This window comes from Ancylomarina sp. YFZ004, from assembly GCF_054254355.1.
Map to the genome: position 1 here is coordinate 1 of NZ_JBTCHQ010000017.1, position 57,671 is coordinate 57,671.

Genomic DNA, 57,671 nt, shown 5'->3' on the forward strand with positions numbered 1-57,671 from the left:
GACTAGCATTTGAAGTATAAACAGGCGCATCGTTAACATTAGTAAATGTAACATGCACATCACCTTCAGAGAATTTATTGCCTGTATCAGTAACTTTAACATGGTAGGATGGAGCAGCTTCTCCACCGTCATGAACAAATGAAATTAATCCATCTTCAACATCTTTCTTCGTAAAAGTTGTAACAATAGTACCCGACTTTTTAAATACACCATTTACAATAGAAGTAATTGTATATGTCAATTCAGTATCTGTATTATCAACATCTGTTGAATTTAAGAATGCGTTTGTAATTGCAACAGTTTCGCCCTCTTTAATTGTTAAAGTATTTGTAGGAAGAAGTGGAGCTTGGTTAATCAGAGCAACACCAAAATCCTGATCTTGGTACATAGCACCATCAAGGTAATGCTCATATTTTTTAAGATTAGGCGAAGTTGTAACTTCAAAAGAAACAGGAGCTTCTATTTTAGTGAAATATACAAAACCAATCTCAGGTAAAAATTTATATTCTCCATTAGTGTTTGTGATAGCAGGAGTTAACTCTTCATCTGTACCTGATTCGAAAGTACCATTAGTGTTTGTATCTTTGAAAAGACGAACTGCAACACCACTCTTACCCGTTTCACCAGTATCTTTTACACCATCAGAATCTGAATCGGTAAAAACAATACCACTAATTTCAGTAGGAGTATAAACACCACATCCTGCTGTTGGATTTACAAATTCTTTTGTAAATGAGCCACCTGTGCTGTAGCTGTTCCAGTAAGTATTAATAGAATTACTATTACCATAGGCTACCTGATTCCACTTATGTGAAGGAGTTGCCTCTCCTGTAAAAACAACTTTCGGTTGACTTACACCAGAATTATCAGGAATATTTGAATCATCCCAGTACAATTTAACCTCATATAAAGGATTAGGAAGAACAGGTCTAAATGTACTTGGCTTTATACCATTTAAGAGGTACTCTACATCATACATTGGAAAATGGAAAGTTCCCATACAGTATTCGAATACAGTTTTAACAGTTGTTCCTGTAGATAAATTAACCGTAGTACCTAAACCATTTTTACCATTCCAATAAATATCTCTCGTATAAGGAGTAGATTCACCTTCGTATGGATTAATCAACCCATAAAGCATCACATCTTCTGTACCATCGGTATAAACATCATCATTACCATTGAGGTCTAAAAGAATCTCAACACGACCTTTTTTATCAACCTTTACTCTAAAAAAGTAATTGGCATCATCACCAGGAACAGTGGGTGGACAACCAAAAAATTTTGGATATTCATCTCCATCAGTAATAAAACTACCAAACTCTGTGGCGGACAAATAAATATTTGGATCTGGATTGTTTAGAAAAATATTGTAATCAGGTGCTAGCTTATTGTCATTATTAAACGACTGTCTATTAATCTTAAAATCATTACTACTATCAGTGCCCCATGCATTAAAAGCAGTATTAAATGAAAGCCCCCTAAATCCAGAACCATTAAAATCAACCTCGGTTACATAACCACGACTAACACCATCTGACTCAATTTCAGGACAAAAGCTATAAAGTTTGCCATTAAAGTTTCTATCGTAATTTGTACTTATATTTGGAGTTCGGAAACACCAGTTTTTTGAAAACAAACGACCTTTTATAGCAGACCCGCTTTTCACGACGGTAAAATCAAAAAATTCTATATTATATGTACCAGATGCAGATGTCTGGATTGCACTAAACTCAATAGAATAATCACCTTTAGGTAATCCTAAAGTATTAGGATCAAAAACGGAACTGTTTCTATACCCTGTATTACCCACCACAACACTCGGGCCAGCCACAGCAGCGTCATAAGTTAAATCTGTCCACTGCCAAGATCCTGCATTAATTTGCAATGTGGAAATATCCTGACCGCTTAAAACACCAGCACTAGGCCAAACTATATCACCATTAATGTTACGTATGATTGCATAAACAGTTGAGTTATTATCGGCTTTACATGCTAAATATAATTTTTCATTAGCAGCATCATCAATATGAAAATACAGGGATGATTCAGGTAATGCTCCAAATTTAGCGAATTCACCAAATCCTACAAGACCTGTTCGTAAAAATGTCCGATCCCCACTAGTAGGACTCAGCTCCTTTGTCCCTTCTGCAAATCCGCTATTAGGTGAAAAGATATTAATAAACACAATCAAACTCAAGCAGAGCAATAATTTGTGTTTAAACTTATTCAGTTTGGGGTAAAGTGTTCTGTGTAAAAGTTGTTTCATAGGTAAATCGGTTAAGGTTATTTTTAGAGTTTGATATATTTGTATTTGATTATTAGATAGTTGTTGGTGTTTTTTCTATTCTCAAAACGGAACGAAGATACTAGATGCTAAGTAACATATGTAGTGTTTTATGTTATTTGTTCTGAGATCATTGCACTTTTTGATTAATCATATATAAACAGTAAAACCATAGTTGATTATTCAATGCTTAGTGATTTAGTTGTGGTCTTTAATTAGTTGATGAAGAGCTCTTTTGTGTTGTTGTGTTTATGTGTGTGTGGATTTATTGATCTTGTATTTTTGTGTGACTAATGGTTCTTTTTTTATGACTAGAAACATATTTGTCTAGATTGCTATCTTTCATATCTCCTTATGATTTAAGTATCTATAATTTCGAAAAAATAACCTTCATATTTATTTCTCTCAATCTGGTCAAGTATATATTTAATTTTCTATCCAAGTCTTTATATTTTTTGAAACCTTAGCAAATTTGATTACTTTGAGTTAATAAAAATTTATAGGTGTGGATGAATTACATGACATATTTCGATTTGAATCGAATGATATAAAACCTGAAAAGGGAAGGGTGCTAATAGCTGAACCTTTTTTAGAAGGTCGTTACTTTAAACGATCTGTTATTTTGTTGACAGAGTTTTCGGAGGAAGGCGCGGTGGGCTTTGTTTTGAATAAACCCATTCATTTGAATATTAATGAACTTATAAAGAATTTAGCTGCCTTTGAGAGCGAAGTTTTTGTTGGTGGTCCAGTACAGAATAATCAAATTTATTATTTGCATACTGTCCCTGATCTTATACCGAATTCTTTTCAGGTTTTCGATAAATTATACTGGGGTGGTGATTTTGAGATACTTAAAGAATTGTTGAGTTTGAAAAAAATTGAACTTAATCAAATACGTTTTTTTGCAGGCTATTCGGGCTGGAGTGCTGGTCAACTTGAAGAAGAAATAAAGGAAAATTCATGGTTAGTATGCTCTCTCGATACGAAAGAACTAATGAGATTAGATAATTCAGATATTTGGCAAAAAGCTTTAAACCAATTGGGAGGTAACTACAAACTTTGGGCTAATTTCCCTAAAGATCAAAATATGAATTAATTGAGATACTCAGTAATTATTGAAAAGCTCTTTTATTTAATTCTTCTATTAAAACCTTAGCACTCCTATTAAAGTAACGTCTTTCACCATAGGCAACCACCCAACGTATCCCAACAATTGCATTGGTTAGGAATATTTCATCAGCCTCCATTAATTGTTCGGGTTTCATTATGCAGTCGTCGTAAACGGTGATGCCTAAATCAAGAGCAATTTGAATAATTTGCTCTCTCATGATGCCATATACAGCACCACTTTCAAGTGATGGCGTAAATAAAATGCCATCCTTCACTATAAACAAATTTGAACTAACGCTTTCTACTAAATTTTGTCTCTCGTTTATCAATAGACAATCATCCCACTTCATCTCACTTTTGTGTAATCCTGCTAAAATAAAAGGAAGAGAATTGCCAGTTTTAAATCCGGATAAGGAATTCGATGTTTTCTTATATGTATCGAAAAGTCCAATTTGAAGTCCTTTCTTATTCAAGAAGTACTTAGATTCTTCTAGTTTTGAACTTTCGATTAAATAGGAAATTCGATTGGTGTTAGGGGTGTAAAGTCCCCCTGGATTACGAAAAACACTCAAGCGAATTCGAGTGCCCAAAAATGATTTATTCTTTGTAATTAAACTTTTAATATTCTTCTCAATCGTTTCAGAAAAATGATCAGGAATATCCATGCGCAATTGATTCATACCAAGCTTAAGGCGTTCAATATGCTCGTCTAAAAATTGAATTTGTGTTCCATTACAGTGTATGGTTTCAAATAGAGAGTCCCCATACCGAAAAGCCCTATTGTCAGCAGTGAATAGAGCAGTATCATCTGAATAAAATTCACCGTTGTAAGAAAGTTGATGTGAGTTCATAGCTAGATTTCTCCTTTTAGAATTTTATCGCAATAGATAGAAATATCTTCATTTGCATCAATTTTTATGCCTTTTACACCGGCAGCTTCTGCAGCCTCAATATCACGTTTACTATCTCCAATTAGATAGGAAGTATTAATATCGATATTGTATTTCTCAATTGCCTGATTGATCATGTAAGGACTCGGTTTTCTACATTCACAACTGGCTACACTATCATGATGTGGGCAATAATAAATTTCTTGCAAGTAGATTCCATTTGCTTTCAGCTGAGATTCGAGATATTCATGAACCTTATCTACATCTTCACATGAATAGATACCCTTAGCTACACCACCTTGGTTACTTACAATAAAAAGTTTGTAACCTGCTTCTTGAAATCTTTTAAGTGATTTGATAATTCCTTGATTAATGAGGAAATCCTCTACTCGGAAAATATAATAATGTCCAATATCCGAATTGATAACACCATCGCGATCAAGAAAAATAGCTTTTTGCATATTGAAAGTTTAAAATAACTTCTGCAAAAATAGAGAGAATAATTCAGGTTTTACAAGGATAGGAAATAGAAATCCGAATAGTGCACCATAAAAGTGGCTACTATGCCCGATATTATCAACCTGTTTTTTATTCATGTAGTATGAGTAAGCAAGATATAGAACACCAAATACAATTCCTGGAATAGGAATGACAAAGAAGAAATATAACATCTGCCATGGATCGAAAAAGATGCTTGCAAACACAATAGCAGATGTAGCTCCAGAAGCACCTAATGCATTGTAGTTGTAATCATTTGAATACTTTTTTAAATCGTAAAGACTTGAGAAAATAATACTGCTAATATAGAGTGCTATAAAATAGAAAGTACTAGATCCCAAATAGTGGTTGAAGTAATTTTCAAGAGCTCCTCCAAAGAAGAATAGAACAATCATATTAACAAAGAGGTGATTCCAATTGGCATGAAGAAATGCATGAGTAAGAATTCGATACCATTGTTGGCGTTTTACTATTTGATAGGCATTGAACTGGTATTGATAAAGTAATTCGGTTTTATTAAAGGCAGTAATTGAAATAATTACCGTAATAGCTATGATTAATATGGTCATGGTTTACTGTGTAATTGTGATAGCTACATAAACTATAGCTAGGATAAAAAAAAATAATGATCTAGAATGATTCAACTAGTTTGACAACAATTGAAGCACTTCTTGTATTATAGCCAACAGTCTTAATTTTGATTCGGTTAGCTGTAATTCCTTGAGAAATAAGATAATTCATAGCTTCAGTTGCTCTTTTTAAACACAATGCCCTATTCTTTTTTCCACCATTATCAATTTTAGTACTAGCTCTAACTTCTATAAGTACATCAGGATTATGATTTAAGATCTCTATTACATTGTTCAATTCCCCTTTTGTTATTTCGCTTAATAACCAACCCTGATTTGGGAACGTAGATGTTTGTAATTCTATAGTTTGGTTTCCTTTAGTTCTAATTAAGTCGATAGATTGAATATCATCGTGCATATAGTTTGTAAGAACTGTTGTGAAATATCCCGGTTTTGAAACAATTAAGTCATAGTAGTTTCCTGTATCTATATCTAAAGAGAAATTTCCATTTGAGTCTGTATTGTAATAGGTAGAAAGTTTGTATGTTTTATTAACGATTTCAACTTTAGCATTTACAATAGGTTTCGAAGAAAATTGATTTTTGACAAAGGCTTTTATATTTGCCCAAGGAGATTCTTCTAACCTGATTTTAATATTTCTGTTCTTAACTTGATTTTGAGGAAAATAAAGAACACGTTTTGTTTTGAATCCATTTTTTTGAATAATCAAGCTGTATTTCTTATTCATGAAAATATTGAAACTAAAGTTCCCAGAAGGAGCAGTGTATGTTTTATCTAAAATAATATTTTTGTCGACAAGAAATACAGAAACACTGTCTATAGGATCATTAGGTCTAAGCTTGGATATTTTCCCGCTCAAGACTTTTAGTTTTTCTGGATTAGCTTTGAACTCAAAAATATCATCGCTACTGTTTCTATTTGATGAAAAATAGCCCGTTTTTTTCTTGTAATCAAAAATATAGGCGAAATCATCCTTTTCTGAATTAAAAGGATAGCCAATGTTAACAGGGTAGTTCCAATGGTTCTGTTCAAAATTAGATTTGAATATATCTAAACCTCCAAAGCCAATGTGTCCACTCGATGCAAAGTATAGGTTTTGATCTTCGCTGATGTAAGGAAACATTTCGTTACTCGAGGTATTAATACTAGGACCTAAATTAATTGGAGGCCCCCATGAGAAGCCTTTTTTTCTACAATAATAGATATCTGTGCCACCATATCCTCCAGGCATATTTGAAATGAAGAATAACAGTTTACCATCTTTTGATATAGAAGGATGGCCTGTCGAATAATCATCATTAGCATGTAGAAACAGTTCTGGCTTGTCCCATTTTCCATTATTAAAACGTGACATATAGATATGTAATTGCGCTTGACCGTTTAAGTTAACAACTCCTTTGTTTCTGGAAAAATAGATGAATTTTTCATTTGAAGAAAAGGAGGTAGATCCTTCGTGATACTTTGAGCTAAGTTCCTTGGATAATATCTTAGGAATAGAGTAGTTTGTCCCAGTTTTCTTAGAAAAATAAAGATTGAAATAATGATCTTTAGACTCCCTGCTGATTTGTTTCGAATATTTATTAGATCGACCAGAAACTAAAATTAGACCATCTTTATAAAAAGATGTTGCGTAATCCGTTTGAGCTGTATTAATATTTAAAGACTTTGCAATATATAACGTGTCATTAGTGATTTCCTTAATAATGTTAAAAGCTTGAATGTGATGTTTTGCAACTTTATCTGATGGGTTAAGTTTACTGTATTTGATAAACCATTCTTTTGCTTCTTGGTACTTGTGTAGCTTTTTTAATAAATTGGCATAATTAAGGACGTCAATTGCTTCTGCATCAGTGTTATTAGTCATTTTTTGCACAAGTTTTAGAGCCTCATTGTCTTGCTGTGTCTCTAAATAGCAAATGAATAAATTTCTTTTAACGAGCTTATCTTTATGACTTAAACAATATTCCTTAAGGAAGGGAATGGCAAGTTTATACTCTTTCTTAGCAAAGAATCGTTGGCCTTTTTCAAGATCTTTGTTCTGTGCGTAAACAACTGTTTGAGTTATGAATAATATAAGGGCAACAAAAATTGTTGTTAGCAATTTTTTATACATAGTCTAAATATCTTGTCAATTATAGTTGACGGTTTAAATTACAATCACCTGAATGATACCAGTTTTGAAACTGAATAGAATGCAAAATACACAACTTTAGAAAAATCTAGGTGATGTATAGCTACTTTTCTTCAAAGAAATCTTATAATTTATGAAAATTTCATGACTTGTATGATCACCACGTTTTAGTTTGTCAAGACTATTTTCATAGGAATAAGATATGCCTAGTTTCGAGTCGAACTCATATCCCATATTAATTGCCCAATACTTCTCAGAGCGAAAGGTTCCTCCGGCAGAAATACCATTGGTGTGGTTAAAGTTAAGATTGAAACTATAGTTGGCTGTTGAGTTTAAAGACGAAAAAAGGAGTAGAGAGGGGGCAGCTTGAATTTCAGAATTAATATCGATAAGAATGCCCGAGTTTAAATAAAAATAAATGTCTTTAAATTCGAAATTCATAGATTTTCCAAAACCTTTTTCGTGTGGATAAACGTTTTGTAGTAGGCGAGGAGCAGAGAAGCCAAGATGGAATTTAGAAGTGCTGTAATAGGCTCCTATACCGAAATTGGGAGTTATACTACTTATATTCATATTTGGGATACTCGGGTCGTCTCCATTAAAATTAGGATCGTAGGTTGTTATTTCTGACCAGCGTACTTCTTTATTAACGAGTCCTGCCTGAAATCCAAACGAGAACACTCGGTTTTTTGACATACTAATTTTGTAGGCATAGTTGGCAAAGAATCCAGTTTCATTTAATATCCCAATTTTATTGCTGTATAGCATGGCTCCTAAACCAACCTGACTATTATTAATAGGCGCATGAGCTGATAGAATAGTCGATTTTGGGGCTCCATCTATTCCAGTCCATTGTTGATGATAGCCCATAGCTATTTCCAAATATGGATTACTACCTGAATATGCAGGATTTATATATAGCTTATTTTGCTTATAGTTTGAAAATAGTATGTTTTCTTGAGCTGAGATTTTCGTGCAAAAAGAAAAAAGACATATCGTCGTCGTTAAAATATAAATACTGATGATATGTCGCTGCTTATTCATTCACTTATAATCTTGATTAGATTGTTAGTTGAAAACCATAGAGGTCTTTTAGCTATCTGAATTTAAGGTTCTGAAGGCGTTTTGAAAAATATAGACCTATTTCTTTATGACGATATAGCCACTTTTAAGGTACTTTTTATCCTTAATGATAAGTTTGAAGAAGTATGTTCCAGGAGGAAGTTTATCACCGGGTCCTAACTTAACACCTGTTTTACTATAACTTCCGTCCCAGGCATCATCATTTGTATAGTTGCTCTTATCGAAGACTTTCGATCCCCATCTTGAGAATACAATGAACTCATTAACAGGATAATTCTCTATCCCTTTAATATAGAACTTGTCATTAATATTATCACCATTAGGAGAGAATGCGTTAGGAATTCGTAAATCAACTTTATTTGGATTTTTAACATCAACTAAAATATAGGCTTGACTACACTGACTTCTATTATTGCATATCTCGTAGAATATAGTGTCGACACCAAAACTATCTTCATATGGATAAAAAACCATTAATGAGTTATTTTCAATAAGATAGGCTTTTCCAGCCTGGTCGTTTTGACGAAGAATTTTTGTTTGATCGAAGTCTAATGTTGATGATGAATAGATGTCGTTTTCTAAAAATACAATTTCGATATAATTAACTTCATCAACCAATGTTTTGTTGTTGATTGAAACAGAATCATTTTTAGCTACAGGGGGTGCTCCATCTTGGCCAAAGCTTATGTTTGGGCCAAATAATAAAATGAAGAAAAAAGATAGAGTAAAAATTGATTTCATAGTTAAATACAAATTCTTAGATGATGGACGAATGATTATTATACACTAAAAAAAACAATAATATGTTACATTCGCCATAAAATGACTCTTTTGAGTAAACGAAATATAATTTTAAAGATAATAGATTTGTTTAGAAATTGCTAATGAAGAGTTTTGAATATTAACTCTTTTAGGAGATCTCCATTCTTTGAGCTAACATTACCTATCCCTTTTGATTTTAAATCGTATTCCCTGAGAAGGTTTATGATTGAAACAAGCTTCTTGGGGTTGTATAGTCTTGCTGCTGATTTGTAGTCTTTTACGAAGAAAGGATTGACACCAAGTGCTGAGGCTACAAGTTTATCATTCGTCTTATTTTTTAAGAAATGGAACTTTAAAACTTTTGAAAAATAAGAATGAAGTAGAGCAATTGTGACATAAATCGGGTTGTTTTTTTCGTTTGTTGAGAAGTAATTTATGATTTGATTTGCCTTTAGAACATCTTTTTTGCCTAGTGCATTTTGTAATTCAAAGTTGTTATAGTCTTTCGAGATACCAATATTTTTCTCGATATGATCTGCCGTAATAGTTTTTCCCTGTGGTATATTAATACTTAATTTTTCGAGTTCGTTTGAGATTTTACTTAAATCATTACCTAGGAACTCTGAAAGAAGAATACTAGCTTTTGTGTCAATTTTGAGTTTTAGGCTACTTGTATATTTTGAAATCCAATCAGGTAACTGGTTTTCGTATATCTTTTTTGACTCGAATAGAATACCATACTGAGCTACATTTTTGGTAAATGCTTTTCTTTTGTCTAATGATTTGTATTTGTAGTTAATCACAAGAATAGTCGATTTGAGTGGGTTCTTGATGTAAGAATCCAATAGCTCAATATTCTTTAGTTGTTGAGCTTCTTTTACAACTACAAGTTGTCGTGTTGCCATCATTGGAAATCGACGAGCCGTATCAATAATGTTAGCTATATCGGCATCTTTTCCATAAAAGACAGATTGATTAAAATCACGCTCTGCCTCAGGTAGAGCATTAGCCAATATGTAATCTGTGATCTTGTCAATATAGAAACTTTCTTCTCCCATTAAAAAATAAATGGGAGCGTATTCTTGTTTCTTAATACTGCTATATATCTGTTCGAATGTCATGTAATTCTTTTGAATAGTTTTTTTAGAATCTTAGATGTTTAACAGATTCCTTGTTGTGCATCACCTCTTTTAACGCATCAATTCCTGCCTGAATATGACGATTTACGTACTTATTAGTAACTATCGCATCACTATCATCTGTTTTAACACCGGAGGAGATCATGGGTTGATCAGATACCAGAAGAACTGCTCCAGAAGGAATTTCATTAAAAAAGCCAACCGTAAATATGGTTGCTGTTTCCATATCAATAGCCATAGCACGGGTCTTAGCTAAATATTTCTTAAAACGTTCGTCAAATTCCCAAACTCGCTTGTTGGTTGTAAAAACGGTTCCAGTCCAATATTTAATGTCTTTGTCAGCGATGACTTGTGATACGGCTCTCTGTAAACCAAATGCAGGTAGGGCTGGTATTTCAGCCGGTAGGTAGTCGTTCGATGTTCCTTCACCTCTAATAGCTGCAATTGGGAGAATCAAGTCACCCAGTTTGTTTTTTTTCTTAAGACCACCACACTTGCCTAAAAATAAGACACCTTTGGGTTTTATGGCACTAAGCAAATCCATTATAGTTGCAGCATTTGGACTCCCCATTCCGAAATTAATCATGGTGATGCCATCAGCTGAGATATTTGGCATGGCCTTGTCTTCTCCAACAATTTCAACCTGATATTTTTCCGCAAAAATATCAAGATAGCTGTTAAAGTTGGTTAGAAGAATATATCGATCGAAGTCTTTTAATGCTCTTCCCGTATAACGGGTTAGCCAGTTTTTTACTATTTCTTCTTTTGTCTTCATAAGCTCGTGATTTGCTTTTCGGCTATAGTCGATTGGCTAATAAAATCTGTTTATCTTTGCTTTTCAATATAACGAAAATATGGAGACGCTAAATCTACCCAGCTATAATTTTAATATAAAATTAGAAGGACAAAGAAAGGTAATTTTTGATAGTATAAGAAAGAAGTATGTGGTATTAACTCCTGAAGAGTGGGTGAGACAAAATTTTATTTCTTATTTGGTTGAAATGAAGAATTACCCGAAAGGTTTGATTGCTGTTGAAAAAAAGGTTGATGTCAATAGTATGCCACAACGCAGTGATATTGTCTTGTATAATAATAAGGCTATTCCTGTCATGATAGTTGAGTGCAAAGCTTCTAGTGTGAAAATATCACAAGACACATTTAATCAAATTGCTCGTTATAATATGAAGCTGAGAGTGCCTTACCTTGTTGTGACTAATGGCTTAAATCATTATTGCTGTCATATCGATTACGAAAAAAACAGCTTTGAATTTATTCCCGAAATACCTGAATATGAAGCTGTGAAATGATGGTTGAAAATCCAGTAAATAAATACCACGTCTATTTACTGGATTTCCTTGTTTCATAAGTTGACTTATATGTAAAACCATATGATTGATGGAATTACAACTCCAACCAGTGCCAATTTCCAACCTCTTTGTTTGAAACCAAATTTTCCCTTGGTGATTATTAATCCTGTTAGGCAAATAATAAGAACACTGATTGCAAAAATATCGGAATACCATAGCCATATGTTATCGTTTGATTTGTGAAGATCAACCATTTGACCAAGTACGGGTCTAATATGAAAGCGTTCAATTTCACCTTCGCCTGTAAACGGATTAATAAATGCGTATGCCTTATCAAAATATAAATTGTATCCGCCTCTTCGCCAGGCTAGACCTCGCAATTCCAGATCAAAATTATTCTGTTTTAACCAAGTCTTGAAGAATTCTTCTGTGATAGCTTCTGTATCCTTTGGTAAATCAATTTTTAATTCAATTGTTTCATAGGTATAATCTCGAGGGTCCCATGATTGACGGTGGTTTAAGGCGATTCCCGATATTGAAAATGCCATTAATAAGCCCGCATAGAAATATGAAAAATCTCTATGCCATTTTCTAAATTTTAAGTTCCACTTCATTGTTGAGTATTAGTATCAATTAAACAGATAGAAGATTAAATGCGCACTTTCACAACGACTTTTCGAACTTTTGATATTTGATTAAGTCCAACGCATGGCATATGTAGATCATCAGGGAAAAAGATGCCAAATACTGACGGATTAAATTTGAACAAAGTTGAATCGCCCTTATAAAATGCATAATCACCTTCGTCGTTTCTCTCCTCAAGTTCTTGATTAGTCTTAGACGTAAGCCCAATGTGTTCTTCTCCTTCAATAATGTATTGAATATCGATGTATTTAATGTGTCCCTCAAGTTTACAATTATCAATCGCTCTGGTGTCATATTCCTGAACCATTGCAAATACATCATCACCTTCAATTTGATAAGTACCCAAGTCTATTTTAGAAAAATCTGAATTGTTAATGTAATCAATTCCTTTAGCTAGTCTCTCACTTAAATTTGCATAAATATTTAAGTTTTCAATTTTATCTATTATCATTTTACTTATTATAAATAATCAAATGTGTTTGTCATATTATATTGCGACTTCAAACTTATCAAATTTATTGTAATCAAAGAAGGCCGCCCATAGAGCAGCCTTTAATTTTTTATTATCATTGTATTTCACAAGCGTGAGAGTTAGCTCACTTTAAAGAAAAGGATTATGCTTTCTTAGCTTTCTTCTCTCTTTTCTCTGCCTTTTTTTCTTTAGCCGTTTTAGCTGGTTCTTTTTTCTCGCTCTTTTTAGCGTCTTGAGATTTTGCCATGATCTTATATTTTAAAAGTTAGTTTTTATTTTCTCAGATTGACGATTGATTTCGTCTCTCAGCTATAAAATTACATTATTATCTTAAACTATTTAAATTTATTAGAACATTAGTTTCGCTTATGTTATTTGTTTATGGTTAAAGAAAGTGTATAAGTTCCTGATTGAATATACTTAAATAAGTTATGCCTTTACAGATAAGCTGGGAGGAATTGTAGACCCGGAAAAACCTATAAAACACAAAAGGCTACCCCTGAGGACAGCCTTTCTATATATTGAGAATGTAATTCTCTTAGTTTTGGTTCATTTAGCTTGAGCAGCAGCTTATCTCTTGACAAAGAAGAACTGATAATGCCGATTGATGTTTTAAAATGAACTGCACGCGAAGTGAAGCGATTGATTATTAAAACACATATCGGTATAAACGTGCAATAGGCACACGGAAAGGAGAGCAATAAACCCGTAAATTAAGACCATGCCTTCTGAGTTGAAGAACTCACAAAACAAATAAAAGAAGCTATCTGTATAAACTTGATTTTCATAGAGATTGCAAGTCTCTAAATTATTACCTGTGGATAAAATATCCACAGGAGCAATAGCTGTAAAATACGAAAGGCTGCCCCCTGAGGACAGCCTTTCTATATATTGAGAATATGATTCTCTTAGTTTTGCTTCAAGTTTGCTTGAGCAGCAGCTTATCTCATGAAAAACATAAACTGATAATGCCGATCGATGTTTTAACATGAATTGCAAACGAAGTGAAGCGATTATTGATTAAAACACATATCGGTATAAAGGTGCAATAGGCAAAGGCAAAGGAGAGCATTAATCCCGTAAATCAAGACTAAGCCCTCTGAGTTAAAGAACCACCAAACAAATAAAAGAAGCTATCTGTATAAACACGATTTTCATAGAGACTGCAAGTCTCTAAATTATAACCTGTGGATAAAATATCCACAGGAGCAATAGCTGTAAAATACGAAAGGCTGCCCCTGAGGACAGCCTTTCTATATATTGAGAATGTAATTCTCTTAGTTTTGCTTCAAGTTTGCTTGAGCAGCAGCTAAACGTGCAATAGGCACACGGAAAGGAGAACAAGAAACGTAATCCATACCAACTGAGTTACAGAACTCAACTGAAGATGGCTCACCACCGTGCTCACCACAGATACCTAATTTGATATCAGGACGAGCAGATCTTCCTTTTTCACAACCCATACGTACCAATTGACCGATACCTTCTTGATCTAATACTTGGAAAGGATCATGCTTAAGGATACCTTTTTCAATATAGATAGGTAAGAATTTACCAGCATCGTCACGAGAATAACCGAATCCCATTTGAGTCAAGTCATTTGTTCCGAAAGAGAAGAATTCAGCATATTCAGCGATTGCATCAGCAGTCAATGCAGCACGAGGAATCTCGATCATTGTACCTACTAAGAAATCAACTTTGATACCTTTTTCAGCGAATACTGCAGCAGCAATTTCTCTGATGATATCTTCCTGCATCTTAAATTCTTTAAGAGTTCCGATTAATGGAACCATAATCTCTGGCTTAGGATCTTTACCTTTAGCTTTAAGATCACAAGCAGCTTCGATAATAGCACGAGCTTGCATTTCAGTGATCTCAGGATAAGTGTTTCCTAAACGACAACCTCTATGTCCCAACATTGGGTTGAATTCGTGAAGAGACTCAACTTTAGCTTTAACGATAGATACATCGATACCTAATTTCTCAGCCATCTCAATTTGAGAAGCATCATCGTTAGGAGTAAACTCGTGCAATGGTGGATCCAGTAGACGAATAGTAACACCAAAACCGTCCATAGCCTCAAGAATTCCAGAGAAGTCTTCTCTCTGAACAGGAAGTAATTTAGCAAGAGCTTCTTTACGACCTTCAAGGTTTTCAGCAAGAATCATTTCACGCATCTTCCAAATCTTATCGCCTTCGAAGAACATGTGCTCTGTACGACATAGACCAATACCTTTAGCACCGAATTCACGAGCAGTTTGAGCATCAGCAGGCGTATCAGCGTTAGTACGAACGTACATACGTGTGTTGTTCTCTGCAAGATCCATCAATTTACCGAAATCACCATCTAAAGTAGGAGTGATTGTAGCAACTTTACCTTCGTAAACTTTACCAGTAGTACCGTTCAACGAGATGAAATCACCTTCTTTGTAATCAACACCGTTGATAGTCATAGAAGTTCCTGTTACTAGAACACCAGCAGCAGAAGAAATACAACATTTACCCATACCACGAGCAACTACAGCAGCGTGAGAAGTCATACCACCACGCTCAGTAAGAATACCTTCAGCAGCGTACATACCTTTCAAGTCTTCTGGAGAAGTCTCGCGACGTACAAGAATTACTTTTTTACCTGCAGCAGCCCACTCTTCAGCAGCATCAGCAGAAAATACGATTTGTCCTGTAGCAGCACCTGGAGAAGCTGGAAGACCTTTTGAAAGCTCTGTAGCAGCATCAATTGCAGATTGCTCGAATACTGGGTGAAGTAACTCATCCAATTTGTTAGGCTCTTGACGTAAGATTGCAGTTTTCTCATCAATCATACCTTGAGCTAACATATCAACAGCCATTTTTACCATAGCTGCACCAGTACGCTTACCAGAACGAGTCTGTAACATCCAAAGCTTACCATCTTGAATGGTGAACTCCATGTCTTGCATATCTGAATAGTGATCTTCAAGCTTCTGCTGAATTGTATTCAATTCGTTGTAAAGCGAAGGCATAGCTTCTTCCATTGAAAGGAATTCAGCTTTACGAGCTTCTTCAGAAGTACCGTTACGCTCAGCCCAACGATGTGAACCAATAGTAGTAATTTCAAGAGGAGTACGAACACCAGACACAACATCTTCACCCTGTGCATTGATCAAATACTCACCGTTAAATTGGTCTTCGCCAGTAGCAGCATCACGAGAGAAACAAACTCCTGTAGCAGAAGTCTCACCCATGTTACCATATACCATAGCTTGAACGTTTACAGCAGTACCCCATTCGCCTGGAATGTTTTCCATACGACGGTAAAGGATTGCACGCTCAGTATTCCATGAATCGAATACAGCACATACAGAACCCCAAAGTTGATCCCAAGGATTAGTAGGGAATTCTACACCAGCGTGCTCAACAATAACAGCTTTGTAAGCTTCAACAAGAACTTTAAGATCTGCAACAGTTAATTCAGTATCAACTTTGTAACCTTTAGCTTCTTTCAATTCGTCAAGAACAACCTCGAATGGGTTATGCTTTCCTTCTTCAGCCTCAACACCCATAACTACGTCACCGTACATGTGGATGAAACGACGATATGAATCGTAAGCAAATTTTTCGTTTCCTGAATTATCAGCAATAACTTTTACTGTGTCATCATTCATACCTAGGTTAAGAACCGTGTTCATCATACCTGGCATAGAAGCACGAGCTCCTGAACGAACAGATAATAACAATGGGAAAGAACCATCCTTAGCATCAAATTTAGCGTTCATTGCAACTTCTGTATCTTTTACAGCAGCTTCAACTTGCTCTTTGATCATTGCTACAACAGCATCTTTTCCAAGTTTGTTGTAATCAGTACAAACGTCAGTAGTGATAGTGAAACCAGCAGGAACTGGAACACCAATTAGGTTCATTTCAGCAAGGTTTGCACCTTTACCTCCAAGCAAATTCTTCATGTCTGCTTTACCTTCGGCTTTACCGTCACCAAAAGTATAAACGTACTTAGTACTCATAATTATCGCTTTTTAGTTTTAATTCTATTGTCTGCTTTAGATTAAAGCATTCAATAACAATTATATATTAACTTATAATATTCAAAATCTTAATTTCACAAGATTTTCATCAATAGAAATTCTTGAAAATTGTACACAAAAGTAGTGTTCTTTTTTCAAAAAAGGAAGCAAAGAACGGACAATCTAACTGTCTTTTTTCAAATGATTTAGACTTTTATTTTTCAAACGTTTGCGGGTGTTTGAAATCTTAAATTTTAATACTCAGAGGAAAAAAAAGCTGATCGATAGATCAGCTTCTTTCTATAATATTGTCTTTCTATCTCATAGGATATTTGTTGATGATTTCTTCTGGTTTTAATAAGAAATCAAGATATTGAGCTCGGTGATATGTATCTGAGCCCTTTACCTCGTTGTCTGACAGTTTGCCTCTAAATTCGCTGATAGATTTGTACCCTTTGGCATCCATCCAACTTTCAAGCTCGGCAAGAACTTCTGCAATATACGATGGCTCATTTTTGTAAATCGCGCTCACCATTTGAACCACATCAGCTCCACTCAGTAGCATTTGGATGACATCTTCGTAGGTGTAAATACCATTTGTTCCACACAACTGACTTTTGATTTTTTTATGTAATAAACCCACATAGCGAAGTCCCAATTTAAAATCACCACGATTACTTAGGTTGAATCGAGTGATATGCTTTTCCTTATCGATATTCACTTCGGGTTGAAAAAGACGATTAAATAGAGCGAATGATGAAGCTCCCGCTTTATCAAGACGATTGACAAAGTTTAAGGTATTTGTATAGTAAGGACTCAGTTTAATGCAGAAAGGAATTTTTAACCTCTTTTTTAAGATCTTGACTATTTTGATTTTTTCTTCTTCGATCTCAGCTGCCGTTTTTTCCATATCAGTCGGCATCGTATAGAAGTTTAATTCCAAGGCATCAACCCCAGCATCTTCAAGTAGCTTGGCATATTCGAACCAAGTAACGTCGTAAATACAATTTAAACTGGCTATGACTGGAATTGAAATATTTTTTTTGACATCAATTAGTTTCAAAATATGCGCCGTAGGACCGGCATGTTCTAAAGTGGGGAAGAGGGACGTCATTTCAGCGTTTCGCTCGGTGTAAGCATCCAGTTCATCATCGAGTTGAGCTCGTTCCATTTGAATTTGCTCTTCGAAGAGAGATTTGTACACGATAGCTCCAGCGCCAGCACGTTCCAATTCTCGAGCACCTTCAACAGTTGCTGATAGTGTACATGCACCGACAATAATGGGGTTTCTTAGCTTAAGCCCCATGAATTCTACATTTAAATTTGCCATATGATTTTAGGATTAAATTTTTCGGGTTCCTCTAAATTAATCAATCCTAGTGAGATTTTCAATAGTATGGGTGCTCTTTAATTTTCTGGTAATCAGTATGGCGGAAGAATTATATCGTAAGTAAAGGATTTTGAGATCTTATATTTATGAATTTATTTCCGCAGATAAGCTTTTATCTGCTCGGTTCTTTAGAATGTTGTGAAAATTTGGAATAAAGGAACAGATTCACAGGATTACAAGATTTCCAAAATTGACAGAATATTTCCATTAAAATATGTGAATTATGAAAATTCTGCCATTATATAAATTGTATTTATTTTTTAAGCACCCATTCGCCTACCGGCACTTGGTTGATATTTAAATTCCATATAAATATTCACGAACTCCGCTTCTCTACGGTTTCCTAAAAGGGAAATATTATTGTACTAAATCTTGAATATTACTTCAAATCGTTGTCAACGAATTTCTCCCTTTTTAGGGGAATTCGATGGATCACGAACACATTTGTTTAAAATTTAGTTGTGAGTAAATGTCCGAAGGACAGAGGGGTGTGGTTTAAATCAAGCTTGACGAAAGTGCTATTGCTAATACAAAAAAATGCCCGATTCTTTCGAACCGGGCATTTCTATATTTAATTGCGATTGATTTACACTTCAGTAAAATCTAAAGCAGCTTGACGCACATAAGATTTATATCTCCACTTAGCGTTATCCTCAGCAGCTACGAATAACTCCTTAGCTCTTTCAGGGAATGATTTCTGTAACGAAGTATAACGAACTTCACCTAACAAGAAATCCTGGAATTTATCCCACTGTGGCTCTTTTGAGTCAAGTACAAATGGGTTCTTTCCTTCTTTCTCCAATAATGGATTGTTACGGAATAAGTGCCAGTATCCTGCTTCAACAGCTTTCTTTTCTTCTAGTTGAGATTTACCCATAGAAGCTTTCAAACCGTGAGAAATACATGGTGAATAAGCAATGATTAATGATGGTCCAGGGAAGGACTCAGCCTCTTTAACCGCTTTAAGATATTGAGCGTGGTTTGCACCCATTGCAACCTGAGCAACGTATACGTAACCATAAGAAGCAGCCATCATACCAAGGTCTTTCTTTCTGATCACTTTACCAGCAGAAGCAAACTTGGCTACAGCCCCAACTGGAGTTGCTTTAGAAGCTTGTCCACCCGTGTTAGAGTAAATCTCAGTATCCATTACCAAAACATTTACATCTTCACCAGAAGCAAGAACGTGATCTAGTCCACCATATCCGATATCGTAAGCCCATCCGTCGCCACCGAAAATCCACTGAGACTTCTTAATTAAGAAAGTCTTAAGATCTTTGATTTCTTTAGCAACTGCATGCGTTTCGTTTTCAAGAGCAGCAAGAACTTTTGCAGATGTAGCAATAGAAGCTTCACCGTTGTCCTTATTCTCTAACCACTCAGTAAATGCAACTTTAGTCTCAGCATTTACAGCGTCGATTGCAGTTGTCATACGAAGCTCGATACGGTTACGCATCTTGCGAACACCTTCGTTCATACCGAAACCGAATTCAGCATTATCTTCGAATAATGAGTTGGCCCAAGCTGGACCTTTACCACTCTTATCGTTTTTACAGTAAGGCGTAGAAGGAGCAGATCCACCATAGATTGAAGAACAACCTGTAGCGTTTGATACCATCATTCTCTCACCGTACAATTGAGTGATTAATTTGATATATGGTGTTTCACCACAACCGGCACAAGCTCCAGAGAACTCGAATAAGGGTTGAGCAAATTGTGAATTCTTCACATTGTTTTTAGGCATCAATTCCTTGTACCCAACTGTTTGGTCCATATAATGCCATCTTTCCTTCTCAGCAGACTGAGTTTCAAGATGCTTCATTACAAGAGCTTTCGCTTTAGGAGCAGGACAAACATCAGCACAGTTACCACAACCCGTACAGTCTTCAACTGCAATCTGAATGCGGAAATGTAGACCTTTAAGTTCTTTACCTGTTGCAGGCTTAACAGCAGTTCCAGCAGGAGCAGCAGCTAATTCTTCGTCGGTTAAGATGAAAGGACGAATAGCAGCGTGAGGACAAACGTAAGCACACTGGTTACACTGAATACAAGTTTCGTCTTGCCACTCAGGTACGTTGATAGCGATACCACGCTTCTCGAACTTAGTTGTTCCATTAGGGAAAGTACCATCTTCACGACCAGAGAATGCAGAAACAGGAAGATCATCACCTTTTTGAGCATTCATAGGATCACAAACCTCAGCAACAAACTTAGGACGTTCAGATTTAACAGCTTCTACTTGTGAATCAGAAAGTTTTTTCCAGTCAGCAGAAACTTCAACTTTAATAACATTCTCTCCACCTGCATCAACAGCCGCGAAGTTCATGTTAACAACTTTTTCACCTTTGTTTCCGTAAGATTTAACAATGGCTTTCTTCATCTCTTCAGCAGCTTGCTCGAAAGGAATTACACCTGTAATCTTAAAGAAAGCAGCCTGCATAATTGCATTTGTACGGCTACCAAGACCTAATTTCTCACCTAATTTAGTACCGTTGATAATGTAGAATTTAATCTCATTGTCAGCCATGTACTTTTTCATATGATCTGGAAGATGCTTGATAGTCTCTTCAGTATCATAGATTGAGTTCAATAGGAAAGAACCCCCTTTTTTCAATCCTTTTAATACGTCGTATAAATAAACGTAAGCAGGAACGTGACATGCAATGAAGTCAGGAGTGGTTACTAAATATGTAGAACGGATTGGCTCATCACCGAAACGAAGGTGAGAAGCAGTAAATCCACCTGATTTTTTAGAATCGTAAGCGAAGTAAGCTTGACAATACTTATCGGTTGAACCACCAATAATTTTAATCGAGTTCTTGTTAGCACCAACAGTACCATCAGAACCTAAACCGTAGAATTTCGCTTCGTAAAGTGACTCAGAATTCATCTTAACTTCTGGTAATAATGGAAGAGAAGTGAAAGTCACATCATCAACAATACCTAAAGTGAATTGATTCTTAGGCTCGTTCATTGCAAGGTTTTTGTAAACCGCAATAATTTGAGATGGAGTTACATCTTTAGAACCTAAACCGTAACGACCACCAACAATAATAGGAGCATTTTCAGTACCGTAAAATACGTCTCTTACGTCAAGATACAATGGATCTCCATTAGCACCCGTTTCTTTTGTACGATCAAGTACACAAATACGCTTAACAGACGCTGGAATAACTGCTTTGAAATGCTTAGCAGAGAATGGACGATACAAGTGAACGCATACCAAACCAACTTTTTCACCTTTAGCAATTTTGAAATCAACAGCTTCTTTAATAGTTTCGTTTACAGAACCCATTGCGATGATGATATTCTCAGCATCTTCAGAACCATAATACATGAATGGCTTGTACTCACGACCAGTAATCTTAGTCATTTCCTTCATGTAATCAGCAACCATATCAGGAACCGCATTGTAGAATGGGTTGGCTGCTTCACGTGACTGGAAGTAAACATCAGGATTCTGAGCAGTACCTCTAGTTACTGGAGTCTCTGGATTCAAAGCGCGGTCGCGGAATGCTTGAAGAGCTTCTTGATCAACTAGACCTCTTAGGTCTTCCATGTCAATTTCTTCAATTTTCTGAATTTCGTGAGAAGTACGGAAACCATCGAAGAAGTTCATGAAAGGAACTCTTGATTTGATTGCTGTTAAATGTGAAACAGCTGAAAGGTCCATTACTTCTTGAACAGAACCTGAAGCTAACATTGCGAAACCTGCCTGACGAGCTGAATAAACATCAGAATGATCACCAAAGATACTTAATGCTTGAGCAGCAAGAGCACGAGCAGTTACATGGAAAACACAAGGTAATAACTCACCTGCAATTTTATACATGTTAGGAATCATCAACAACAATCCCTGAGAAGCAGTATAAGTAGTGGTTAAAGCACCAGCTTGCAAAGAACCGTGAACGGCACCTGCAGCACCCGCTTCTGATTGCATTTCTACTAATTGAACTGTTTCGCCAAATAGATTTTTACGTCCTTGTGCAGCCCATTCGTCAACACTCTCAGCCATAGGCGAAGATGGTGTGATAGGGTAGATACAGGACACCTCGCTAAACATATATGCAATATGTGCAGCAGCGGCATTACCGTCGCAGGTAATGAATTTTTTCTCTTTTGCCATTTTACTCCTCCAATTAAATTTTATTTATGGTAGATTGTATATATTTATTATAATAAATATCAATTTGTAAAGACACAGCTCTGTGTCAGTATTGCACTAATAAAGAAAGCCGAATAACCATAATGGGATTGTGTTGCCTTTGCCACGTTCAATCATGTCGGCAGCAACAAAATAATCTTCCGTTCTAAACTTAGGCTCTATGTCAACTGAACTTCCTTTTATTTCAAAATTGAATTTCTGATCAACTTTAAAATGACCTCTATCGGTACTGGTTAAAACACTTCCTACACCCACTTGGTTGTAGAAAAATGTTTCGCGTAAGCTATTTTCTGAAACACTATCAGGTGAAATAGCATAAAGTAAATTCGTATTATGCAAATACACCTTGTTCGGCTTTTTTAACTTTTCGTCTTCTTCTTCCGACGTATTCAATAAATGAATCAAACGAGCATTTTTTAAATATCTCAAGTAATTCATAATGGTTGCTCTTGATGTTTCAACATCGTTGGCAAGCTTGCTCACATTAGGCTGAAAAGGCACATTGCAAGCAATTATATAGAGTAGCTTCTTTAGTTTGGTTAAGTATTTTAACTCAATCTGATTCAGATAAGTGATATCGAACTCAAGCATTAGGTTGATAATCTTAAGTAGATTATCGATAAAGCTTTTCTCTTCGAGGTAGCAAGGGTAATAGCCAAATTTCAAATAATCATTGAAAAAAGCTAATGGACGAACCTTTGATAAAACTTCTTCAACAATTACCTCATGATTCTCAACGATCTCTTTTAAAGTATAGCGCTTAAAATCGCAACCTGCTTCATGATTTAAAAATTCACGAAAGGAAAGACCGTTTAAATAATAAATAGAAACGCAATCTTTTATATGTTCGTTCGTTTTAACTCTAAGTATTGATGAGGCCGTGAAAATAATTTGAAGATCAGAATAGTTGTCGTAACAAACACGAAGATCTTCAGCCCACTCAGGGTACTTATGAATTTGATCAAGAAGTAAGGTTTTTCCTCCTTTTTTGTAGAATTCATCTACAAAGGAAACTAAGCCTCGTTCTGTGAAAAATAAATTGTTTAGGTTGATATATAAGCAAGACTTATCGTTCTCTCGATTGTTTTCTCTAATATAGTCCAGAAGGAAAGTGGTTTTTCCCACACCTCTAGATCCTTTAATAACAATTAAGCGATGGCTCCAGTCAATTTCTTTACCGAGCTCACGTTTAATTGTGCTTCTTTTATTTTTGAGTAAACTACAATGAGTTTGTAATAGAGTATTCATCTGTTATAAATTTGCCTTACAAATCTAAAGAATAAAAATGCGCAATTGTAATCTTGAGATTGCAATTTCAGGTTTGAATTGTAATTTATACTTGGTAAAAATAAAAAAGGAACAATGCTGTTTAGCACTGTTCCTTTTTATGTAATAAGCTTAAAGCTTTATAATTCAGTTATGAAGGCTGATATCCCCTGGTTTTAATACTTAGTCACTCGTTTTGGACTTAAAGGGGAATCTTAGTTCAATAATAATTATCTGTCATTCATTGAAACTAAGAACTCTTCATTCGAACGAGTCTTACGCATTCTGTCACTAATAAACTGCATAGCTTCAACAGAATTCATATCCGTTAAGAAGTTTCTTAGTACCCAAATACGATTCAATTGAGCTTCGTCAAGCAATAGATCTTCGCGACGAGTACTCGATGCAGTAAGATCAACAGCTGGGTAAATACGCTTGTTAGATAATTTACGATCTAACTGAAGTTCCATATTACCAGTTCCTTTAAATTCTTCGAAGATAACTTCATCCATCTTCGATCCAGTATCTGTTAATGCAGTTGCCAGGATAGTTAATGAACCACCATTCTCGATATTACGAGCAGCACCAAAGAAACGTTTAGGTTTGTGAAGAGCATTCGCATCAACACCACCTGAAAGAACCTTACCTGATGCAGGAGAAACTGTATTGTAAGCACGAGCCAGACGTGTAATCGAATCCAATAGGATAACGACATCGTGTCCACACTCAACCATACGTTTCGCTTTCTCTAAAACGATGTTAGCAACACGTACGTGACGTTCTGCAGGCTCATCGAAAGTAGAAGAAATCACTTCAGCATTTACTGATCGTGCCATATCGGTAACCTCTTCAGGACGTTCATCGATCAATAGAATGATCATATAAGCCTCAGGGTTGTTAGCCGCAATAGCATTGGCTATTTCTTTTAATAGGACAGTTTTACCTGTCTTAGGTTGTGCAACGATCAAACCACGTTGACCTTTACCAATAGGAGCGAACAAATCAACTACACGAGTTGAAATACTGCTTTTTCCTTTTCCAGTTAAGTTGAATTTCTCATCTGGGAAAAGTGGTGTCAAGTGTTCAAACGGTACGCGGTCACGAATAACTTCAGGTAAACGACCGTTAATTTTCTCAACCTTAATAAGAGGGAAATATTTTTCGCCTTCTTTAGGAGGACGAATTGTTCCTTGAACTGTATCACCCGTTTTTAAACCAAATAGTTTGATTTGAGATTGTGACACATAAATATCGTCAGGTGAGTTCAAATAGTTGAAATCTGACGAACGAAGGAAACCGTAACCATCTTGCATGATTTCAAGTACCCCAGAGTTACTGATGATACCATCAAATTCGAATGGTCTTTCTTTTTCACGACGCTCAAAACGTTTTTTGCCTTGAGGCGCTCTATCTTGGTTTCTTTCTTTCGGTGCTCTTTCTTGAGCTGGTTTCTCCTGTGGCGTATTCTCCTTAGAAATTACTTCTTGTGGAGCTTCAACTTCTTGTGGAGCAGCTTCCTCTTTTTTTGTTTCCTGAGAAACAGGTTCAGATTTCACTTGTTCTTTAGAAACCACTTCTTTAGTCTCTTCAGTTTCTTTCACCACTTTTTCAACAGGACGATTTTCTTCACGTCTTCTGCGAGGATTTGGTTTGCGAACTTCTCTAACTTCTTTCTTTTCTGCAGGAGCTGCAGCAGGAGTAGGAGCAGAAGTCGTAGTAGGAGCAGGAGTTTCTGAAACTTCAGTTGTTTTCTCTACATTTTCAGCTTCTGGCTTCTCTGTAGGTTTTCTTTTTTTGCGCAGAATTGATTTACGAGGTTCCTCTTTAGTAGCCTGGTCATCATCTTTTTTATTGCTGCGTTTGCGTATAGCTTTTTTATCAGAACTTTTCATTTCTGAAGCTACAATGGCTTGTTGGTCAAGAATTTTATAGATTAAGTCTTGCTTTTTAAAGGACTCGATTTTTTTGATGTTAAGTTCTTTAGCAATCTCTTTCAATTCGGGCACAAGCTTCTTGTTTAATTCAAGAATGTCGTACATAAACAATATTGTTAGATATTTTGGATTTTATAATTTGATAGAAATATTATCTTCTAGGGATTTGATTTTTCGATCTCAGAAAGTGAAATCTACTGGAATTCTCTTGCAATATTACACAATAACTTACAAAACACAAAAAAAAAGAAGCCATAATGTTATTATTGAGTTATCTACACCTTAGTTGTCTCATTAGATTCACTTAATTATGCTTCCTATATATTTTGTTTAGTGTGATATTTACTTCATGTTTAGAGGATTCAGAGCTTTATTTATGAATTCGTGTTTACGTATAATAAATTATAATAATTAGTGCCCCTCACCAATTCTAAATTAGCTAAAAAGGTGAAAATTATAGGTTTATGATTTTGATTATTACAATAAATTCTATTTCTTTAAGATATGAGTTTAAAATATTTGATGTTTTTTATCAGATGACCTAAATCCCCTTACCGAATATGAGACAACTGAAAATTACGAAGCAAGTTACCAACAGAGAGACCCCGTCTTTGGACCGTTACTTGCAAGAAATTGGCAAAGTAGACCTTGTAACTGCCGAAGAGGAGGTAGCTTTAGCCCGGGAAATAAAGAAAGGAAGTAAAACGGCATTGAATCGTTTGATTAAGGCGAATTTAAGGTTTGTTGTTTCGGTATCTAAGCAATATCAAAATCAAGGACTAAGTCTTTCTGATTTGATTAATGAAGGCAATTTGGGCTTAATTAAAGCCGCTCAACGTTTCGATGAAACACGTGGTTTTAAATTTATATCTTATGCCGTTTGGTGGATTCGTCAATCTTTATTGCAAGCCTTGGCAGAGCAATCTCGAATTGTAAGATTACCTCTGAATAAAATCGGATCGATAAATAAAATTAGTAAAACCCTTGCTCTACTTGAGCAGGAATATCAACGTGAGCCTTCACCCGATGAAATAGCTAATGTTTTAGATATGAGCCCAAAGGATGTGAAAGATGCGATTAGGGCTTCTGGTCGTCAGGTCTCAATGGATGCACCAATTAATGCTGAAGAGGATAATACCTTATATGATATTCTCTTAAGTACTGACGATATTGGACCAGATATAACATTACTAAAAGATTCTTTGATTATTGAAATTGAGCGTTCACTTTCAACATTGTCGAACAGAGAAGCGACCATTATTCGCATGTATTTTGGTTTAAAGGGCAATCCGCCCTGTTCATTGGAAGAAATTGGTAAGGAATTTGATCTGACTCGTGAACGTGTGCGTCAGATAAAAGAAAAAGCAATCAAAAAAATGAAATCGACTTTTAGATCTAAAATATTGAAGACTTATTTGGGATAGAACGTTTTGAGTTAGTGGATAGGTTTTTGAGTAAAATAATAGAGAAGTGTATTGCAGTTTATTCTGACAGTACACTTTTTTGATTTTAAAAAACGAGGGCTTTAAATTAATTTAGAAAGATAAGTTCTGTAAAATCTTTTATCTTTGCTGCATAACAAATAAAAGCCCCTTATACAGATGCAAACATTAATATCACCTTCATTACTAGCGGCAGATTTCATGAATTTGAAAGCCGATATAGATATGGTAAACAATAGTGATGCCGATTGGTTTCACCTAGATATCATGGATGGCGTTTTCGTGCCAAATATTTCTTATGGTCTTCCTTTAGTTTCGCAAATCAGTAAGATTGCTAAGAAACCACTTGATGTACATTTGATGATTGTAGATCCAGATCGTTATATTGAAGCTTTCAAGAAAGCGGGTTCTGATATTCTAACAGTTCACTACGAGGCTTGTACGCACTTACACCGTACCGTTCAGAATATTCATTCTCATGACATGAAAGCAGGCGTTTCTCTTAATCCTCATACACCCATTTCTGTGCTTGAAGATATTATTCAAGATATCGATTTGGTTTTATTGATGAGTGTAAACCCAGGCTTTGGAGGTCAGAGTTTTATTGAAAACACCTATACTAAGATTGAAAAACTTAAAGCTTTAATTGCTGAGAAGAATACGGATGTGATTATCGAAATTGATGGTGGTGTAAACTTAGAGACTGGTAAGAAATTAGTTGAAGCTGGAGCTGATGCTTTGGTTGCAGGTAGCTTTGTTTTCAACTCAACGAATCCAACACAAACTATTGCTGATCTAAAGCAATTATAAATTATAATCGAAAGATATTTGAAAGCCCAATCTTATTAGGATTGGGCTTTTGCTTTATTCTGTTTTGAGGACAAAATCTTGCAAATAACTAAATGCCGTTGTTAGCTGTCCATCTCTGGTAATACTAGCTCGTTCTATAATTTGATTATCAATATCGCCTAATAAAGCTGGGAAAACATGCTCGGTTAAAGCTTTCCCAAAATCTTCAGAAGATTCGCGGGGTAATTCTCCAGGTAAATTATCTACAGCCATTACTGTTACATTTCTTTTGTCGACAAAAGGTATTGCTTCCTCTCCTGTAAATCGGTCATATCCGTAAAAAGATGATGCAATCGTAGATGGGCGTAATGTTGACGGAATTGGCCCGTTAACATCACAACTAACATCGGCAATTACAGAAATATTGAAATCATCCTCCCTATATTCTTCAGGTTTAATAAATTTTGGTGATTTTGGATCCCAGTAATGACAGGCTATAAACAAATCGGTAGTCTTGGTAAATGGCTTGAATGTTGAACGATACATCTCTGGGTGATCGTAGAAGTGTTGAAGTTTAAATTCATTTCCATCAATTCGCTCAACGTAATTTTCGGGATCTATCCTACAAACTACGGGTTCATTATACTCTTTGTGTAAAAAATCTTTAGGAGAAACCTCTTTTAGGTTTAATACCCGAATGGTTTGCATAGCTCCCATCGCTACTCTACCACCACCCGTAATCAAAATTTTTATAGGTTTCAGACTAATCTTTTTCAGATGTCTGTACATCTCATCCATATTAAGGCAGGATCTTGCTGGTGGCAGATCGAAAGAATCGGTGCGCATACCTCGTGCACGTAATGCTTTGTATGCGCCTACCACACCAGCCCAATAACCGAAAGCGACTATTCGTTTGCCTTTATCATTGCACAGGTATTCGTAATCGATAAGGGTGATATTGCGTTTTAAAATTTCCTGAAGGAGTTTTCGATTATAAGCTTGTTTTTTTGCAGTATGTGAGAAGAAAATGTATTTTTTGTTGGGGATGAGGGTTGGTATAGTCACCTCTTTAACTCCAATTAGAATATCACATTCTCGTAAGTCCTCAGTTAAAAAAAAACCTGCTTTACGGTATTCAGCATCGGTGTAACAGCGAATATCGCTGGGTTGAATAAATATGCTAATGTTGGGATGTGATTTTAATATATTCAAGCCTTGTTGAGGCGTAATGGCTACTCTTCTGTCGGGTGGATTCTTGGTTTCGCGAAGTACTCCAATGCGTGTGGGTCTAATCATTATTTTAGTGTGTGTGGTTAAATTTAGATTTTGAAGATCAATTATTAATATCGATTTCCATTAAGGATCACCAATTTAATAATAATAGATAAGTTTTCGAAGAAAAAACAAGCTTAATCCAGTTGAATTTCCTAGCTTTGTACAAATTCTGGGGCTGACGTGGCTTTTGACAGCATGAAGAATTTGTATGTAAGCATGTCGAGCATTGTGTATCTGGCTCGTAAATCTTAGGTCACATCTTTGCAATTGGCGAAAATAACTACGCTCTTGCTGCCTAATCGAATTACAGTAGATTAAGCTTTATCCTTTCTCTAGGAGTCAGGACGAGACATCCCGCTTATGGTTCCACCTTGTTCCGGTAAGTATATGGGATGCTATCAATTCATGGTTAGTTGGCTTCACGCTTTGGGGAGTTGGCGAAATTAAAAAGATAAGGTTTAGTGTCGGGTGTCCTTTCCCTAGCTAGATTCGAAAATTAATAACGGAATATGCATGTAGAAAGCTTATTAATCGCATGTTTGGACCAGGGTTCGATCCCCTGCAGCTCCACGAAATGGAATTCATTCTCCATTAAAATCGCTCAAAGTCTTGACTTTGAGCGATTTTTTTTTACCTTCATAATCAAATATTATTAAAAAGTATCAATATCTAGGATACCTGTTCGGACACCTATCTTTGCTTTTTGAAATAGGTGTCCAGATTATATTAGATTTCTACCGATATTTCTTGATTATGAAATTAGCACTCAGTTTAGGTATTTTATTACATATCCGCAAAGACAAGCTTAATAAGAAAGGGGAGGCTCCAATATTCTTAAGGGTTACTGTTAATGGGAAAAGAGCCGAAATTTCGACCAAGCATTTTGTCGTTCCTGAAAAATGGAATAGTAAGGCAGGCCAAGTAAAAGGAACTAAGGAGGAAATTAAGGCTTTAAATCGATTTTTATTGAGCTTAAAGAGTAAAGCTTACTCAATATACCAAAAGTTGATTGAAGATGATGAAACCGTTACTTCTGCCCTAATTAAAGATTTGTTTTTTGGAAAACAAAAGAAAAGTAAATCAATATTTGAAGTATTCGAAATCCACAATCAAACTGTTAAGGAAAGAGTCGGTATTGACTATTCTGACACAACTTATACTAGATTTAAAACGACTCTCAGTCATGTGAAGAATTTTGTAAAACTTCAATATGGGAAAGACGATTTTTTCTTAAAAGAATTAAACTATCAATTTATTGAAGATCTTGATCACTACCTAAAAACTGTACGCAAATGCAATCACAACACTTCAATAAAGTATATTAAAAACTTTAAGAAAGTTATTTCCCTAGCTATTAAAAGAGAATGGTTGCATAAGGATCCTTTTATACAATTCAGTGTAAAACTTGAAGATACAAAGAGAGTTTATTTATCTCGTGAAGAACTCGATCGACTGGAAAAGAAAGTATTTAGAATCAGAAGGCTTGAAATGATTAGGGATTTCTTTGTTTTTTCATGTTACACAGGATATCCATACAGTGAAATTGAAAAGTTAGCGCCTAATGATATTCAAACTCATTTTGATGGAAGTAAATGGATTATTACTTCAAGAACTAAAAATGACATTCAATCAAATGTTCCATTATTACCAAAGGCAGAAGAGATGATTGAAAAATATAAGAGTCATCCTGAATCAATCTTGCGAGGGAAGCTGTTCCCGATTCCATCAAACGTTAAATATAATGCTTACTTAAAGGAAATTGCAGATTTGTGTGAGATTGAAAAAAACTTAACAACGCACGTAGCACGCCACACTTTTGCAACAACAATCACCTTGAGTAATGATATCTCAATAGAAACAGTTTCAGCTATGCTGGGGCATAAATCAATTAGAACAACACAGATATATGCTAAGGTTGTAGAAGAAAAAGTGTCAAAGGAAATGAATAAACTAAAAAATAAATTTAATGAAAAATATGAAGATTAAATTGACCAAAGTAATTACTTTCTTTAAAAGATTTGTCATTGTAATATTAGATTGGGTTACATTTTATTCACAGGGTAATAAATCTCGTATTATTTATGGGAGGATGATCTCTGAGTATGACCAAATACTAAATTCTTCTTCTGAGAGTTTTACAATTCATGATAGGATAGATACGGTTAATAATAGAATATCTGATATCCAATTTTATTATAAGGGTAGAATAATAGTAAGTGTATTGTTGTTATTTTCAGGTAGTTGTTTGTTGTTGTTTAAATTTCTTGATTTTTTTGGTTCAATCACAGAATTGAATTTATTTTTAATAAAGGCAGTGTTTTACTTAACGTGTTCGGTTCTTTTGTTCATGCCATTAATGTTTTTCAATAAAAGTAAATCACAACGAAAATTAATAGAATACAACGATTATCTTTTGTCTAAACTAGAGGTTTTATCTTCAACTAAAATAAATTCTTCTACAATATCAAACAATACTAATTCTAGTTCCAAGAGAAAAGCCTCAGAAAAAGTTATTTGCGCACCTGTTAAATTTTGTGCCCTATTTCACCTAATGGATGAGAATAATTTGATTACGAGTGATGAAATTATTAAGGTAACAGGTGGGAATCGAAATATTCTAATCCAAGAAATGTTCTCACATATTATGTCTGGAGAGCTTGTAGATTATAAACTAGGTACGATATCTAATCATATCTCTGTAAAGAATGAGAGTGAGTCAGATTTCTTTTATGATAAGTTACTAGGCTACCTTAAAATGTTATACCTAGTCGGTGGCTCATTACTCGAATCGAAGAAAAGTACTTCTCAAAAAACAAATGATGACACAACCAAACTTCTTAGTTTTCTCTCTGATTTTGAAATAACAAAAGCGAAGAGATTAGAAATGGAAATACTACTTAAGATATTTTGTCATTTTAATAATCAACCTAATGTTCAGTATTTTCGATTTTCCAAAGATGAACTGGCTGCATTTAAACAAATTATTTCAACAAGTATTGACTTAAAATAATTGCATAAATGAGATGGATCTTTATTTATAATGGGGTAAATAATCAATTGATAAAAATTTAGCTAGCTATGAAAACGATATGTGAAAAATGTGGTGAGGAAAATGAACTTGTTTTTAAGCCAATCAAAATAGGAACATTTGTAAGCTACTATCTTGTTATTTGCCAAGTTTGTGGTCACAAATTTGAGATTCAAAAAAGTGATTGAAAACTATGAATTAAAGTTATTTTGTAAGTGAGTATCTTACCCTTCTTACCTTGTTACCTAATTTTTTTATAAGTAATGTTTTATCCGATACAAATACGCTGAAACAAGTTACTCAAAGGTTACCATATCTTATTAAGAGAGAATTGTCTTATCCCAATGGTAAGATAGATATACTTATTCTTACCCAAAATAATACCCTGACTATGTAAACGTTACATAGTAGGGTAGGATAGGTAAGATGAGAACTTTAGATTTGTTTTTTTTCAATCAGATAATATCCATAAACACCTTTATATTTTTTCTTTGGAGCATCAATCTGTTTAAGAGCTTTTCCAATCTTAACAACACTTAAATTTAAGTTGATAACCAATTGATTCAATCTAGTTTTGACATCTGTAGCTGTCATAAAATTTTTAGAATTATCAGATTTGTCGACAGAAAAATACTTTTCAACTAATTGTCTTTCTTCTGAAAGACACTGAAAAATTTGATTTCGTGATTCATTTTCTCTAATATCAATCAATGATAAATTGCAATTAAAATCAATTTTCGATAAATGATAGGCCTGAGCATACACTAAATCAATATTGATATTATTAGAATATTCCCAATTGATACCATCAATTTCAAAGCATAACCACCTTACTGAGCCTGTACCATCCATAAGAAAATCCATTTCATTCGTTGAACCAATAAAGCTACATCTTCTAGGAATAACTGAAGTTTTACGTGCATAGGGGAGTCTGTCATTAATTTTCTCCTTAGAGAATAATGCTTTTAAACTATTGATATCATTTTTTGATAGAGTGCTTAACTCATCTAAATTGATTAGGATGTTCGTAGCTAGTGCTATGCGGCTATCTTTGTCAATAGAAATATTCTCTGCTATATAGTTTTCGATAGAAGGTGGGCACAAAAACCTACAGAAAGTTGTTTTACCACTATTTTGATCATTTTGAACGAATATTAAGGCTTGTTTGTTGAAGAATTTATCATCTATGGCAGTTTTAACAAGACGAACCAACCATTTCCTGAATTGTTTCTCAAATGAATTGTGATGCTTAATCTTTATGAATGAAGCTAGTTTTCCAATATGATCGATTCCATCCCAATCAGGGAGATTATAAAAATAATATTCAAAAGGATTGTATTCTGGCACATAGTCTGACTTTAAAAGAGCCAATAGATTTGATATGCTTATATTTATACCTGCTTTTTGCAGTTCAACATACAGACTATTCTCGTTTAATAATTTCCATTTTGACTTATTCTTATTTCGGATTTCAATTTCGATTGAAATAACATTTAATCTCAATTCATATCGTTCATTTATAAATTCTTCAGTAAGATGAAATCTATTTGTAATGATTTTATTTTTCTCAGTTTTTCCCATAGTTTTCTTTAGTTTGTAAACGGTATTGCTTGATTATGCGATGAATATATGCGGCCTTGTTGTTTTTATCATGTTATAATTAGGGTGTGGAATTCTTATCCACATAGTTTGTTAAACCACATAGAGGCAAATTTTAATCGCAGAATTTTTAGTTAATTATTTAGGGTAGGATGGATTTCTCACATTCTCAGACGCCTTCTTTTCTTTTTGCGTTTTAATTCCTCTTCATCATTTTCAAATTCGTCACTAGATATATAATTTGAATTTATATTTAGCTTTATTAATTGTGAGAAGTTACTTGCAGTAGATCCTGAATTCTCAGATCTCGTTCCGGTTGAGCTTTCTGATTGGTTTAAAACGAAACGAGTTGGATCATTACCGATATCTTTTGATTCTGAAATATACTCTTGAAGTACCAATAGCCCTTTATTTACCCCACCATTAAAGCCTTTAATAGTTTCTTTTTGTAATAGCTTATTATGATCAAGTTGAGCATCTTCAGGAAGTCTTTTATTTAATTGATTAATTAAATATTTAAGCCTAGCGTGCTTAAAACTCTGAGGTAATTCTTTGTAAGGCTTGTTCAAAAACTCAATATATTTGATAATATAAAGTGTTAAGTCTCCACGTAATTCAGGATCTTTCTTGAGTTTCTGGTTTAGATTTATTAATGCGTGATATGTATTGCCATTCCATTGATTGTTAGCAGCTGTTTTCAAGATAAGATCTTTGTCCAGGATTCTTTTCTGTTCTTTATGTCCAAAGCGAATAAACTGTATTAATTTGATTAATTTTTTCTCCTTATCATCGTTGGATAATTGAGAATATTCAATTTCCTTGATTCGTTTCTTTTCTTCTCCAGCTATTAAATTATAGCGTTTCCCAAGTTCGCCGTTCTTCATTTTATTTTGACTGTCGTATGTTTGTACAGTAGGGCGATTATAATTAAACATCTGGTCAAATTTCTTCTCGCAGGCTATGGTAAATAGCTCTCGATCGAAACCACCTCTTACAGGTCCTGAATTAGTTGACCTATGGTTAGTTTTTGGAGAGAGTTTCTGTTTGTTGTCCAATGTCTTACGTCCTATTATGAAGTGGGTGTGAATTTGTGTTGAGTCAATTATTTTATCACCAATTTTTGCTTCGCCACTTATTACTTTTGGATCCTCTGCTTTTCGATATCGATTCATTTCTAGTTTAGCAAACCAGTTGAGGTCATTGATTGTAAGCCCTTCTCTATTGAAATTCGCAGCATATAGCTTAATAACTTCAATTGTGTAAGCCTTAATTGCTTTGATATCATTATTAAGGAAAGACAATTCTTCCTGTGATAAATTGATCGATCCTGAGTAAAATTTCGCATCGTCTTTAGATAAACCTTGTTTTAAACCATCGATGCTATTAACAACTTCATAATCTGGGATTAAATTGTTGAGGTGATTAAAAAAGAACTCCATGTCATAAATTTTTCGATGTATATTTTCTTTTTCTAAGTAATTCACTAAGCTCCTGCAGCTACCTTTGTTTGATGAAGTGCCTTTAGTGGCATCAAATTTTGTAATTGGCATAATTTTTTTTGATTTTATAAATTCGTTCGACATCTTCTTTCTTATAATCCATCATACCTTTATTTATCAAAAGTTGACTTGCAGCATGTTGCATTTCAAAAACTTGATCGATTTGAAAAATCTGATGTTCATATCGTTCTTTCGCAACAATGTCCTCGTTTTTTAAGATATTTATAAGCTTTCCAAAGCTCTGTTCTAGCTTATATACCTGTTTCCCTATCTCACCATAAAGATCTTTGTGTGCATCTATAAGATTATCGATTTGGAGATTAAAATTTGTTTCTCTTAACCTCCTCTCTATAACTATCATATTGTTAAGTAATGGATTCAGGCGTTTTTCTTCATGAGTGCGTATAAATCCTATTATTTGGTCTAAGCGTTTACGTAATTTATTAATCTCATATTGAACGGAAGTAGGTGGTTCGCATGGGCTAATTGGAGTATTTGAAAAGTATATTATACATGCATTTATGAAATCGACTTGACTCATGCTATGTTTAATTGCCAGTTTTTTTAATTGTTCTTTTTCTGGGTTACCTATATTAGTTGTTGTTAGTTTTGTAGTCATTTTAATATATAGTTATATTAATAATTGTATTGATATTCAGGTTGATATGGCTTTTGAAATGATGGGTTTAAGAAAGTTAGTATATTGTGACCTTTTCATGTATATGAAAACCAGTGATTTATAGTAAAAAGAATTTTGAGAACCGGACTCTGTCCTGTTCCTACTAGCTCCCTTCTTTTTATATCAGAACCTGTTTGTTGATTTGAGAATATTTATAATATTTCAAATTTCTTTTATTGATCTATAAGAAATAAATTACAATTCCTTTAAATGGCTAAACTTGTGTTCGGATATGAATTTTTCTACATCTTTTTTATCGTATAAATAATTCCCATTATCCATTCGAATGAACGGTAGTCCCATTGTCCTGAATTTAGATAGCGTATTGGCTTTTACTCTGAGTGCTTTACTTAATTCCTTTCCTGTGAATATTATTAATTCACTTTTAAATTTTGTTTCAATTGCATCCAGCAATTCAGTTTGGAACTCTTTAAAATCCCTTTTTGTAACAATAGTAACGTCTGACATAGCTTTAATTTTAATTAGATAATGAATTTTGTGCTCTAGTATAGGATTGAATTTATTCTTATCAAATGAAGTGATTTTAAGCTTTATGATTAGTGAAACCGAGTGAGGTGGAATGAATTCATTCGGTTTCACTCATATGTAATATGCAGACTTGCAGGCTCTTGTGTGTACGATTGGTTTTTGCGATAAAATCAATGTTTTTAATGGATAATAATAGAAGATGATGGGGGAAGTGGAATTTTAAGGGAAGCGAGATAGCCTATACGCAAACCAAACGCAGTCTCGATACGGATATGGATAATACCATTTCTTCACTTAAGGTGATTGATATGAAAACATACGATTAGGCTAAAAAATGAGCCTTTTCAACTAAGACAAAAAGCTTGCTTCCAAATTGGGTGCAAACCTTTTTTTTGCTCTATCAGCTCTTGTATGCCATTAATACCGATTTGCAATCAAAATGTCGCTTATGTGCGCTTCGCTTCTTAAGCTCCTATGATTGTCACTCGGCATTATACCACGCATTTTGATATTAAAATGGTATAAAATAGCAATAATGAACTAATTTTAGACCTATTCTGAACGATAAGGGCACCTATAGATAATAGGTTTGTAAGTATATTTACCATGACAAATTCTTATTCGGAAAGGGATCTGTATTTTTAGATTCCTGGAATTATAATATTTAAGAACATCAACTGCTTCCGATCGTATTGGAGGAGAGAACAGCTTTAGAAATCTATTTTTCAGGCTGTGGAAAAGGAGAAGAAGATATGATTAAAAAACCATTGAATTCGGTCTTGGTGAAACCATCAGGTCCAGATTGTAATCTGAATTGTACTTACTGTTTTTATCTTGAAAAGGCTGGATTGTATCACCAGCAGAAGGTTCACCGTATGGATGATGAAACTCTTGAGATTCTTATTCGACAGGTGATGGAGCAATCTGGACCAGATGTGTCCTTTGGCTGGCAAGGTGGAGAACCCACTCTGATGGGATTGGATTTCTTCAAAAAGGTGATTAAACTACAACAAAAATATGGAAATGGGAAAAACGTTGGAAACGGTTTGCAGACCAACGGACTGCTTTTGAATGAAGAGTGGGCAGATTTTCTGAAAGAATACAACTGGCTTGTGGGCTTGTCATTGGACGGACCTCAGCATATTCACGATCATTACCGCTTAACTCAGGCTGGCAAACCCACCTGGAAAATTGTATCTCGCAATGCTAAAATGTTATTGGAAAGAGGTGTTGCAACCAATGTTCTGACTTGTTTGACCGATCATTCGGCCGACCATATTGAGGAGATTTACAACTACCATAAAGAGCTGGGCTTTGATTATATGCAGTTTATCCCTATTGTGGAAACCGATAAGGAAAATCCAAGACAGGCGGCTTCCTTTTCACTTTCACCAGAAAAATATGGAGAGGTTCTTTGTAAGCTATGGGATCTTTGGATTAAGGACTTTAAGAATGGTATACCCACGACTTCAGTGCGTCATTTCGATTCTATTTTCCCTACTTATGTCGGTATTCCATCTCCTGAATGTACACTTCAGAAGGAATGTGGTGTTTACACCGTTATTGAACACAATGGCGATGTCTATTCCTGTGATTTCTTTGTGGATCCTAAATGGAAGTTGGGTAATATCAAGGAGAAGAAGATTATCAACATGCTGAATTCCAAAAAACAACATGAGTTTGGCTGCATTAAGGCTAATTTACCTCGCAAATGTAAAATTTGTCCTTACTTGAAACACTGCTTTGGCGGTTGTACCAAAGATCGCGTAAAGGATCCTAAATTCAACGGAATGCCTCGTTTTTGTGCTTCCTACAAGATGTTCTTTGCTCATGCTCACTCACAACTTCAGGAGATGGGGAAAAACTGGATCGCTCAGCAGATGCGAATCCAAGAGCAGGCAGAAGCTCAACAAAGCGGAGGAACCTATAATGCCTTTAATGATTTTGTAAAGTAAAGAGGCGGAGAGGAACCATATCTCAGGAAATGAGTAAGAATTAAAGCTGAAAGCATTTGCTCTGGCTAAAATTTCCAGAAATAAACCAGACAGCTATTCGGATACCTTTAGTGTGTAATTGTTTGATAATTAATGATTGTGGTATTGGCCTCGATCCCCTGCTGCTGCACTGGGATGAACTCAAACTTCGTGAAATAGCATCAAACCCTCTTATACCCTTTGGTTTAAGAGGGTTTTGTTTTCACCTTCATTTCAAAATGAGCTCAAATTCACTCCATATTTGAATAACTCATTCGGATACCTATTTCGTAAAATCACTTTAGCTGTCTAATTGTAGCAGCGTTTATAAAGTAATATTTGAAGATGTATCTGCAAGGAAAGAAGTTATGTTTTTGGGGATTGTACTGACTCTCTACTATAAAAGTAATGATTATCATTTCTCACTGCTTTGCCGCTTTTTATTCCCCAAATGAAATAGCACTTCCAAAGGGGACTCAACCCATATTTTTGTCTTAGTTTAATTTTCCAAATAAGGCTTATTTTCTAGAATCATAGTCTATTAGTGATGTTTTACTAAATGAAGGAAAACCTCTATTATTTATGCAAAGCTTTGCACTCTTTAAAGCCAGTATAATATTAACATAATTTCGATATTAAGATGTTTATATCTGATAAATATAAAAGTTAGTCTAGTGTTTTCTTTATGTTTATGTAGTAATAAGAGCGTTTCGTCAATAAGTTGCACCTGTTTATAACTTGACAGATTTGACAACTTTTATTGGGGATTTTAAATGTACTTTTGTTCGCTCTCTATAAAAAGCTTGCTTTTTTCAGAGAAATTCTATTCCACATAAATAAAATCGTGTAATTGGCTGGTGTTCAAAACCCTAGTTCAGTTGCCTTTTTTTTGTAAAACGATAACAGGCCATAAAGGATTTATGGGACTGAAGGGGCGAAGCTGTATCAGCAGCACACTAAAACGGGCATTTTAACCTGGGGATTGAACCCAAAAGACTAAAGCATTGCAGACAATAAAACGCCAATATAAATGGCATGCCATATATACCCGCTCTCGATCGGAGAGGAAGTTGTACGAGGAGCTTGCAGCTATGGGTGTGGATTGTTATCTGCCCCTTAAAAAGGAGTTGCGTGTGTGGAGCGATCGTGAAAAATGGGTAGAGAGCCCACTTTTTCCCTCCTATGTTTTTATTAGGGTGAGCGAGCGAGAGTACCATCAAGCTATACATTCTACATGGGCTGTGCGCTATGTCTCCTTTGGAGGAAAAGCCGTTATCATTCCTGAATCGCAAATTAAAGGACTCAAGGCTTTCCTGGCTGATCAGGATCGTGAAGTTGAAGTAAGCGCTCGCAGTTTTAAGAAAGGCGAACAGCTCGAAGTCACATCAGGACCTTTAAAAGGTGTGCTGGGAGAATTGATCCAAATTCGCGGTCAACACCGACTTGTACTTCGCTTCGAAAGCCTGGGCTGCTGCGTACTTGCCGAGATTTCATCGGATGAGGTAGAACAGATGAAGGCTACAGAGGCAGGAGCAATGGCATCCTAAATTTAATTGTAGAAAAGTATAAAAGTATAAAAGTAGAAACGTGTAAAGGTATAAAGGTAGGGATCTGCATTTTCACTCTTTAACTCCCGTCCCGATGGATTAGGATCGGGATTAACTCTTTCACTCTTTTACTTTTTCACTCTTTTACTTTTTCACCCTTTCACTTTTTCACCCTTTAACTTTTACTCTTGCTGAGCGGAGTCGAAGCATACATTTTAACCACTCATTATTAATTACTCATTACTAATTGAAAAAAAACATGCTCCAAAAACTAATACAAGAAGCTGCACAGGAACTCGATATGGGACACTTGGAGGCGGCTGCAAAATTAATCGATCAAGTCCTCGAAGTAGAGGAAGCTTAGATTATATAATTAACAAATCAAAAAATACACAAAGAATACCTCATGAACAATTCTAATCCTAAAATTGCAGTAATCGGGCTCGGTTACGTAGGCCTGCCTTTGGCTGTTGAATTTGCGAAAAAGTACCCTGTAGTTGGTTTTGATATCAAGCAGGATCGTGTCAATGAATTAAACGGTGGTACAGACTCTACCTTAGAGGTGGATGATGCAAATTTGAAATCTGTTTTGCGAGATGAGTATTCTGGAGATGATAATGGTTTGTTTTTAACGACACAAAAGGAAGACTTGGCTAATTGCAACTACTATATTGTAACGGTTCCAACACCTACCGACAAGAATAACCGCCCGGTTTTAACTCCTTTGGTAAAAGCATCTGAAACGATAGGCGCAGTTCTAAAAGAGAATGATATTGTTATTTATGAGTCTACAGTTTATCCTGGTGCTACCGAAGAGGATTGTGTTCCTGTTCTAGAGCAATCATCAGGCATGACCTTTAATAAGGACTTTTTTGTGGGTTACTCGCCTGAACGTATCAATCCGGGTGATAAGGAACATACGGTAACCAAAATTAAGAAGGTGACTTCCGGTTCCAATCCTGAAACAGGTATCAAGGTAGATGAATTGTACAAATCGATAATTGTAGCAGGAACGCATTTGGCACCAAGCATCAAAGTTGCCGAAGCTGCAAAAGTTATTGAAAACTCACAACGTGATATCAATATTGCTTTTGTGAACGAGTTGGCGAAGATTTTCAGTAATATGAATATTGATACCCGCGCGGTACTGGAAGCAGCCGGAACAAAATGGAACTTTCTGCCATTCACACCAGGCTTGGTAGGCGGACACTGTATTGGTGTTGATCCTTACTATTTGGCACAAAAGGCACAGGAAACGGGTTACAATCCTGAAATTATTCTTGCAGGTCGTCGTTTGAACGATGGCATGGGTGCTTGGGTCGCTTCTCAGGTGGTGAAGTTGATGATTAAAAAAGGACAAGCCGTAAGGAATTCTAAAATATTGGTATTGGGAATCACTTTTAAAGAGAATTGTCCTGATATTCGCAACACTAAAGCCATTGACGTCATCAACGAGCTAAAGGAATACGGATCGCAGGTAGATGTGTACGACCCTTGGGCCGATAATAAGGAGGTGAAAGCCGAGTACGGATTGGATTTGGTCGACAGCATCACCGAACACAAATACGACGGAGTGGTTTTGGCCGTCTCTCATAATGAATTCAAAGACTTGGACTTATCAGTATTGCGTAACGGACACGATGCGGTTATTTACGACATCAAGGGCATCTGGGAGAAGGACTTGGTTGACGGTAGACTTTAAAAGTTTACTATTACCAAATTATTTCTGTCCACAAATCACACTAATTATCACTAATTAAATTTGTGTTCATTTGTGTAATTCGTGGACGAACTACTGCCACAGGCAGCTTTTAATCTGTGGATAAAATAAGTTGAGTTCGCTTGCGGACTATTTTAAGAAATATTAGTGGAGAAAATGAATAGAATAATAAAAGATTCCAAGGTTTTAGTAACAGGAGGAGCAGGCTTTATCGGCTCAAACCTATGCGAAGCACTCCTTGAACAAAATAATGAAGTTGTTTGCCTGGATAACTTTATGACTGGCCACCGCCATAACATAGAACCCTTCCTGAGCAAACCCAACTTCACCCTTATTGAAGGGGATATCCGCAACTATGAGGATTGCCAAAAAGCAGTAGTAGGTGTGGACTATGTATTGCACCAGGCAGCCCTTGGTTCGGTGCCCCGTTCTATTGTTGACCCAATGACTGCTACTGATGTGAACATTGGTGGTTTTGTGAAAATGCTATTTGCAGCTAAAGAGGCAGGAGTAAAACGTTTTGTTTACGCAGCTTCTTCTTCAACTTATGGCGACTCTAAAGCCTTACCAAAGGTGGAGCATAAAATTGGGAATGCTCTTTCGCCTTACGCCATTACCAAGTATGTGGATGAATTGTATGCCAAGAACTTTAGCGACTTGTATGGTATTGAAACCATTGGTTTGCGTTATTTCAACGTTTTTGGCCGCCGACAGGATCCTAACGGTGCTTATGCTGCCGTCATTCCTTTGTTTGTAAAGAAATTTATGGACCATGAATCGCCGGTGATTAATGGAGATGGCACTTTTTCTCGCGACTTTACCTATATCGATAATGTGATTCAGGCTAACCAGCTTGCAGCTATCACACCAACCGAAAAAATAAAGGAAAGAGCTAAGGCTTACTATTCAAAATACGAACAAAATAATACCTGGGTATACACTAATAGTGTATTAGCTGAAGTTTTCAACGTTGCATTTGGTGACCGTACCGACTTAAATGAATTAATTGATTCACTTAAGACTAATCTTGCAACATTCGATGCTGAAATTGCAAGGGTGGAAATTCTACATGGCCCTACACGAGCTGGTGATATACCACATTCATTGGCTTCCATTGAAAAAGGGCGCACACTGTTAGTTTATGACCCTAAATTTTCAATAAAAGAGGGAATAAAAGAAGCTACTGAATGGTATTGGAAGAATTTGAAATAAAAAACAATTATTGTTATTAATTATGAGCCAACTAAAAAAAGGAGCACTATTATCCTATGCAACCATTATAATTACGAACTTAGTTGGTTTGGTACTGACTCCTTTTGTAGTACACAAGCTAGGAGACTCAGAGTATGGGTTATATCTATTAATAGGCTCATTCGTCGCTTATTTATCCTTGATGGATTTAGGACTAAACAATACCATTGTTCGTTTTGTATCAAAATACCGGGCAGAAAAAGATTTATTGGGCGAACGGAAGTTTCTAGGCACAACAATGCTAATTTATCTTGCCATATCTACTATTTTAGTTATCGTAGGTATTTGTTTATATATTAATCTCGATAAAATATTTGGACAATCACTATCTCTTGGGCAGATGGCAGCTGCAAAAATAATGTTTCTAATACTTATATTTAACGTTGCTATTACCCTACCAGGGGGAACTTTTACGGCTCTTTGTACGGCTTATGGTGAATTTGTGTTTCCCAGAGCTTTAGGTATCATTAAATATCTATTGAGAGCCGCAACGGTTTATGCTATACTGACGATGGGTGGAAAGTCCATTTCATTAGTTGTAATTGATACAATCTTCAGTTTATTAGTCATTTTAATTACGTTTTATTACTGTGTTTCAAAGCTAAAAGTAAAATTTGTATTTAAAGAAAGTAATAAAGATGTGATAAGGAAGATTTTTAAATATTCAATTTGGATTTTTATTTTGGGTCTAATAAGGTCTTTTCAATGGAATGCTGGACAGATCATTTTAGGCATAAACGAAAACACGGTTATTGTAGCAATATTTGGTATTGGATTGATGCTAGGTGGCTATTTTGGCGCCTTTTCCGGGGTAATTAATACTTTATTATTACCAAAAGCAGCACAAATGATTATTATCAGTAATTCACCTAAAGAATTAACAGACACGATGATAAAGGTTGGGCGAATAAATATTTTTATATCTCTATTAATTTTATCTGGATTTATTGTGTTAGGAAAGGAGTTTATTCTATTATGGGTAGGAGAATCCTATTTAGAATCATGGAATATTGCTTTAATTATTATGTTTGCCACTTGTATTCCTTTAACTCAGAGTTTTGGAATGTCAATACTTGAAATTAAGGATAAGGTCAAATATAGAGCCATTGGAACGTTAATTAGTACAAGCATTGCGGTTCTTTTGGGCTATTTCCTTTCAACAGATTATGGATTCTACGGCATTTTAATTCCTATTGCTGTAGCAATGTTTATAAATACAATTATCAACAATGTGCTTTTTGTAATTTATTTCAAATTTCAAATTGTAACATTTTATAAAAAAACATTCTTATTTCAAATTGTTTATACTCTTGTTTTTGTTGGAGTTGGAGTATTATTTAAAACTAATCTAGTTATAGATTCATGGTTTAAATTTGTAGTAGCAGGCGGAAGCTACTCCATATTATATGTTTTATTTTATTCAATTTTACTCTTAACTAAAGAAGAAAAAAGTTATCTAAGCAAAAGAATATAATTATTGAAATTATGAAAGATAGAATTAAAAATATATTAATACCAATATATTTATTTTTGTATAAGTATTATGTTTTATATTTTAACAAATATAAGTACAACTCAGATCAGTATAGAGATACGTTTTTATCAAGAGTTGAAAAAAAAGAAAACTCAAAACTTAATTATGCAAAAGAAATAATTTATGTTTTTTGGACAGGTAATAATGAACTTACAAATAATAGAAAAATTGGATTACAATCATTGATAGAAAATTCTGGTGTTGAGGTTAAATTAATTACGCCAAATAATCTGGATCAATATATAATTAAGGAATATCCTTTACATAAAGGGTTTAAATATCTGTCATTAATTCAAAAATCAGATTATTTAAGATGTTATTTTATGTTACACCATGGGGGTGGGTATTCAGACATTAAGCAATGTTTAAACTCATGGAGGAAGTTGTTTTCTAAATTAAATAATGTAGACGATAAATGGGTATTAGGAGTAAGAGAAAGATACCAGGGCTCTGTTGTTAATATAAAGAATGAACTCGGAAAAGACCTGAAAAAAAACTACCCAATTTTAATTTCAAATGGTGCTTTTGTATACAAGCCCAATTCACCTATTTGTAAAGAATGGATGATGGAGATTCATAATAGAATGGATTATTTTTTTCCTAAACTAATAAAGAACCCCGGGGGTATTTATGATGAAAATAACTATCCTATACCTTGGGCTTTTTTAGCAGGGCATATAATGCATCCTTTAATTTTAAAATATAACGAGAAAGTTACCTATTTTGAAAAGGAATTATTCTCTATAAAAAATTACAGATAAATGGAAATAAGCATCGTAATCCCTGTTTATAATGTTGAAAAATATTTGAGGAGGTGTATAGAAAGTGTTTTAGCTCAAACCTATTATAATACTGAAGTTATCTTAGTGAACGATGGCTCAACAGATAACTGTCTGGAAATTTGCAGAGATTATGTCAAGAAAGATTCTAGAATCCTTCTGATAGACCAAAAGAATAAAGGCTTATCGGGGGCAAGAAATTCAGGATTAAAAATTGCAAAAGGGGAATATATATGTTTTATTGATTCAGATGATTCTATAGATTCTAGTATGGTTGAAGATTTTTTTAACGTATTAATAAATAATCATCCTGATGTTATTACTTCAAATATTTTCCAATATAAAACAGGTAATTTAGAATATCGACACATTAGAAATAAGTTACCTTATAATCAGTTATTAAAACAAATTGAAATAAGGAAACATTTTGTTGAACCTTATTATGGAGGTTATTTGGGTATTATACCTAGTGCATGTACTAAAATGTATAAAGTTGCATTTTTAAAAGACAATGAATTGCTTTTTGATGAATCACTAAAAAGAGCTGAAGATTATTGGTTTAATTTTTATGTTTTCGAAAATGCAAAAACTGTTTTTTCTATAGATAAAGCCTATTATCATTATTATTCAAATGAAGGAAGTATTATTAGAACTTATAGAGAAAATCAATTTGAAATGTTTTTAAAAAGTAGGGAAAAGCTCCTGCTTAATAATAAAGAATTAAACTGTGAAATTAATTGGAATCAGTTTAATACAGATTTTGCAAATAATACTAATGAATTTATCTTACTGTGCATTAAGAAGGAAAATGTATTTAAGAGTTATAAAAAAGTAAGAAGAATTTTCAATAATGAGGAATTTAGGAAGGCGGAAAGAGATAATTCAATTAACAATTTACAGACTCGATTGATAAAGATGTTTTTGAATTTAAAACTTTATTTGTTTGCTTATATGATATATTATTTATGGTCAAGTAAAATATAAAATCAATGAAAATTAGCATTGCCATAGCAGCCTACAACGTAGAAAAATACATAGAAAAGTGTATCGAATCATGTATTCAACAAAATTTTGATAAAAAACTATATGAAATTATTGTTGTAAACGATGGTTCAACTGATAAAACTGAACAGATAATAAATAGACTTGCAATTGGAATTCAAAACCTTAAAATAATTCATCAAGAAAATTCAGGTTTAGGTGCTAGTCGTAACACAGGTTTAAAAAACAGTAAAGGAGATTTTGTTTGGTTTATTGATGGTGACGATTTTATACAAACAAATGTACTTCAGGAGATAGTAGATGAAATAGAAAAGAGTAAGTTAGATGTTTTGGTTCTTGATTATGCGGTTGTTGATGAGCACTATAAAATGAGTAGTTCCCATTCAAATCAACTAGTTGGGGTAAATGGGTGTATTACAGGTTCTGAATTTTATAAAAATAACTATTCAAAAAGTTATAGTCCGTTGTTTATATTTAAACAAGACTTATTTTTAAATCATCAAATCCAATTTAAGGAAAGAATCAACATGCAAGATTCCGAGATACTCCCGAAATTAATGTTATGCACAAATCGTTTATCTTTTCTTGATAGGGTATGTTATTACTATGTGCAAAATCCTAATTCATTTACAAACTCCAATAATGGTTATAAAAGATTTAAATATTTTGAGTCAATAATTGAAGTTCGGAATTCATTGCAAGAATTTGCAACACACAAAGCGAAAGATAATAAAAATATTATGCAGGGGATTGAAATGAAACTGGAAGCTTTAGAACATGTTGTATTTAATCATTTAATTTTCTTTTGTTACGAAAAAGAATGGTTCTTGAAAATTATAGAACTATTAAAAGTTAATGATTTTTATCCCTTAAAACATAATGCTAAGGGTAAGATGAAAATTATAAAATGGGGTTTAAATTATTATCCTGAATCTACAAAAATAATAATAGATAGTGTTCAGAATATACGTAAAAAATGAAGGATATTGAAACTAAAAACAGGGTATCCGCACTGGATGGATTAAGAGTTGTGGCAATTTTAATGGTCATGTTTTATCATTATTATTTTAGCTATCTGGGAAAATTTTATAATTATACAATTAACATATGGGGGGGGGTGAAGTATGGTTATTTAGGTGTTGAATTATTTTTTATAATCTCCGGCTTTGTGATTACCCTTACTCTGTCAAAATGCAATTCCTTTACCGAGTTCATCAAAAAAAGATTCATACGGCTAGTCCCGGCGATGGTAATCTGTTCTACGGGAACATTTCTGTTCCTGAATTTTGTCGACAAGACTAATCTATTTGCAGAATCAAAGAGTTTTATAAATTTACTCTTTTCAAATACTTTTATAGATCCGGTATTAACTAATAAATTATTTCACATAAAAGTAGCATATATCGATGGAGCATATTGGTCGCTCTGGATAGAAATTTCCTTTTACATATTAGCTGGTGCAATATATTTTTTGTCGACTCAAAATCTTTTAAGAAATTTTTCAATCCTCGTATTTATTGGTATAATAAGTTATTTTGTATTTATTACAAGGATAGGTATGGATATTTTATCACCGATTATCGGAGTGAATATTTTTCTTTCTTTTAGAGAATTTTTCAAAGTGTTTCAATTTTTCGAGTATAGTATCTGGTTTTTAATAGGAATGGTGCTAAAGAATTTATATTATAGTAAAGACGATAAAAAATTACTTATATACTTACTCATTCTGTTTCTGATTCAAACCATTTGGATATTTAACGTATATACAGTTTTATTCTCGTCCATGGTTTGTATAATCCTGTTAATATTTGTGTATAAGCCACAATATATTTCATTTTTAGGTGGTAAGACAATCAGTAAGATTGGAGTTGCTTCTTATTCCATTTATCTAATTCATCAAAATATTGGAATAGTTTTAATCAATAAACTAAGCCCGATATTTGGAAATTTTAATTGGATATTACCATTGCTTATTATCGCATTATTAAGTTTATTTGGAGTTTTAAGCTATAAATATATGGAGCTTCCATTTGGAAAGGCACTTAAAAATCTACTCTTCAATCCCAACACTAAAATATACCTTACTCTATCCTCATCGTATATTATAAAAAGATACCGTACTAAGAATAAACTATGAAAAAACGCATTTTTATAACGACCCAATATCTAGAAATCGGAGGGGTCGAACGTAGTTTAATTGGTTTATTAAATGCAATTGATTATTCGAAATACGATGTTGATCTATTTTTATACCGATATGGAGGAGATTTTTTCAAAATGATACCAAAAGAGGTAAATCTTTTGCCTGAATTAATAAAATATTCAAAGCTTTCGAACCCAATGATTGATGTAATCAAAAAGGGTTCTGCGGATATTGTCTTAGCTCGCTTGTTCGCTAGATGGAAATCAAATCAATATTATAAAAAATCAAAATCAAAGAAAGAAAATTTTTCAATTTACCACTACGTCTCTAAGTATACCTCTCCACTCTTACCTACAATAAATTCAAATATTGAATATGATTTGGCAATCGGGTTTATATCTCCTTTTCATGTTCTTAGAGATAAAGTAAGAGCTAAAAAGAAAATAGGCTGGATACATACCGATTTTTCAATACTTGAAATAGATAGCTCTGCCGAGCTCCCCGTATGGAATTCATGCGATTATATAGCCTCCATTTCTGAAGGTGTAACGAGTGCCTTTTTAAAAACTTTTCCATCGCTAAAAAATAAAATTGTTTTAATCGAAAATATTCTCTCTCCTGCATTTGTTCGCGAACAAGCTCAGACAAATAATGTAAGCGAAGAAATGCCAAATAAAAAAAGTGTTACAAAATTATTATCAGTTGGCAGATATTCTACCGCAAAAAATTTCGATAATCTCCCATTTATTTGCAAAAAACTGATTGAATCAGGATGTAATGTAATATGGTATATAGTAGGTTATGGTAGAGATGAAACATTAATCATAAATAACATTGAGGAGGCAAAAATGCAAAAACATGTCATCCTATTAGGCAAAAAAAGCAATCCATATCCATATATGCAGGCTTGTGATATCTATGTGCAACCCTCCCGTTATGAGGGAAAAGCAGTTACTGTACGTGAAGCACAAATGCTTTATAAACCTGTTGTTATCACAAATTTTCCTACGGCACAAAGTCAACTTACCAACGGTGTTGACGGTGTGATTGTTCCTATTGACAATGACGGAGCTGCAAAAGGATTACACCAATTTATTGAAAACAAAGCGTTACAGGCTCAATTGGTAGATAATCTTAGTAGCCGAGATTACGGTAATGAAAATGAAGTTGAGAAAATATATAAACTGATAGATTAAGTGAAAGAATTAAAAACAAACAGAATTGTCTGGCTTGACACATTAAGAGTGCTAGCTATTTTAATGGTGATTTTTATGCATGCCCCCATGCCTAATTTAGAAATCCCTTTAACATCGAGTTATTTGCTGGGCGGATTAAGCTATCTGACAATGCCTTGCATTGGATTGCTCTTTATGGTTTCAGGAGCATTGATACTTCCGGTAAAATTGCCATTAAAAGATTTTTTGAAAAGACGATTTTCTCGTATTCTTTTTCCTACAATTATTTGGTCGCTTTTTTATATTACTATAAAATGTTTTTATTCTGAAATTGATCTGACCGGTGTTGGCAAATTATTATTGCAAATTCCTTTCAATTCTGTCGAAGGCATATTATGGTTTATGTACACCTTGATTGGTTTATATCTTTTTGCTCCCATTGTTTCAAAATGGTTGATTACCGCCTCAAAAAAAGATATCCAATATTTCCTGGTTTTATGGCTAATTGTTATGTGTTTGCCATATGTTAATGCCTTTATTAAAATGCGAAGTGATTATCATTTATTATCGACTTTTAGCGGTTTTATGGGCTATATGGTATTAGGTTATTACTTAAAACGATTTCCGATTGACCTTAAAAAATCAATTTGCATAATAAAATTGGGAGGAAGTATTTTTATCCTTTCTATCATTCTTCCGGCAATATTCTATATTGTCCCTATTTCTGGCTTCAATTCTGGAACTGTGCTTTATAATTACCTTTCTATAAGCGTAGTTATGATGTGCATCGGATGGTTCGTATTAATTCAGAACATGCAAATGATGCATTTAAATAAGACCTTTATTAAACTAATGAAGGAACTTTCTACAATGAGTTTTGGAATTTACCTTCTTCATATTTTTGTTATGCACCGTTGGATTTGGACTTGGATTCCAGAGGGGACTATAAGTCTTGAATTAGAAATAATAATTGTAGCAATATTGACATTTATACTTTCCTATGTTATCGTTAAAATTATTTCCTATATTCCTTACACTAAATATATAATTGGTTAAAACCCGTTTTGCATAATTAATAATTTTCAATCATAAAAATACAATGATTCCTAAAACAATTCACTATTGTTGGTTTGGTCGTGGGGAAAAACCCGAATTAGCCATAAAATGCATTGAGTCGTGGCAAAAATATCTTCCCGATTATAAATTAAAAGAATGGAACGAAGATAACTTCGATATTAAGTCCAATTTATATGTAAAGCAAGCCTATGAAAACAGAAAGTTTGCTTTTTTAACAGACTATGTTCGTCTATATGCAATTTATAACGAAGGTGGCGTATATATGGATACTGATGTTGAGATTTTGAAATCGCTTGATGAGTTTCTGATTCATCCCGCCTTTTCAGGTTTCGAAAATAATAATTTTGTACCAACAGGATTGATGGCTGCAGAAAAGGACAGTCTATGGGCAAAAGAATTATTGTCAGATTATGATCATCGAACTTTTCTCAATGAAGATGGGAGCATGGATATGACTACAAATACAAAAACTATTTCGGATTACATGCTGACCAAAGGCTTGATATTTAATAATCAGTATCAGGAAATAAAAGATTTGGTGGTAATGTACCCACACGATTTTTTTTGTCCCAAAGACCATGGAACAGGAATTATTACTCTAACTACAAGGAGCGTTTGTATTCATCATTTTGCCATGTCATGGCTGGATCCTAAAAAGAAACGCTTATCAAATATTAAAAAGAAGTTGATGAAAATAGTTGGGGTCAATACAATAAATAAACTAATATTAATTTTTAGATTAAGGCAATTTAAAGAAAAGTTTTTAAAATGAAAGTACTTACTGTTTTTGGCACACGTCCCGAAGCCATAAAAATGGCTCCGCTGGTGAAAGCATTACAAGCCAACAAGGAGTTTTTTGAAACTGTAGTTTGTGTTACAGGACAACACCGAGAAATGCTGGATCAGGTATTATCGCTTTTTGAAATTGAACCTGAATATGATTTAAATATTATGAAGCATGGTCAGGATTTGTATGACGTAACGGCACGTGTGCTGGTTGGGATGCGTGATGTATTGAAGGAGGTAAAACCCGATATTGTTTTGGTCCATGGCGACACAACTACCTCAACTGCTTCTGCCCTTGCAGCTTTTTACCAACAAATACCTGTTGGGCATATAGAAGCCGGATTACGCACACATAATGTTTATAGTCCATGGCCTGAAGAGATAAACAGGCAACTGACAGGAAGAATTGCAAGTTGGCATTTCGCACCTACAGCATTAAGTAAACAAAATTTATTAAAAGAGGGCGTTAAAGAAGAAACAATAATAGTAACCGGCAATACAGTTATTGATGCACTTTATTCGGTTTTAGAAAAAATAAAAGGAAAAAAAACGCTGCATAAAAGTTTGTGCGAAGACTTGGAAAAAAGTGGCTACAATATTAATCGGCTAAATAATAAAAAACGACTGGTGCTGATAACAGGCCATCGACGTGAAAATTTCGGAAAAGGCTTTTTAAATATTTGTACCGCAATTAAATTTTTAACTGGAAAATATCCCGAGGTTGATTTTGTTTATCCAATGCATTTAAACCCAAATGTTCGGAAACCCATAAACGAAGTATTTGGAACAGAAACATTAAAGAATATGTTTTTTATCGAGCCTCTTGACTATTTGCCTTTTGTATATCTAATGGAGAAAAGCACCATTGTTTTAACCGATAGCGGTGGTATTCAGGAAGAAGCTCCCGGGTTAGGCATACCTGTTTTGGTAATGAGAAACACCACCGAACGCCCGGAAGCTCTGGTTGCTGGCACAGTAAAACTTGTTGGCACCGGCGATATTCAAATTATTGATGAAGTTTCCTCTTTGCTCGACAATGAAGTATATTACGAAAAGATGAGTAAAGCTGAAAATCCATATGGAGACGGAAAATCCTCTGAAAGAATAATCGACTTCTTAAAATTTAAAGAAAAGAATTAGGTAACAACCTAAAAACATTGTTAATAATGGAAGTTTTATTCCAAATATTTAATTAAGACAAGCATGTTTAATATCCATCCACAAACCTATTCCTTTCTTTATTACCATTTCATTTTACTGATGGTAATGCTTACTGTTTTTAGGTTGCTCAGTGGGAATTACAGAGGGTCGGTTAAAAGTACGGGCACCTTTATTTTTGCTTTAATTATCCTTTTTGTAATAGGTTTGCGTCCTTATAATGTTCCCGGTGTTGGTACTTACTTTGGCGATACAATAAATTACTATGATTCATTTATGTATATAGTAGATGGCAATTATAACCGGGAGTATAAGGATATTGGTTTTGGATTATTCACAAACTTTAGTGCCCGATATTTAAATGCAGGAGCCTATTTTTTTATTTTATCAGCTTTGTATGTTTTACCCGCCTATTATGCTTGCAAACGATTAAGCTGGAATTATACCTTTCTTTTATTCCTTATGTTTGCCACTTCATTCTTGTTTTGGGCCAATGGGGTTAATGGAATAAGATCTGGGATTGGAACTTCATTTTTGTTATTGGCTTTTACCTACAAAGATAAAAAATGGGTAATGTTATTGTTTTTTGCCCTGGCCTTAATTATCCATAAATCTATGTTATTACCTATACTGGCCTTTATTTTGAGTTTTTTTTATTCTAATAGCAAAGATTATATTGTAGTATGGTTTTCTTCTATTGTTCTATCGCTATTATTTGGAGGTTTCTGGGAGTCGTTTTTTGCAGGTTTTGATGTTGGTGACGAACGTTTATCCTCATACTTAAGCACAAATGCCGATGCCAATGTTTTTGCATATACAGGATTTCGTTGGGATTTTATATTTTATAGTGCCATTCCAATTGCTTTAGGTGCCCACTACATTTTTAAAAAAAAATACACTGATAAATTCTATATACAACTTTTTAATACTTATTTGTTAGCCAATAGTTTTTGGATATTGGTTATACGCTCTAGTTTTTCCAATCGTTTTGCATCTCTATCCTGGTTCTTAATACCTATAATCATATTGCTCCCACTAGTTAAAATAAAGATTTGGCAAAAACAAAAAACCAAAATCGGGTTGATTTTATTTTTGAGTTTTGCATTTACATATTTTATGTCTTTAAATACAATTTGGTAATCATATGAAAAAAACAATTACAGTTTTTACGCCAACATATAATCGTGCTTATTGCCTTCATCTGGGGTATGAGGCATTGAAACGACAAAGCTCTAAAGATTTTAAATGGCTAATTATAGATGATGGCTCAACAGATAACACAAAGGAATTGGTTGAATTATGGATAGCTGAGGATATTGTTGAAATAGAGTATCATTATAAGCAAAATGGAGGCATGCATACTGGCCACAACAAAGCTTATGAATTAATTGATACGGAGCTAAATGTATGTATTGACTCAGATGATTATATGTCTGATAATGCTATTGAATTGATAATTAATAGATGGAGAAAAAAAGGTGGAGAGGAATTTGCAGGATTATTAGGGCTTGATGTCGATAGACAAGGAAGTGTTATCGGCACAAAGTTTCCAGACAATATCTCTCAGTGTAAATATTCAGAATTAAAAAGGAAGCATGGTGTTGTTGGTGATATTAAATTTATATTTAGAACAGAAGTAATTAAAAAATATTTGCCGTATCCCGTTTTTGAAGGAGAAAAATTTGTACCCCTTGGTTACATGTATGCTCTCGTCGATAAGGATTATGATATGTTATGTTCTAATGAAATTTATTGTGTAGTAGAATATATGCAAGACGGTTCAACCCCAAATATGGAAAAACAATACTTTAATAATCCAAAGGGATTTGCTTATGAAAGGAAAGTCCGTATGATTGTGTCTCCATACTTTATTGATCGTTGTAGGAATGCAATGCACTATATTTCAAGTAGTATAATGTCGAAAAATAAAAACTTTTTTAAAGAAACACCAAATAAATTAATGACAATTATTGCATTTCCTTTCGGATTATGTTTGCATATATATATATTGTATTTATATAGAAAAAATGGTTATGGGGAATAGACCAAGAGATAGATTCTATAAATTTAAAAAAGCCATTATTTTTTTTGTTAAACTTGATGGTTTTTTACCAAAATCAATCAACAAAAAATTATTAGTTTTATTTCGAAGTACCCCTGGTTATTTAGGTGCTGGAATAAGATATATTATTATTAAAAATCTATGTAGAAAATGTGGTGATAATGTAGTTATTCTCGAACATGTTATTTTTGATGCAGTTCATATGATGTCTTTCGGAGATAACGTAAGTATTAATCCATATTGTTATATTGCTGGAGAAATCAGTTTTGGAAATAATATTTCTGTAGCTAATCATACATCATTTCACAGTTTTAACCATTCTTATTCAGATAAAGAACTTCCAATCAAAGAACAACTAACGATTAATAAACCTATCCATATTGCTGATAATGTTTGGATAGGAAGTGGTTGTAGAGTTTTATCAGGTGTTCAAATCAAACAACGTGTAATTGTTGCTGCTGGTGCAGTTGTTAATAAATCAATGCCCTCAAACACAGTAATCGCTGGTGTACCAGCTAAAGTTGTTAAAAATATTTAGTATGAAAAAAAACCATTGGGAAAATCGATATTATAAAATTAGACATTTTAATAAGCAGTATTCCTGAATAGACTAGAGCTCCAAAAATATATTGATTTTTGGTTTATAAAAACTAATGCAGAGTACAATTTAGCGATAATTTCAAAGGCGATAATGATGAAATATGTGGCCATTTTTTACAATCGTCTTTAAAATATTTCTATAAGAATTGTTTCTACGATGGGAATAGGGATTTGATTGTAAGGGAAGATAAACGTAAATGTGGTATGATTTAGATCTTGTTCAATATGTTTTGCAGAACAAAGACGTTACTCTATTCGCAGTAGGTTCAGGTCCAAAAGTGTTAAAGATTTAATTAAAAATGGGATTTAAATTGTTAGGTTAATTTAAGGAAATATTAAAGTGATGATTTGAAATGGTGAGGATTTATAAATCAATCAAATAGTATGGGAAAGTATAAAATAGTTGATCTTAAAGTGGAAACAATCAATTTATTCAAAGGTTGTTTCGACATTAATGGTAGTCCTAAAGAAAAACAGAATATTCAATGGCAGTTTTTTGAAAATACAGAATCAAATTGTTTTGTAGAAATTGCTTTCGATGTAGTGAAAAATAAAACTGCGGGAATTTATGCAACGTCATGTGTTAAGTTTAAAATAAATAATATTACACAAACAGGGACCCAATCACTTGATACTATAACTGATTCTGATTATAGGGGTAAGGGGTTATTTACTATGCTAGCTAAAAGTGTTTTTGAAAAGGAAGAACAAGCAGGTGTAGCATTGGTGTATGGATTCCCCAATGGAAATTCGATCCATGGTTTTGAGAAGAAGCTTAAATGGCAGGTGTTAGATCCATTACCATTTTTAATAAAGCCATTAAAAAGTAAGTATTTTACGGATAAAATTAAATTTTTACAATTCTTACCAAATCTAAACTTGTCGTATTCAAAATTTAGTAAAAATAAAAATTACTATATAAAGGAGGTAAACTCATTCCCATTACAAGTGAATGAAATTTGGGAAAACTTTTCTTCTCACTTTAAAGTTGCTGTAATACGGGATCATGAATATCTCAACTGGAGGTATTTAAAAAAGCCCAATGAGGATTACAAAATTGCTCATTGTTATTCTACAGAGAATGAGTATATCGGTTTTGTTGTTTTCGTTGTAAAAGAAAAGCATAAAGGAAAAATAGGGTATATTATGGAGCTAATTTATGATGTCGCTAAGCCTGAAGCTGCAACTTATCTTTTAAATTTCGCAATTGCTGCTATAAAGAAAGAAAAAGCAGATTGCATTTTATCTTGGTGCTTACCCCATTCACCAAATTATAATATTTTCAAGAATAAAAATTTTTTTACAATGCCCGAAAAAATTAGACCTATTGAGCTTCACTTTGGGGCAAGAGCATTTAAAGAAGAACTAAAACCAATTATTAACAAAAGGGAGAATTGGTATTTAAGTTATTCTGATTCTGATACTGTTTAGAAAATGGAACGAGGAAAATTTATTATTTCATTAGATTTTGAACTCCATTGGGGAGCAGCTGAAAAATGGGATATCAACAACAAAAAAAACTATTTTAATCAGACTAGAGAAAGCATCCCACTTATACTTAGTTTATTTGAAAAATATTCAATACATGCTACTTGGGCAACTGTAGGTTTTTTGTTTGCTAATAATAAAGAACAGCTTTTAAATTATTTACCTAAAGAAAGACCTTCCTATAAAAATGGTAATTTGTCATCTTATAAGTTATTGGACGATGATAACATTGGTGATAATGAAAATGATGACCCGTATCATTATGCAGGTTCAATTATTTCTCAAATAATCAAAACTCCAAACCAAGAATTAGCATCTCATACATTTAGCCATTATTATTGTAATGAGCTTGGTCAAAGTATAGAGCAGTTTAATGCTGATTTAAAAGCTGCACAGTATTTTTCTAAGGTGAATTTTGATATTGAATTAAAAACACTTGTTTTTCCTAGGAATCAATTTAATGCTGATTATCTAAATGTTGCAAAAGAAAACGGCATTGAGGTTGTTAGGTCCAATCCAGATGTTTGGTTTTGGAAGAACACTTCTAAATTGATTCCTTTAGCAAGAGCTTTTGACACTTTATTACCGATAAGTAGTTCATTAACCTATGTGTTAAATGAAAATAATATATTTGATGAAATTTTGTTATTACCATCAAGCAGGTTCTTTAGACCTTATAGTGATAATGAGAAATTGATTCAAAATCGTAAGTTGCAAAGAATTAAGGATGAGATGACATATGCAGCAAGAAAAAATAAAATATATCATTTGTGGTGGCATCCTCATAATTTTGGAGGTAATGTTTATCGAAATATTGAAGATTTGACTTTACTTTTAAAACATTTTGAGCAATTAAAACAAGATTTTGGTTTTGAATCTAATTCAATGATTGAAATGAAACGTTAAAAT

Annotated in this window: 46 protein-coding genes and 1 other RNA gene (1 of these 47 running past the window's edge); 26 read left to right on the top strand and 21 right to left on the bottom strand. The window is 34.0% G+C overall.

Annotated features, from left to right (window positions below; translation table 11 throughout):
- On the bottom strand, nt 1–2,269 hold a 2,269-nt coding region (locus ACXR6G_RS18890), incomplete at its 3' end, for a cadherin-like domain-containing protein (RefSeq protein ID WP_458363014.1).
- Nucleotides 2,270–2,792: 523 nt separating this feature from the next.
- On the opposite strand from ACXR6G_RS18890, the gene ACXR6G_RS18895 reads away from it, so the two are divergent.
- The gene (locus tag ACXR6G_RS18895) at nt 2,793–3,383 is read left to right on the top strand and encodes a YqgE/AlgH family protein (RefSeq protein WP_458363015.1); all 591 of its coding nucleotides are present in this window, start codon (nt 2,793–2,795) and stop codon (nt 3,381–3,383) included.
- Nucleotides 3,384–3,399: 16 nt separating this feature from the next.
- Here ACXR6G_RS18895 and ACXR6G_RS18900 read toward each other — a convergent pair whose 3' ends face one another.
- The 8 genes from ACXR6G_RS18900 to ACXR6G_RS18935 form a co-directional block, all read right to left on the bottom strand.
- The gene (locus ACXR6G_RS18900; RefSeq protein WP_458363016.1) at nt 3,400–4,248 is read right to left on the bottom strand and encodes an aminotransferase class IV; all 849 of its coding nucleotides are present in this window, start codon (nt 4,246–4,248) and stop codon (nt 3,400–3,402) included.
- A gap of 2 nt (nt 4,249–4,250) precedes the next feature.
- Complete coding sequence (locus ACXR6G_RS18905; protein ID WP_458363017.1) at nt 4,251–4,748, bottom strand: D-glycero-alpha-D-manno-heptose-1,7-bisphosphate 7-phosphatase; 498 nt, start codon at nt 4,746–4,748, stop codon at nt 4,251–4,253.
- 9 nt (nt 4,749–4,757) lie between these two features.
- A complete protein-coding gene (locus ACXR6G_RS18910) occupies nt 4,758–5,354 on the bottom strand; it encodes a rhomboid family intramembrane serine protease (protein WP_458363018.1) in 597 nt (198 codons plus the stop codon).
- Between the two features lie 61 nt (nt 5,355–5,415).
- Nucleotides 5,416–7,488 (bottom strand): carboxypeptidase regulatory-like domain-containing protein, encoded by a 2,073-nt coding sequence (locus ACXR6G_RS18915; protein WP_458363019.1) that lies wholly within the window; start codon nt 7,486–7,488, stop codon nt 5,416–5,418.
- A gap of 96 nt (nt 7,489–7,584) precedes the next feature.
- On the bottom strand, nt 7,585–8,550 hold the full coding sequence (locus ACXR6G_RS18920) for a PorP/SprF family type IX secretion system membrane protein (protein ID WP_458363020.1): 966 nt from the start codon (nt 8,548–8,550) through the stop codon (nt 7,585–7,587).
- 96 nt (nt 8,551–8,646) lie between these two features.
- Nucleotides 8,647–9,330 carry a gliding motility-associated C-terminal domain-containing protein gene (locus tag ACXR6G_RS18925; protein WP_458363021.1) on the bottom strand — a complete coding sequence of 228 codons (684 nt, stop codon included), beginning with the start codon at nt 9,328–9,330 and terminating at the stop codon, nt 8,647–8,649.
- A gap of 140 nt (nt 9,331–9,470) precedes the next feature.
- Nucleotides 9,471–10,472 carry a DNA polymerase III subunit delta gene (gene holA, locus ACXR6G_RS18930; RefSeq protein WP_458363022.1) on the bottom strand — a complete coding sequence of 334 codons (1,002 nt, stop codon included), beginning with the start codon at nt 10,470–10,472 and terminating at the stop codon, nt 9,471–9,473.
- A 22-nt stretch (nt 10,473–10,494) separates the two neighbouring features.
- Entirely contained in the window at nt 10,495–11,265 is a 771-nt protein-coding gene (locus tag ACXR6G_RS18935) for an AMP nucleosidase (RefSeq protein WP_458363023.1), read from the bottom strand.
- A gap of 79 nt (nt 11,266–11,344) precedes the next feature.
- Here ACXR6G_RS18935 and ACXR6G_RS18940 point away from each other — a divergent pair, with 79 nt between their 5' ends.
- A complete protein-coding gene (locus ACXR6G_RS18940; protein WP_458363024.1) occupies nt 11,345–11,797 on the top strand; it encodes a type I restriction enzyme HsdR N-terminal domain-containing protein in 453 nt (150 codons plus the stop codon).
- Nucleotides 11,798–11,862: 65 nt separating this feature from the next.
- Here ACXR6G_RS18940 and ACXR6G_RS18945 read toward each other — a convergent pair whose 3' ends face one another.
- From ACXR6G_RS18945 to rho, 7 genes are all read right to left on the bottom strand, one after another.
- Nucleotides 11,863–12,411, bottom strand: a complete 549-nt coding sequence (locus ACXR6G_RS18945) for a PepSY-associated TM helix domain-containing protein (RefSeq protein ID WP_458363025.1) — start codon at nt 12,409–12,411, stop codon at nt 11,863–11,865.
- A 35-nt stretch (nt 12,412–12,446) separates the two neighbouring features.
- Nucleotides 12,447–12,893, bottom strand: coding sequence for a YhcH/YjgK/YiaL family protein (locus ACXR6G_RS18950; RefSeq protein WP_458363026.1), 447 nt, complete (start codon nt 12,891–12,893; stop codon nt 12,447–12,449).
- A 1,298-nt stretch (nt 12,894–14,191) separates the two neighbouring features.
- Nucleotides 14,192–16,912, bottom strand: coding sequence for a pyruvate, phosphate dikinase (gene ppdK, locus ACXR6G_RS18955; RefSeq protein ID WP_458363027.1), 2,721 nt, complete (start codon nt 16,910–16,912; stop codon nt 14,192–14,194).
- A 316-nt stretch (nt 16,913–17,228) separates the two neighbouring features.
- A complete protein-coding gene (locus ACXR6G_RS18960; RefSeq protein ID WP_458363028.1) occupies nt 17,229–18,242 on the bottom strand; it encodes a dihydroorotate dehydrogenase-like protein in 1,014 nt (337 codons plus the stop codon).
- Between the two features lie 646 nt (nt 18,243–18,888).
- A complete protein-coding gene (nifJ, locus tag ACXR6G_RS18965; RefSeq protein WP_458363029.1) occupies nt 18,889–22,428 on the bottom strand; it encodes a pyruvate:ferredoxin (flavodoxin) oxidoreductase in 3,540 nt (1,179 codons plus the stop codon).
- 96 nt (nt 22,429–22,524) lie between these two features.
- Entirely contained in the window at nt 22,525–23,715 is a 1,191-nt protein-coding gene (locus ACXR6G_RS18970) for an ATP-binding protein (RefSeq protein WP_458363030.1), read from the bottom strand.
- A 248-nt stretch (nt 23,716–23,963) separates the two neighbouring features.
- Nucleotides 23,964–25,772 (bottom strand): transcription termination factor Rho, encoded by a 1,809-nt coding sequence (rho, locus tag ACXR6G_RS18975; protein ID WP_458363031.1) that lies wholly within the window; start codon nt 25,770–25,772, stop codon nt 23,964–23,966.
- A 455-nt stretch (nt 25,773–26,227) separates the two neighbouring features.
- Here rho and ACXR6G_RS18980 point away from each other — a divergent pair, with 455 nt between their 5' ends.
- Together ACXR6G_RS18980 and rpe are read left to right on the top strand one after the other, a co-directional pair.
- Nucleotides 26,228–27,091, top strand: coding sequence for a sigma-70 family RNA polymerase sigma factor (locus ACXR6G_RS18980; RefSeq protein WP_458363032.1), 864 nt, complete (start codon nt 26,228–26,230; stop codon nt 27,089–27,091).
- 177 nt (nt 27,092–27,268) lie between these two features.
- Entirely contained in the window at nt 27,269–27,919 is a 651-nt protein-coding gene (gene rpe / locus ACXR6G_RS18985; protein ID WP_458363033.1) for a ribulose-phosphate 3-epimerase, read from the top strand.
- 54 nt (nt 27,920–27,973) lie between these two features.
- Here the strand turns inward: rpe and ACXR6G_RS18990 are convergent, their stop codons facing one another.
- Complete coding sequence (locus tag ACXR6G_RS18990; RefSeq protein ID WP_458363034.1) at nt 27,974–29,194, bottom strand: NAD(P)-dependent oxidoreductase; 1,221 nt, start codon at nt 29,192–29,194, stop codon at nt 27,974–27,976.
- 150 nt (nt 29,195–29,344) lie between these two features.
- Here ACXR6G_RS18990 and ssrA point away from each other — a divergent pair.
- The 3 genes from ssrA to ACXR6G_RS19005 all read left to right on the top strand — a co-directional run bounded on the left by ssrA (nt 29,345) and on the right by ACXR6G_RS19005 (nt 32,183).
- Nucleotides 29,345–29,746: a transfer-messenger RNA gene (gene ssrA / locus ACXR6G_RS18995) on the top strand.
- 180 nt (nt 29,747–29,926) lie between these two features.
- Nucleotides 29,927–31,159, top strand: a complete 1,233-nt coding sequence (locus ACXR6G_RS19000; RefSeq protein ID WP_458363035.1) for a site-specific integrase — start codon at nt 29,927–29,929, stop codon at nt 31,157–31,159.
- Nucleotides 31,140–32,183 (top strand): hypothetical protein, encoded by a 1,044-nt coding sequence (locus ACXR6G_RS19005; RefSeq protein WP_458363036.1) that lies wholly within the window; start codon nt 31,140–31,142, stop codon nt 32,181–32,183. The genes ACXR6G_RS19000 and ACXR6G_RS19005 overlap by 20 nt, the downstream gene beginning before the upstream one ends.
- Before the next feature lie 453 nt (nt 32,184–32,636).
- Here ACXR6G_RS19005 and ACXR6G_RS19010 read toward each other — a convergent pair whose 3' ends face one another.
- From ACXR6G_RS19010 to ACXR6G_RS19025, 4 genes are all read right to left on the bottom strand, one after another.
- The gene (locus ACXR6G_RS19010) at nt 32,637–33,782 is read right to left on the bottom strand and encodes a VapE domain-containing protein (protein ID WP_458363037.1); all 1,146 of its coding nucleotides are present in this window, start codon (nt 33,780–33,782) and stop codon (nt 32,637–32,639) included.
- Nucleotides 33,783–33,961: 179 nt separating this feature from the next.
- Nucleotides 33,962–35,350, bottom strand: a complete 1,389-nt coding sequence (locus ACXR6G_RS19015; protein WP_458363038.1) for a DUF5712 family protein — start codon at nt 35,348–35,350, stop codon at nt 33,962–33,964.
- A complete protein-coding gene (locus ACXR6G_RS19020) occupies nt 35,331–35,918 on the bottom strand; it encodes a BfmA/BtgA family mobilization protein (protein ID WP_458363039.1) in 588 nt (195 codons plus the stop codon). Before ACXR6G_RS19020 ends, ACXR6G_RS19015 begins: the two co-directional genes overlap by 20 nt.
- A 255-nt stretch (nt 35,919–36,173) precedes the next feature.
- Complete coding sequence (locus ACXR6G_RS19025) at nt 36,174–36,446, bottom strand: hypothetical protein (RefSeq protein WP_458363040.1); 273 nt, start codon at nt 36,444–36,446, stop codon at nt 36,174–36,176.
- Nucleotides 36,447–37,159: 713 nt separating this feature from the next.
- On the opposite strand from ACXR6G_RS19025, the gene ACXR6G_RS19030 reads away from it, so the two are divergent.
- The 19 genes from ACXR6G_RS19030 to ACXR6G_RS19120 all read left to right on the top strand — a co-directional run.
- Entirely contained in the window at nt 37,160–38,422 is a 1,263-nt protein-coding gene (locus tag ACXR6G_RS19030; RefSeq protein ID WP_458363041.1) for an anaerobic sulfatase maturase, read from the top strand.
- A 1,022-nt stretch (nt 38,423–39,444) separates the two neighbouring features.
- Complete coding sequence (locus tag ACXR6G_RS19035) at nt 39,445–39,987, top strand: UpxY family transcription antiterminator (RefSeq protein WP_458363042.1); 543 nt, start codon at nt 39,445–39,447, stop codon at nt 39,985–39,987.
- Nucleotides 39,988–40,393: 406 nt separating this feature from the next.
- Nucleotides 40,394–41,689 carry a nucleotide sugar dehydrogenase gene (locus tag ACXR6G_RS19040; protein ID WP_458363043.1) on the top strand — a complete coding sequence of 432 codons (1,296 nt, stop codon included), beginning with the start codon at nt 40,394–40,396 and terminating at the stop codon, nt 41,687–41,689.
- Nucleotides 41,690–41,863: 174 nt separating this feature from the next.
- Nucleotides 41,864–42,919: an SDR family oxidoreductase gene (locus ACXR6G_RS19045; protein WP_458363044.1), complete on the top strand. Its 1,056-nt coding sequence runs from the start codon at nt 41,864–41,866 to the stop codon at nt 42,917–42,919.
- 22 nt (nt 42,920–42,941) lie between these two features.
- Nucleotides 42,942–44,432: an oligosaccharide flippase family protein gene (locus ACXR6G_RS19050; RefSeq protein ID WP_458363045.1), complete on the top strand. Its 1,491-nt coding sequence runs from the start codon at nt 42,942–42,944 to the stop codon at nt 44,430–44,432.
- An 11-nt stretch (nt 44,433–44,443) separates the two neighbouring features.
- Nucleotides 44,444–45,253: a hypothetical protein gene (locus tag ACXR6G_RS19055; RefSeq protein WP_458363046.1), complete on the top strand. Its 810-nt coding sequence runs from the start codon at nt 44,444–44,446 to the stop codon at nt 45,251–45,253.
- Nucleotides 45,254–46,255: a glycosyltransferase family 2 protein gene (locus tag ACXR6G_RS19060; protein WP_458363047.1), complete on the top strand. Its 1,002-nt coding sequence runs from the start codon at nt 45,254–45,256 to the stop codon at nt 46,253–46,255. It begins immediately after the preceding gene.
- A gap of 5 nt (nt 46,256–46,260) precedes the next feature.
- Entirely contained in the window at nt 46,261–47,253 is a 993-nt protein-coding gene (locus ACXR6G_RS19065; RefSeq protein ID WP_458363048.1) for a glycosyltransferase family 2 protein, read from the top strand.
- The gene (locus ACXR6G_RS19070) at nt 47,250–48,410 is read left to right on the top strand and encodes an acyltransferase family protein (protein ID WP_458363049.1); all 1,161 of its coding nucleotides are present in this window, start codon (nt 47,250–47,252) and stop codon (nt 48,408–48,410) included. Before ACXR6G_RS19065 ends, ACXR6G_RS19070 begins: the two co-directional genes overlap by 4 nt.
- Nucleotides 48,407–49,612 (top strand): glycosyltransferase, encoded by a 1,206-nt coding sequence (locus ACXR6G_RS19075; protein ID WP_458363050.1) that lies wholly within the window; start codon nt 48,407–48,409, stop codon nt 49,610–49,612. Before ACXR6G_RS19070 ends, ACXR6G_RS19075 begins: the two co-directional genes overlap by 4 nt.
- Nucleotides 49,613–50,647, top strand: coding sequence for an acyltransferase (locus ACXR6G_RS19080; protein ID WP_458363051.1), 1,035 nt, complete (start codon nt 49,613–49,615; stop codon nt 50,645–50,647).
- A gap of 43 nt (nt 50,648–50,690) precedes the next feature.
- A complete protein-coding gene (locus tag ACXR6G_RS19085; protein WP_458363052.1) occupies nt 50,691–51,440 on the top strand; it encodes a glycosyltransferase family 32 protein in 750 nt (249 codons plus the stop codon).
- A complete protein-coding gene (wecB, locus tag ACXR6G_RS19090) occupies nt 51,437–52,594 on the top strand; it encodes a non-hydrolyzing UDP-N-acetylglucosamine 2-epimerase (protein ID WP_458363053.1) in 1,158 nt (385 codons plus the stop codon). Before ACXR6G_RS19085 ends, wecB begins: the two co-directional genes overlap by 4 nt.
- 63 nt (nt 52,595–52,657) lie before the next feature.
- Nucleotides 52,658–53,752 carry an EpsG family protein gene (locus ACXR6G_RS19095; protein ID WP_458363054.1) on the top strand — a complete coding sequence of 365 codons (1,095 nt, stop codon included), beginning with the start codon at nt 52,658–52,660 and terminating at the stop codon, nt 53,750–53,752.
- 4 nt (nt 53,753–53,756) lie between these two features.
- Nucleotides 53,757–54,656, top strand: coding sequence for a glycosyltransferase family 2 protein (locus ACXR6G_RS19100; protein ID WP_458363055.1), 900 nt, complete (start codon nt 53,757–53,759; stop codon nt 54,654–54,656).
- Nucleotides 54,646–55,212 (top strand): acyltransferase, encoded by a 567-nt coding sequence (locus tag ACXR6G_RS19105; protein ID WP_458363056.1) that lies wholly within the window; start codon nt 54,646–54,648, stop codon nt 55,210–55,212. The genes ACXR6G_RS19100 and ACXR6G_RS19105 overlap by 11 nt, the downstream gene beginning before the upstream one ends.
- Nucleotides 55,213–55,658: 446 nt before the next feature.
- Nucleotides 55,659–56,705 carry a GNAT family N-acetyltransferase gene (locus tag ACXR6G_RS19110; protein WP_458363057.1) on the top strand — a complete coding sequence of 349 codons (1,047 nt, stop codon included), beginning with the start codon at nt 55,659–55,661 and terminating at the stop codon, nt 56,703–56,705.
- 3 nt (nt 56,706–56,708) lie between these two features.
- Complete coding sequence (locus tag ACXR6G_RS19115) at nt 56,709–57,668, top strand: polysaccharide deacetylase family protein (RefSeq protein ID WP_458363058.1); 960 nt, start codon at nt 56,709–56,711, stop codon at nt 57,666–57,668.
- Nucleotide 57,669: 1 nt separating this feature from the next.
- Nucleotides 57,670–57,671, top strand: partial view of a glycosyltransferase family 4 protein gene (locus tag ACXR6G_RS19120; protein ID WP_458363059.1) — a 2-nt sliver only. It continues 1,156 nt past the right edge of the window; only 2 of the gene's 1,158 nt are visible here; only part of the start codon is in view: it crosses the right edge, with 2 bases visible at nt 57,670–57,671; the stop codon falls past the right edge of the window.

What these genes read in the sequence shown, in the direction of transcription:
- ACXR6G_RS19015 (WP_458363038.1), bottom strand. Translation starts at nt 35,350, where the DNA reads ATGCCAATTACAAAATTTGATGCCACTAAAGGCACTTCATCAAACAAA.
- ACXR6G_RS19115 (WP_458363058.1), top strand. Translation starts at nt 56,709, where the DNA reads ATGGAACGAGGAAAATTTATTATTTCATTAGATTTTGAACTCCATTGG.
- ACXR6G_RS19005 (WP_458363036.1), top strand. Translation starts at nt 31,140, where the DNA reads ATGAAAAATATGAAGATTAAATTGACCAAAGTAATTACTTTCTTTAAA.
- ACXR6G_RS18990 (WP_458363034.1), bottom strand. Translation starts at nt 29,194, where the DNA reads ATGATTAGACCCACACGCATTGGAGTACTTCGCGAAACCAAGAATCCA.
- ACXR6G_RS18915 (WP_458363019.1), bottom strand. Translation starts at nt 7,488, where the DNA reads ATGTATAAAAAATTGCTAACAACAATTTTTGTTGCCCTTATATTATTC.
- ACXR6G_RS18920 (WP_458363020.1), bottom strand. Translation starts at nt 8,550, where the DNA reads ATGAATAAGCAGCGACATATCATCAGTATTTATATTTTAACGACGACG.
- ACXR6G_RS18980 (WP_458363032.1), top strand. Translation starts at nt 26,228, where the DNA reads ATGAGACAACTGAAAATTACGAAGCAAGTTACCAACAGAGAGACCCCG.
- ACXR6G_RS19070 (WP_458363049.1), top strand. Translation starts at nt 47,250, where the DNA reads ATGAAGGATATTGAAACTAAAAACAGGGTATCCGCACTGGATGGATTA.
- ACXR6G_RS19010 (WP_458363037.1), bottom strand. Translation starts at nt 33,782, where the DNA reads ATGGGAAAAACTGAGAAAAATAAAATCATTACAAATAGATTTCATCTT.
- wecB (WP_458363053.1), top strand. Translation starts at nt 51,437, where the DNA reads ATGAAAGTACTTACTGTTTTTGGCACACGTCCCGAAGCCATAAAAATG.
- ACXR6G_RS19055 (WP_458363046.1), top strand. Translation starts at nt 44,444, where the DNA reads ATGAAAGATAGAATTAAAAATATATTAATACCAATATATTTATTTTTG.
- ACXR6G_RS19045 (WP_458363044.1), top strand. Translation starts at nt 41,864, where the DNA reads ATGAATAGAATAATAAAAGATTCCAAGGTTTTAGTAACAGGAGGAGCA.
- ACXR6G_RS19020 (WP_458363039.1), bottom strand. Translation starts at nt 35,918, where the DNA reads ATGACTACAAAACTAACAACAACTAATATAGGTAACCCAGAAAAAGAA.
- nifJ (WP_458363029.1), bottom strand. Translation starts at nt 22,428, where the DNA reads ATGGCAAAAGAGAAAAAATTCATTACCTGCGACGGTAATGCCGCTGCT.
- rpe (WP_458363033.1), top strand. Translation starts at nt 27,269, where the DNA reads ATGCAAACATTAATATCACCTTCATTACTAGCGGCAGATTTCATGAAT.
- ACXR6G_RS19050 (WP_458363045.1), top strand. Translation starts at nt 42,942, where the DNA reads ATGAGCCAACTAAAAAAAGGAGCACTATTATCCTATGCAACCATTATA.
- ACXR6G_RS18945 (WP_458363025.1), bottom strand. Translation starts at nt 12,411, where the DNA reads ATGAAGTGGAACTTAAAATTTAGAAAATGGCATAGAGATTTTTCATAT.
- ACXR6G_RS19040 (WP_458363043.1), top strand. Translation starts at nt 40,394, where the DNA reads ATGAACAATTCTAATCCTAAAATTGCAGTAATCGGGCTCGGTTACGTA.
- ACXR6G_RS19060 (WP_458363047.1), top strand. Translation starts at nt 45,254, where the DNA reads ATGGAAATAAGCATCGTAATCCCTGTTTATAATGTTGAAAAATATTTG.
- ACXR6G_RS18900 (WP_458363016.1), bottom strand. Translation starts at nt 4,248, where the DNA reads ATGAACTCACATCAACTTTCTTACAACGGTGAATTTTATTCAGATGAT.
- rho (WP_458363031.1), bottom strand. Translation starts at nt 25,772, where the DNA reads ATGTACGACATTCTTGAATTAAACAAGAAGCTTGTGCCCGAATTGAAA.
- ACXR6G_RS18910 (WP_458363018.1), bottom strand. Translation starts at nt 5,354, where the DNA reads ATGACCATATTAATCATAGCTATTACGGTAATTATTTCAATTACTGCC.
- ACXR6G_RS19085 (WP_458363052.1), top strand. Translation starts at nt 50,691, where the DNA reads ATGATTCCTAAAACAATTCACTATTGTTGGTTTGGTCGTGGGGAAAAA.
- ACXR6G_RS19095 (WP_458363054.1), top strand. Translation starts at nt 52,658, where the DNA reads ATGTTTAATATCCATCCACAAACCTATTCCTTTCTTTATTACCATTTC.
- ACXR6G_RS19075 (WP_458363050.1), top strand. Translation starts at nt 48,407, where the DNA reads ATGAAAAAACGCATTTTTATAACGACCCAATATCTAGAAATCGGAGGG.
- ppdK (WP_458363027.1), bottom strand. Translation starts at nt 16,912, where the DNA reads ATGAGTACTAAGTACGTTTATACTTTTGGTGACGGTAAAGCCGAAGGT.
- ACXR6G_RS19000 (WP_458363035.1), top strand. Translation starts at nt 29,927, where the DNA reads ATGAAATTAGCACTCAGTTTAGGTATTTTATTACATATCCGCAAAGAC.
- ACXR6G_RS19065 (WP_458363048.1), top strand. Translation starts at nt 46,261, where the DNA reads ATGAAAATTAGCATTGCCATAGCAGCCTACAACGTAGAAAAATACATA.
- ACXR6G_RS19100 (WP_458363055.1), top strand. Translation starts at nt 53,757, where the DNA reads ATGAAAAAAACAATTACAGTTTTTACGCCAACATATAATCGTGCTTAT.
- ACXR6G_RS18935 (WP_458363023.1), bottom strand. Translation starts at nt 11,265, where the DNA reads ATGAAGACAAAAGAAGAAATAGTAAAAAACTGGCTAACCCGTTATACG.
- ACXR6G_RS18950 (WP_458363026.1), bottom strand. Translation starts at nt 12,893, where the DNA reads ATGATAATAGATAAAATTGAAAACTTAAATATTTATGCAAATTTAAGT.
- ACXR6G_RS18940 (WP_458363024.1), top strand. Translation starts at nt 11,345, where the DNA reads ATGGAGACGCTAAATCTACCCAGCTATAATTTTAATATAAAATTAGAA.
- ACXR6G_RS19105 (WP_458363056.1), top strand. Translation starts at nt 54,646, where the DNA reads ATGGGGAATAGACCAAGAGATAGATTCTATAAATTTAAAAAAGCCATT.
- ACXR6G_RS18905 (WP_458363017.1), bottom strand. Translation starts at nt 4,748, where the DNA reads ATGCAAAAAGCTATTTTTCTTGATCGCGATGGTGTTATCAATTCGGAT.
- ACXR6G_RS18970 (WP_458363030.1), bottom strand. Translation starts at nt 23,715, where the DNA reads ATGAATACTCTATTACAAACTCATTGTAGTTTACTCAAAAATAAAAGA.
- holA (WP_458363022.1), bottom strand. Translation starts at nt 10,472, where the DNA reads ATGACATTCGAACAGATATATAGCAGTATTAAGAAACAAGAATACGCT.
- ACXR6G_RS19025 (WP_458363040.1), bottom strand. Translation starts at nt 36,446, where the DNA reads ATGTCAGACGTTACTATTGTTACAAAAAGGGATTTTAAAGAGTTCCAA.
- ACXR6G_RS19110 (WP_458363057.1), top strand. Translation starts at nt 55,659, where the DNA reads ATGGGAAAGTATAAAATAGTTGATCTTAAAGTGGAAACAATCAATTTA.
- ACXR6G_RS18925 (WP_458363021.1), bottom strand. Translation starts at nt 9,330, where the DNA reads ATGAAATCAATTTTTACTCTATCTTTTTTCTTCATTTTATTATTTGGC.
- ACXR6G_RS18960 (WP_458363028.1), bottom strand. Translation starts at nt 18,242, where the DNA reads ATGGCAAATTTAAATGTAGAATTCATGGGGCTTAAGCTAAGAAACCCC.